This is a genomic window from Nostoc sp., from assembly GCF_036918015.1.
GTDB lineage: Bacteria > Cyanobacteriota > Cyanobacteriia > Cyanobacteriales > Nostocaceae > Nostoc.
In genome coordinates this window covers 1-57671 of sequence record NZ_JBALEO010000083.1, presented here as the reverse complement: position 1 = coordinate 57671, position 57671 = coordinate 1, and the positions used below count along the sequence as shown (strand labels likewise).

Here is a 57671-nt window from a genome sequence, read left to right as displayed (position 1 = left end):
TTCTTTATTGTCGGGGTTGATGGTGCGCCGGAAGCTATTACTGCGATCGCAGCTAAAGATGGTATATATGCGGCAACTGCTACTCAAAATCCGCGAGGGATGGCCGAAAAAGCAGTTCAAGTTGGCAACGACATCTTAAATGGGAAAAAACCAAGTAATTCAACCATCTTAATACCAGTTAAGTTGATCACAAAAGATAACGTCAGCACAGAAAAAGGCTGGAAGTAATAGAAATTGTGAATTTGCAATTGAAAATTATGTCTTTTGATATCAATCCTTTGGTGCATTTGTAAAGTTTTTGCACATACCTAGAATGTCTGGCGGTTTTCACTTAAATTAATACCAAACCTCATCTTTGTTCCCATCTTTTCTTTAATAGAAAGATGGGTTTAGAAAGAGGTTAAAACTCTGCTGCACCCAATTGATAACCGCTATGTATGTGCATCAGTGGAAAGTTTGAGTGTCTATTTATAGCACTTAGACTTTCCCAAGAATCTCTCTGAACTAACGTTAACAACAAAGGATGAAAATATCTCTTTACAACTCCTAGTCAGCTTTTAAAACATGATTTTGCGATCAATCAAATATGAATTTATTAATTTCTAATTCACAATCGCAAATTTTAAATAGTTTTTACAGGTTTTGCTCATGACAACCAATATTGAAACCTCACTTTCTGATACACCAACTAGCACCCCAGTGTTAGAAATGCAAGGAATTACAAAACGCTTTCATGGTGTATCTGCGCTCCAAAATGTTAATCTCACGATTTATCCGGGAGAAGTTCACGCCCTCATGGGTGAAAACGGAGCAGGCAAAAGCACATTGATGAAAATCCTGGCTGGGGCTTACATTGCCGACGAAGGAGAAATTCGCATCAATGGTCAACCCTTGAAAATTACCGATCCGGCGACGGCACGCAAATCGGGTATTAATCTGATTTATCAAGAACTGAATGTTGCACCGAATTTAACCGTTACCGAAAATATGTTTATGGGTAGCGAGTTGCGGCGTGGTCAGCTTTTAGACCGCAAAGCGATGCAACTGGAAGCAGAGGAAGTGCTGGAAAGCCTGGGAGCCAATTTTACCGCCCAGACTATAGTTGGTACTTTGTCCATCGCCGAACAGCAGCAAGTGGAAATTGCCAGGGCGCTGAAGGATAAAAGCCGCGTTTTGGTGATGGATGAGCCAACAGCAGCCTTGTCTGACCGCGAGAGCGATCATTTATTTGAGGTAATTCGCAAACTGCGGCGTGATGGCATTGCCATTATTTACATCAGCCATCGCATGGAAGAAATCTATGCGTTAGCTGACCGGATTAGCGTGTTGCGCGATGGTCAATATATTGGCAGTCTGACACGCAGCGAAATTTCTCCCCAGCGATTGGTGCAGATGATGGTCGGTCGCTCCATGCAAGACTTTTACGAACATCAACGACAAATGAATCCTGGCCCCGTCGTGCTGTCAGTCAGAAATATGAGCGATGCGCGTCATAAGATTGAGCCGGCTAGTTTTGAACTTCATGCGGGAGAAATTCTCGGTTTAGCTGGGTTAGTTGGTGCTGGACGCACAGAACTATCGCGGCTGATTTTTGGTGCAGACCGTAAAGCTAGTGGCGAAGTATTCTTGAATGGCAAAAAACTGGAAATTAATACCCCCAGTGATGCCATTGAAGCGGGAATTGGCTACGTCCCAGAAGACCGCAAAGACCAAGGTTTATTTCTGGAAATGAGCGCCCGCAAGAATATTGCTATCAATACACTCAAGCAAGATGCCAGGGGTGGAATTGTTAACTGGCCTTCAGTGAATCGGCTATCAACAGACGCGGTGGAAAACTTTAATATCCGTCTAGCCAATTTGGAAATTAGAGCATTGGATCTTTCTGGTGGTAATCAACAGAAGCTACTGCTAGCGCGTTGGTTAGCCATTAAACCGAGAGTGTTGATGTTAGATGAACCGACACGCGGCGTAGATATCGGTGCTAAAAGTGAAATTTACCGAATAATGAGCGAATTAGCAGCACAAGGTGTTGCTATTTTAATGGTTTCCAGCGAACTATCAGAGATTGTCGGCATGAGCGATCGCGTCTTGGTGATGCGAGAAGGACAACTGGTAGGCGAACTGGATGGCAGTCTTGGCAAAGAAATCACCCAAGAAAAGATTATGCACTATGCAACTGGAGCATCGGAGGTATTAGCATCATGAGTCAGACAGTCAGACCGCCTATCAATAAATCAGCCAACAATCCCGCAGCTCGCAACCGGAAATCAATCAGCACTCTGTTGGAAGTTGCGGGTATTTTGCCAATCTTAGTAATTATCTGCATCTTATTTGCATTCCTTTCTCCCAACTTCCTCACCGGCGGTAACATCGTTAATATCTTGCGTCAGGCATCAATCAATATTGTGCTGGCGACAGGAATGACCTTTGTAATTCTCACCGGCGGTATTGACCTTTCAGTTGGGTCAATATTGGCTGTTTCTGCGGTAGTTGCATTGCTGGTATCGCTACTGCCGGCTTTAAGTTGGGCAGCTGTACCTGCTGCCTTGCTAGCAGGATTGCTATTAGGCTTACTCAACGGTGCGCTCATTACCTTCTTGGATGTGCCACCTTTTATTGTCACGCTGGGTTCACTTACAGCCTTGCGGGGTGTTGCCTTTTTAATTGCCAAAGGTACAACCTTGATTAACCGAGACATAAATTTTGCTTGGGTGGGTAATACATACGTCGGCCCCATTCCTTGGCTAGTGATAATTGCGCTACTGACTGTGATAGCTAGCTGGTTTGTGTTGCGGCAAACTGTTTTAGGAGTGCAGATATATGCCGTTGGTGGTAACGAACGGGCAGCCAGATTAACAGGGATTAAAGTTAATCGGGTGTTGCTATTCGTCTATGGTATTAGCGGATTACTGGCAGGCTTAGGAGGAATCATGAGCGCCAGCCGTCTTTATAGTGCCAGTGGCGTATTAGGTCAAGGTTATGAATTAGATGCGATCGCAGCTGTTATTCTAGGTGGAACCAGCTTTACAGGTGGTATTGGCACCATTGGCGGCACTCTTCTCGGTGCATTGATTATTGCGATTCTCAACAACGGTTTAACCTTGTTGAACCTATCTTACTTCTGGCAACTAGTCGTCAAAGGACTAGTAATTATTTTGGCAGTAATGATCGATCGGTTACGCAGACGTTCCAGACGTTGAAGCATGAAATGGATTAGTAGTCTGTCAAATTTATTTTGACGGTTAGAGAGACGCGATAAATCGCCATCTCTACAAGAAATTTATCCATCAATTATTTATTGACAGACTACTAGAGACTGGGGATTGGGGAACGCAAAGAATAACTAACTATGCCCAATGCCCAATGCCCAATGCCCAATTCCCAATTCCCAATTCCCAATATTTAAACTATGTCTTCTACTACTATTCGTCGTAAAGCCAACACGTTTTATGTAATTTTGATTGCTGGTGCTGCCGCACTCGGCGGGTTTTTATTCGGTTTTGATACTGCTGTAATCAACGGCGCGGTTTTATCTCTAGCAAAAGCTTTTAACACCAGTAGTTGGGTGACAGGGCTGGCAGTGTCTCTAGCGTTGCTGGGGTCTGCGGTAGGAGCCTTCTTTGCCGGACAGATTGCAGACCGTTATGGTCGAGTCAACGCAATGGTGGTCGCTTCGGCGTTGTTTACTATCAGTGCCATTGGCTCTGGGTTTGCCTTCACTATCTGGGATTTTATCTTTTGGCGAGTATTGGGTGGGATTGGAATCGGCGTTGCTAGCGTCATCGCCCCTGCTTACATTGCCGAATGTTCTCCTACTCATTTGCGGGGAAGGTTAGGATCTCTGCAACAATTAGCGATCGTAGTGGGAATTTTCGTTGCCTTATTGAGCGACTACTTTATCGCTACGTCAGCAGGTTCAGCAGACTCGCCGTTTTTGTTTGGGGTTGCAGCTTGGCGCTGGATGTTTTGGACAGCAGTCCCACCAGCATTATTCTACGGGATAGTAGCTTTAACAATTCCTGAATCCCCCCGTTACTTGGTTGCTAAAGGACGGGAACCAGAAGCTGCTAACGTTTTGACCAAGATTTTAGGAGGTGACGTACTGCCAAAAATCGAAGAAATTCGGCAGACAGTGCTTCGCGAACGCCAACCCAGCTTTTCTGACCTCTTAAGCAGAAGTGGCGGACTCCTCCCCATTGTTTGGATAGGAATAGGCTTATCTGTATTACAGCAATTTGTTGGGATTAATGTAATCTTTTACTACAGCAGCGTTTTGTGGCGTGCTGTAGGGTTTTCCGAAAAAGATTCCCTATCAATCACGGTGATTACAGGAGCCGTCAACATTATTACAACACTAATTGCGATCGCCTTCGTGGATCGATTTGGTCGCAAGCCCTTACTTATAGTAGGGTCAATTGGCATGACCTTGACCTTGGGGACGATGGCTTATCTTTTTGGTAATGCTCCCCTCGATGCTGCTGGGAACCCCAATCTTACCGGCAGCGCCGGGACTATGGCTCTCATTGCAGCCAACCTCTATGTATTTTGCTTCGGTTTCTCCTGGGGGCCAGTGGTTTGGGTGCTGTTGGGAGAAATGTTTAATAACAAAATTCGAGCCGCTGCGCTTTCGATTGCAGCTGCCATACAATGGGTTGCGAATTTCGTTATTTCCACAACATTTCCTCCCATACTGCAATATTTCGGTCTAGGTTCTGCCTATGGACTCTATACAATTGCAGCAGCTACCTCATTCTTTTTCATTCTCTTCTTTATTAAAGAAACCAAAGGAATTGAGTTAGAAGATATGTAATTCGTAGTTCGTAATACTTCGGCTACGCTCAGTACAAGTTCGTAATTCGTAATTCGTAGAGGAGGAGAGGTATTTTCTCTCCCCTTGCTCTCTTCTGCGATCCTACATCCAGTAAACAAATATCAGGCAATAACTAAATACCAAATTTCGCTTCAGTCAATCATTAAAAAGATGGAAACTATCAATACGGCTCTTTGTTCATCTGGTTTGTCCGGCATGGTATTTCATGCGCCGTTTATTGATTTACATCCCGGATTTAAATTAGCAGGTTCTTGGGAAAGAAGCAAAAAGCTGATACAGCAACATTATCCTCATGTAAAAAGCTATCCTTCTTTGGAAGCATTGCTAGCAGACGATCGAGTAATCTTAGTGGTAGTAAATACACCCACTTATACCCATTACGATTATGCTAAACAGGCTTTGCTTGCAGATAAACATGTAGTGGTAGAAAAAGCATTCACCACAACGGTAGCAGAAGCTCAAAACCTGAAAGAATTGGCGCAAAAACAGAGCAAAAAATTATCTGTATATCAAAACCGGAGGTGGGATAGTGATTTTAAAACAGTCAAAAAAATTGTCCAAGAAGGCTTGCTGGGTGATATTATTGAAGCAGAATTTCAATTTCAAAAATATAAACCAACCCTCAGCCATAAACAACACGTAGAAGCTCCAAGTCCGGGGGCAGGAACATTAAATAATTTAGGGCCGCACTTAATAGACCAAGCTTTGCATTTATTTGGAATGCCTGATGCTATTTTTGCAGACATCCGCATAACTAGGCTGCGATCGCAGGTAGATGATTATTTTGAGTTGATACTATACTACGACAAACTGCGCGTCAAATTAAAAGCAAGCTTCCTTGTGCGTGAACCTGCGCCAGCCTATATCATACATGGCACGAAGGGTTCTTTTCTTAAAAGCAGAGCCGATAAGCAAGAAGAGTATTTAGTGGCAGGGATGAAGCCCAACACACTTGATTGGTATACAGAGCCGGAAAGTGAATATGGCTTGCTACATACAGAAAAAGACACAAAAGTAATTCGAGAAAAAGTCAAAAGTTCACAGGGTAGCTATTTAGGCTATTACGATGCCGTGTATAAATCTATTATTAATAATCAGCCAATTGCTGTTACCGCCGAAGACGGAATTAATGTAATGCGAATTATAGAAGCGGCTATTAAAAGCAGCAATGAGCAGAAAGTCATAGCGTTGCTTTAAGTGACCTAAAACCCCAAATCAAAATATGTAGATTAGCTCATATAGCGTTTCCTAATCATACAAGGTACATCTTAGCCCCCTCCTCGCTTGCGGGGAGGGGGTTGGGGGTGGGGTTCTTGTACTCTTTCGTTACAAAGTCAAAATTCAACCATATTCAACTAATAAGTCAATGATCAAAACTCTTTTTTATAGCTTTTTTCTCTTATTTTTGGCAATTCCAGCAGTTTGGGCAGCACCTCCAGAAGACGATCCAAATGCAGCAGATGCTAATAGGACTTTGCAGGGACAAGTGACTTCTGTTTCTCAGTTTTCTGATGTACAACCAACCGATTGGGCATTTGGTGCATTGCAATCACTGGTGGAACGCTACGGCTGTATTGCAGGTTATCCCAATTCCACCTATCGCGGCAACCGTGCCTTAACCCGTTATGAGTTTGCCGCAGGTTTAAATGCTTGTTTGGATCGGATTAATGAGTTAATTTCTACAGCTACTAGCGATTTAGTTAATAAGCAAGATTTGGCAGTGCTGCAAAAGTTGCAGCAAGACTTTGCCGCAGAACTGACAACTCTGCGCGGACGAGTAGATACCGTAGAGGCACATACAGCAACATTGGAGGCGCAGCAGTTTTCCACAACTACTAGGTTGAATGCTCAAATTATTACCGCTATTAGTGATACTTTTGGTAATAGAGTAGGTGGCGATCGCGATGAATCCAATCTCTACTTTTCAAATCGGGGTCGTCTCAACTTTGAGAGCAGTTTTACTGGCAAAGATTTATTGCGAGTCCGGTTAGAATTTGGTAACTTTGCGAATTCCAATGGTGCAAGCCAAATTGCCGCAGCCACAGGCACAGGGATGACACGCCTGAATTTCGATTATGACAGCAACGAGACACTTCTTGTCCCCCACATCCGTTATTACTTCCCAGTAAGTGAATCCCTTAACTTCGTTGTTGGGCCTACAGGCATTGGTTACACCGACATTTCCACCACCGTCACTCCCCCCACAATTGCTGACGACGGTAATGGGGTTCCCTCACTATTTGGTTCATACAGTCCCTTATTCCGGCGAGGTGGCGGTGGTGCAGCCGCTAACTGGAACATTACCAAAGACTTGGTTCTTACCTTGGGCTATTTAGCAAACAGTCCCAATGTGCCATCGGGGAGCAACGGCTTGTTTGATGGCGGCTATAATGCCCTGGCGCACTTAGCCTATTATGGTAAGCAAGGAGCGATCGGTGTTGCCTACTCTCATGGCTATAGCCCTGGTGGAGTACCCGATATCTCCGCTGGGACGGGTAGCGTCTTGTCAAACGCTCCCTTTGGCAACAACATTGCTACTTCCAACGATATTGTCGGCACACAAGGATACTATCGCTTCTCCCCGAATTTTCAAGTCCACGCTTGGGGTGGATATATTTGGGCAAATGCCAAGAGTTCTGGTTTGAGTGATATTTCTAATGGTAGGGGTGGAACGGATTCTCTATTTGTGAACAATGGTGACAATGCCAATGTCTGGTTTGGGGCGATTGGTGTGTCGTTTCCCGATGTGGGTGGTAGAGGGAATCTGCCGGGAATTCTCTTTGGTATACCACCCCATGTCTCTAACAGTGATGTCCGTCAAGAGCGAGACAACGCTTATCATATAGAAGCATTTTATCGTTATCGACTAAATGACAACATTTCAGTGACTCCTGGTTTTTGGGTGATTCTCAACCCGGAAAACGACAGCAGAAATGATACGCAGTATGTGGGTGTGCTTCGCACAACCTTCGATTTTTAACTGAATGTCAATGGTTTGCTCGATCGACAGAGTGCTGAATACTCAGCACTCTTTAGGAACTTCCAGTGAAAAAACAAAAATTATTCTTCTGTTACTACCAAATTCCACAGCGCATCAATTCCACTGCCTACATATTCTGAATCATGGTGTTGTGAAATCCATTCGGCGACAGTAGCAGTAACATTGCTGGAGTTTTTGCCCAACTTGCCCAATGCTTGAGCAGCAGAGCTAGGCACAATCTGACTCTCATCTTTGAGTAAACAGTGAGTAATATCATGTCCGCTTGATTGCTTATTAAACCCAAAGAACCCCACCCCCGCCAAAGCTACGCTTTGTCTCCCCTCCCCGCAAGCGGGGAGGGGTTGGGGGTAATGATAAGATATCAGGCATGGTCCGAGTTTTCCTTTCATTGATTAGAATTGGATGGCAACAGACTGTTTAAATTTTTAATTGTGATGGTTTGACGATCAGACGCTGCACCCATAAGATTTGCACCATCTGGACTTAGCACAGCATTATGTTTAAGTCCATCAACATCAGAAATATATTTGTCATTCATCCAATTCCACAAGTTTGTGGAACAACAATCGTTAAAAATGATTGTTTGACTATCAGGAGTAATAGTTAATGAATTTAATGAACTAGAATACCCCGGCAATGTTTTTAAGAGTTTTAAGCTTTGAGCATCCCAAACTTTAACCATCCAAATTGTACTGAGTTCTTGACGATCCATCCCGCCAGTGACTATTAATTTACCATCAGCGCTGAGGGCGATTACCTCAACTCCAAGAGAATGAGCCGCCCAGCTTTGGATAAACTTTTGTTGACGTAAATCCCAAATCTTGACTCCACCCAGGCTACCAATATATAAATTTTGATTATCTTTGCTGACTGCTAAAGACAAAACATAACCACGAGTATTGACTTGCTGCTGAAGTTTACCCTGAGGTAAATTCCAAACTTTTACAACCGGATCGTTCATACTCCCAGTAACCAAAGTTTGAGCATCAGCACTGATATTTAAGGCTTGGACTTCTCCTAAATGTCCGGGAGAAAAGGTTTTATCTAATGTGATACTTTTATAATTCCATTTTTGAATTACGCCTGTAGACGTACCTACGACTAAAGTTTGATTATCTGGACTTACAGCGATAGATTGAATTTTGCCAGAAAAGACGCTCAAGGTTTGTTGCAGACTCTTGCTGTTAATATCCCAAATTTGAATTTTGTTCTCCCAATTCCCGCTGATGAGTGTTTGGTTATCTGGTGCGATCGCTAAAACTCCAATATATTCTGGTATTTTCCAGGCTGGGATAGCTGGTGTATGAGTCGAGATATCCTTTTTTGGAGCTTGTTGCTGTGAGTCAGCGTAAATTTGTGGTATTTGCCAAAGTGGTGTCAGCATATACATCACCAGAAAAATCACCACATCGACAATCAAAAACCACTTGCTCCCGCGTGACTTTTTAACTGGTGGATTTGCTGGGTGTATAGTTTGATGTGCGCTAATAGCTGCGATAGCTTCCGGTAACTGATTAGATATGTTTGTCGCCGCCTGAGATGTCAGCTTTAAATATACTTGCTCGCTCAACTGAAGAATTTTAAATTCTAATGGTAGTTCTTGACGATTAGCTGAAATAAAACCCAGCCCATTATAAAACTGTTTATCTTTACGCCAACCTAGACAGTACAGGGGCAAGGTGATTTGCGGCTGAATCCGAGCTAATAACAACCTCGTAATTTCTTGTGGTTGATATTGTGGCTCAATATGTAAGTTAAATAATATCGAACAGTTCGTATTCTGACCAAAGTGAACGTAACCTATTGGGCGTTTATCTTTTTCAATTATTAACTCTTGCCATCTAAAAATAAAGCGATTCAAAATGAAGTATAAGGAGATGAACCACAAAGCGATCGCAATTCCCGAAACTGGTAGATCCAGTAAATAATAATCAAATTCCGCTATCCAGGTTAAACCCAAAAGGGCTTTGATAAAGCTTAAAGTTAGACTAATCACCACAAAACTGCCGCTTGCCATCAAAGCAAGTACAGTCAAAATATAAAGTAGAGATTTTCTAAATCTTTGCCGATGCCAAAAGGTTTTGTAAATTTGCCATTGCTCTTTAACATCTTGGAGGGGGCGAATAGAAATCCCAGGTGGTAAAGGTAAACTTGTTGATTGATGTTCGCCGATGGGAATTGGTGGTTGCAATAATACCATTGCAGGTAGTTGATAAAGCTGCAATTCTTTGGGCTTATCTTTTTTGGGAAGAGCGACAAACCCAAATCGTTCATAAAATAATTTGAGATGAGGAAGATAAACTAGATATACAGGTAAACTAACATTTTCTAGGCAATTCCAGAGTAACAGTGAACCAACACCTTGGTGGCGATGTTTAGGAGCAATATAAATGTTAGACAGTATATTATATTTTTTTCTCGCTACAAAGAATGCCCAGCCAACAATTTGCTTTTGATATTCAACAAACCAAACTTTATCATTGGTATAATGACGTGACATTAAATATGCAGAAAGTATGTATATACCAAATCCAAATGCAACTGCACCACCCATATACAAAAATACAAAAAAATCACTTGGGCTGACTGCTGAAGAAATAATCTGCCAATCAAAGAAGTGATTTGGCGGTTTTCCATACTCAAATAAATATGCTTTATAATTTATCTCTAATCTCTTGACAAATATTTCTAAAACTGTTCGGATACAAAGAACTATCCCTAAGATAGATGTCAAAAGAAATATCCAACCAGAGTATTTAGAGTTGCGCGCTTGTAGCTCTGCAACAGTGCCTGTACGGAAGGAGTATCCTGAAGATGGTTTTTCAGATGAAGACATCGATTAATCAACCTATTAATAGTTGCACGCCTGAGAAAATATTTGTGCGATCGCTCCCAGCTTTTCACGCAACTCAGATGATGGAGAACCGCAATTACACCGAAAAAATATAGAAGGCAGAAGGGAAAAATGCCCTGAATCTGCCCTTTGCTCATTACTGCTGGCACAATTACTATGAAGTACGCGCCTAACCTCGTGCGGCTTTACGAACAAATGCCAGAACCTAAATACGCTTGTGCATTACTTCCATACTCAGGTTAGCGCAGTTGATGATGTCAGCCCAGGTGTTCACAACACGACCTTGGGAGTCAATTACAGATTGGTTGAAGTTGAAGCCGTTCAAGTTGAACGTCATTGTGCTGACACCCAGTGCGGTAAACCATTAGCCCAAATTTTTTCCAAGCTCACTTCCTTGAGACGTATTCATCCCATTTTCACAGGCATTGAAACCTCGTAAATTGGCTAAGGTATTGATGATATAAGCTATTTTTGGCGATCGCATTTGCTATTTCGGCGATCGCATTTGCTATTTCGGCGAACTCATTTGCTATTTCGGCGAACTCATTTGCTATTTCGGGGTACTCATTTGCTATTTCGGCGAACTCATTTGCTATTTCGGGGTACTCATTTGCTATTTCGGGGTACTCATTTGCTATTTCGGCGAACGCATTTGCTATTTCGGAGTACTCATTTGCTATTTCGGGGTACTCATTTGCTATTTCAGCGTACTCATTTGCTATTTCAGCGTACTCATTTGCTATTTCAGCGTATTTTAGCCAATACGCGCTACTTCTGCATATTCCGCTTCATTTGCTCTAATTCATCCTGAGTTTCCCAGCTACGGAACTTCTCTTCTAAATCATCCAACCCACCAGAATAATTGCTAGTCTGATTCGACCAGCCAATGCTTTCCGATCGCTGCTGGGTTTGCGCTTGAGCGCGGGCTGTCTGTGCTTCGGCGGCTTTAGCTTGTACCTCCTGTCGCCGTTGCTGAATTTTTTGCAGTAGTTCTTGAGATTGGTTAATGCGTTCTTTCAGCCCTTGCATGTGTCCCCAGCGCTGATTTCCTTCGCGCAACAGGGCTGCTTCTCGCTCACCCGCCGCCGCCGCCAAATCTTCTCTATTGGCGTTCTTGGCTTTTTGAATTCGGATATGCCAACGCTGAATTTCTTGCGCGGTGGAGAGAATTTCTTCTTGCGATCGCTTCTCTTGTAATCTTAAATCTGCGATTAGCTTTAATGTGTCTTCTTCTTGCTCACGCAGCTGTTCTAGCAGCGCCTCTAACTCCAAATGTGGATTATTACGCAAGAATTCTTCTAAACGGTTTTCTAGAAACCGACTCAAATCATCAAATAAGCCCACTGCTAGAACTCCAGAGATCGGGTGCGTGACTATTTTATTGTAGTGGTCAAGTGGACTTCTGGGTGTTAGTTAGATTTCAAAGTTGGGAAGAATGTATTTAGTGAAACTACGCAAATAACCCTGACTTACAAAATAAGGCTTTAATCAGTATGAGTTCTGACTTTCAACCGCCACCTAAGAGCTTGTCTATACTAGCTTCTGTAGGAGGAGTAGTTACCGCTGCGATCGCGATCGCACTTTTAAATGGTTGGTCTAAGCAGCTTTCCAATACTTCTATACAAAAACCTGAAATATCAACATCCCCAACTGCTTCCCAACCAGAGAAACCCCAAAGCCCTGTCTCTAGTGCAAAAAAAGCTGAAATAGTTGCCAGCCTTGATGCTCAATCCGTAGTTTTGCCAGGTCAACCGATTCCTAAGAATCAATTAACAGTAGCCATAATTCCATACGTTGCTCCTGGAGTTGGAAAACTGACCCCAGAAGAAATGACAACGGCCCGTCAAGCTTGGTCATACTTCCAGCGTAACTGGAATGATGAAACTGGCTTAGTCAATTCTGTTGATGGCTTTGCTGCTGTAAGTATGTGGGATCAGACAGCAGCGATCGCAGCCTTAGTCAGTGCTAAAGAACTGAATATCGTGCCTGCGGATGAATTTGACGCCAAAATGAGCAAAATGTTGAATACACTGGCGTCAATGCCTTTGTATAAAGGAGAACTACCAAACAAAGTTTACAATGCGAAAACTCTCGTACCTGTTGATTATGGTCAACTAGAAAAACGAGAAGAAATTGGTTGGTCAGCCATTGATTTGGGAAGAATGGCAATCTGGCTGAAGATTGTCGAGGCAAAGTATCCAGAAATGCGATCGCAAACAGCAGCAGTTTGGCAACACTGGCAAGTTAAGCGTCTGACGACAAACGGTCAAATGTATGGTACTGCTGTCATCAAAGGCAAAGAAGAATACAATCAAGAAGGTCGCTTGGGCTATGAAAATTATGCTGCTTATGGTTTGAAGCTTTGGGGCTTAAATGTTAATAAAGCTTTAGATTATCAGTCCCATACTGCCTTTGTCGATCTTTACGGACAGGGAATTCCTTACGACAAACGGGACTATAAAAACTCTGGAGCCAATAACTACGTTCTTAGCGAACCCTATATCTTGGATGGTATCGAAACTGGGTTTCAAGCTTTGCCTAAAGCTTATGCCGATCGGATTTTAGCTGCTCAAGCAGCGCGTTATGAAGCGACAAAACAATTAACCGCCGTCACCGAAGACAACTTAGATCGCCCGCCATACTTTGTTTACAGCAGCCTATTTGTCAATGGAGAACCTTGGGCAACCATCGCAGATACTAGAGAAAAGCACAACGATTTGCGATTCCTCAGTGCCAAAGCTGCGATCGGCTGGCACGTGCTTTATAATACTGCTTATACTCGTCAGTTATTTGATTTCGTTCAAGGCAATCTTAAGTCTCAAGAAGGCTGGTACAACGGCTTTTATGAGTCTCTGCATCAGCCGAATAAAACTCTCACCGCTAACAATAATGGTGTAATTATGGAAAGCTTACTGTATAAGCAAGTTGGGCAGCCACTTACTGTTTGGGCAGGAGTCAAGAGCCATAAGTCAACCGAGAAAACTATAAAAAGACCGTAAGTTATACCAATTTGAAAAAAGAATGCAACAAATAGACCATTTGTAGAGACGCGATTCATCGCGTCTTTACCCAAGGATGTGTTGCAATCATTAATTGAATTGGTATTATTTTATGTCCGCGATCGTATCCCTCCTCAATCCTCTATTTGCTACAGTGGGTAGATGGGTATTGCCCACTCAAAATAAATCGCATAAAAAAACCCCTAGCATTTCTACTAGGGGTGATAAATAATACCATTTCACTTGATGTTTGTCTGAGATGACCCTGTTTATGCCTCTGCTCTACGCAAGAGGCTGGAGTGTTTCTCAAATATTACAGTAAAAAGCGATCGGGTATAAAATTAGCCAACATTTGCCAAGAGCAATTCTCGTTTTTCTGATTTTTGTACTCTCACTTTAGAGTCATCATCAACATCGATAAGGGCTGTGTCTCCATCTGTAATTTCACCAGACAGCATTGCTTCGGCGAGAGAATCTTCTAGGAGACGCATAATTGCCCGACGTAACGGCCTAGCGCCGTAGCTGGGGTTATAACCCTCTTGTACCACAAGGTCTTTGAAGCGATCGCTAACTTCTAAGATAATTCCTTTTTCTGTCAAGCGGCTAGCAACATCGCGAAGCATAATCTCAGCGATTTGCTTAACTTCATCCCTAGAAAGCTGGGTGAAGACGATAATCTCATCAAGACGGTTAAGGAACTCAGGACGGAAGTAAGCTTTCAATTCCTCATTTACCAGGGTGCGGATACGGTTATAACTAGCGTCGGCTTGAGTGTCGAAGTCAAAGCCTAAGCCACTACCACCTTTTTCAATCACCTTGGAACCGATGTTAGAAGTCAAAATGATCAGCGTGTTCTTGAAATCCACTTTCCGACCTTTGGCATCGGTAAGATGACCGTCATCCAAGAGTTGCAGCAGCATATTGAATACATCGGGGTGCGCTTTTTCGATTTCGTCGAATAGCAGCACTGAGTAGGGTTTCCGCCGCACAGCTTCTGTAAGTTGTCCGCCTTCGTCGTATCCGACATAACCAGGAGGCGAACCAATGAGCTTGGCGACGGTGTGGCTTTCCATGTATTCGGACATATCTAGCCGAATCATCGAGTCTTCCGCACCGAAGAAGTAAGAAGCTAGTGCTTTCGCCAATTCTGTTTTACCAACTCCAGTGGGGCCAGAGAAGATAAAGCTAGCAATGGGACGATTGGGATTTTTTAAGCCGACACGGGCGCGACGAATACCGCGAGAAACAGCCGTAACTGCTTGCTCTTGTCCGATGAGCCGCTGATGCAGAGTGTCTTCTAGGTGTAGGAGCAACTCTGACTCAGATTCAGTTAGCTTGTTGACTGGTACGCCAGTCCAAGAGGCAACGATTTGGGCAATGTCTTCTTCGTCAACTACAGTCGAGTTGACAGGTTGCTCGGTTGGTGTAAACGTTGCTTGCAGTTGTTCTGCGAGTTTTAATTCTTGGTCGCGCAGTTCTGTAGCTTTGTCAAAATCTTGGACTCTGACTGCTGCTTCTTTTTCTTTGGTAACGCCAGCGAGTTCGCGCTTAAGTTCTTTATTGGGAGAACTTTGGGAGTTCCGCAGCCGAACGCGAGAACCAGCTTCATCAATCAAGTCAATTGCCTTATCTGGCAAGAAGCGATCGCTAATATAGCGGTCTGATAATTCTGCTGCTGCCACAAGTGCCGCATCCAAAATTGTGACTTTGTGGTGTTGTTCATAAGCACCGCGCAAGCCGTAGAGAATTTGTACGGTTTCCTCTACCGAGGGTTCCCCAACCTTAATCGGTTGGAAACGACGCTCTAGGGCAGCATCACGCTCGATATGCTTACGATATTCATCGAGGGTAGTTGCGCCGATGCACTGGAGTTCACCCCGTGCTAAGGCAGGTTTAAGGATGTTGGCTGCATCCAAACCACCTTCTGTACCACCAGCGCCAACCAAGGTGTGAATTTCGTCAATCACCAAGATGATATTGCCGACAGTGCGGACTTCTTCCACGACTTTTTTGATGCGTTCCTCAAAATCGCCACGGAAGCGAGTTCCAGCTACCAATGACCCCATATCGAGGCTGATAACTTGTTTGTCTTGCAAACTTTCAGGAACATCCTGGTTGATAATCCGTTGAGCTAGACCTTCTGCGATCGCAGTTTTGCCAACTCCTGGTTCCCCAATCAACACTGGGTTATTCTTAGTACGGCGACCGAGAATTTGGATTGCCCGCTCAATTTCCTTTTGGCGACCAACTACGGGGTCGAGTCTGCCTTCTTGGGCTAATTTGGTCAAATTTCTGCCATACTCTTCCATCGTTAGCGGTTGGGTGCGCTTTTGATTACCACTACCAGCAAAAGCCGGTGCATTTTCACCCAAACGGCGAACTATGGCACTGCGGACACTCTTGAAGTCAACTCCTAGATTTTGCAGTACTTTGGCGGCGACACCTTCACCAGCCTCGGTTAATCCTAAGAGTAAGTGTTCAGTGTTTATGTAATTCTGTCCCAAACTATGAGCTTCTTTAAACGATTGCTCGAAGAGGCTTTTTACTTTAGGAGTAAAAGGAATTTCTGGTGGTACAAAGCCAGAACCCCTACCAATAATTTTTTCTACCTCGCGACGTGCATCTTTGAGGGTAACGCCTAATTCAGCTAGCACTTTAGCAGCAACCCCAGTTCCTTCTCCCATTAAACCCAGGAGAATTTGCTCAGTTCCTACGAAGTTATGTCCCAGGCGACGTGCTTCCTCCTGAGCTAACATAATTACTCTAATGGCTTCGGAAGTGAAGTGTTCAAACATAATGGGTTATTGCTCCCTCGCTGCTTGGACTTTGGGTGAGATAAAATTCACCCTCATCTAAAGTTTTTTGTATTTTCTTAAGGACTAATGTAACTTTATTTAAAGTTAAGTGGCAGTGGTGAGAGCCGTAAGACATCAGGTGTACTTGCCGTCTAATGTGAGTTAGAAGTAATGAGTTAGGAGTGATAATTAAGTAAGGAGTTATCAATTTTACAATTAGCTTTTAAGTGCAGAAGATTATTTTATTTTGTCTTTTCTGCTCCTCTGCTCTCGGCTAAACTTAAAAACCAAGACTCAGTACTCTTAACTTTTAACTCCTAACTCCTAACTTATCACTCAGGACTGAAAATGACTGAAGCAACGGCCGGTAAAGATCAACAACATCCACTTTATAACCGCGATCGCCCCCTTATTGATATTTTACTCGCTCAAGAGGCGACAGACTATAACTTAGCAGAATTGGCTAGACTGCGAATGCGCTATCAAGGGTTTCCAGGGGCGAGAGACATCCAAAAAGACCTAGATAAAGTCTTGCAACAGTGGGGTTTGACCGAAGCCGAGCTTTTTGAAAAAACTCGTCAAATTCACGATTTGGGTGGAATTTACAAAAGCCGTGGCAAGAAAGATGAACAGGATTGGAATTAGTTATTATTTTCCATTCCTAACTCCTGACTCAGCGCTGGAATCGCTTTGGCAAAGCCCGCCGTAGGCATCGCTAATTCTATGCCTTTGCCTAATTCAGATGTCACTGTGAATTGTACACCATGTTTTTCTTTTCTAATCTACCGGGAAGTGGCTAATCATAAGCCAGTATTTTTACTTACTGGTTTGGTTGGTCAAGAAATAACCAAATAGTTTTTGGAATATTAAAATAAACCTTGCGATCGCTACCTCGTTTCCAGAACGAGATAAGTTTAGACACGTAATTTGCATTCCATGACCAAGCTCCGAGAATTTGGGATATCAACACAGGGAAATGTCGTTATGTCTGCGTTGAACAAACACATTTAGTTGAGGCTGTTCCGTGTCACTCACTAAATCAGTTAGGGATCTTTCCATCTTGGTGTATTTAATTTTTGACTCGCACCCTTGAGGGTGTTATTGCCTACCTCATGAGCGAGAGAATGTATTTTATTACTAAGGATAGTTTTGAATTGAACCAACTCGTATTTAATATAACAAGTACTGAAGAATCAACTTTGTCAGTGATTAATCTTTCCCCTGCGACCAAGGAGTAATTATGGTTTTAAGTCAATATCAACGTGCTGTAGGCGTATTTACTCATCGGATAGATGCAGAGCAGGCAATACATGAGTTGAGAGATTCTGGCTTGGCGATGGAGAAAGTATCTGTAGTTGTACAAAATTCAGATCGTAATCATGAGATTGCCGGTAATGAAGTTAAAGAGGACACTGGTGATAAAGCTGACGAAGGTGCAACAGTAGGAGGACTTTCAGGGGGCGCTGTTGGTGGGTTAACTGGTTTATTAGTGGGTCTTGGGACTTTAGCAATCCCTGGAGTTGGCCCAATAATGCTGGCTGGGGCAGCGGCAACTGCTTTGGTTACAACCCTTGTTGGGGCAAGTATTGGTGCTGCCACTGGGACTTTTGCTGGTGCATTAGTTGGTTGGGGAATGTCGTCAGAGCAAGCTAGAGCATATAACGAGCGAGTCGAGGATGGACACTATTTAATAATCGTGGATTGTACATCTTTTGAAATTGCTAAAGTACAAGAAATACTACAGCGTTGGGGTATTGAAGAGTTTGGCATTTACGAGCATCTCAACAGTGAATCTGAAACTACAAATTCTCTGACCACAACGACTTCTGCTACTACAATTCCTAATAAAAGTGGGATGATGTCTAAATATAGTGTTAGTTGCTTTAATAGCATAGATAATGCTGAAGCGGCAATTAAGGATATGTGTATCGCAGGTTTTTCAGTAAACCAGATTTCCTTAATTTGCAAAGACTTTTCTCAATTGGTTGGGTCAACAGGTATTAATTTAAGTGAACGCTTTGACGCGATGAGGTTAGGAATAGCAGATGAGTGGGCACGCTTTTATAATGAGCAAATAGAGCAAGGCAATTACATACTTATCGTTAGTGGCACAGATCGTGAGCAAGATATAGCTAGGTCTATTCTGTGTAATTATGGGGTTCAAGAGTCTCAAATTTATGACCCAATGTTAATTCGTTCTTAAAAGCGGGTGCTGTCATTAATGGGAGCAAACTTATTTGAGTTTTGGAAGATACAGCAGAATTCAGAATTCAGAATTCAGTTGCAAAAAAATTGTAGGTTGGGTGGAGGCTTTGCGTAACCCAACATCCTGATATCTGTTGGGTTGCGCTCTGCCCACCCAACCTACGTCTAATGCACAATTTTTTTGCTTGCCACCCCACTACATATACTTAGATTTTTTCAGGAATCAAATCGGATTCATATACAGCAGAATTCAGGAGTAAAACACGCTTTATATCTGGGTAACAGAATTAGCTTGTGTACCTCACTTTCCTTGAAATCTGCTGTATGACTAAGCAATGGGTTTTACAGCCTGAAAACTCTACTATGCAAACAATCGACACCTTTCAAGGTTATAGCGAGTGGTGTCGATGAGCTTCAACACATTCACCTAACAGTAAAATATCTTATATCATGTCCGCTTGATTGTTTATTAAACCCGAAGAACCCCACCCCGCCAAAGCTGCGCTTTGTCTCCCCTCCCCGCTTGCGGGGAGGGGTTGGGGGTGGGGTATAATGACTCTGGTTAGCATAACTAATTATGCGGACATGATATTACTTAAAATCTTCAACAGTTTGGCTTTGCTCAGGGTCAGCAGTGAGCGAAGCTGAAGGGTCAACCTGTATAGCCTCTTTCTCCGTCTCCCGTTGCTTGCCATACTCCCGCAGTTGCTTCAAAAGGTTTTCTTGAGATGAGTTCGGGATAGACGGACTGGGACTTGGTTGAAGGTCGGTGTCGGTACTTGCAAAATTAGCCACTGAGGGATTCATTTCGTAGACTGGTAGCGACTTGTCATTAAACATCGCCTGTTGGGTTGGTGCTGGGATAGGAATTAGATTCTTTGGTTTGCTCACAGCAGCTTTTACCGAATCTAGAGTAGTAGCAACCTGCACTTGTTGCTGCATCTGTTGTGTAGAAGATACTAAACCACTTAAACCATTCACCAATTGCCGCAGATTTTTACGGAAATTAGGATCGCCTGTCAATTCATCTAAATCAGATGTAATTTTTTGGGTATTTTCAAAGGTTACTCGTGCTGAATCTAAAGTTTGTTGCAGTAACACCGCATTTTTTGGATCGTTTAAGGTTTTAGAAGCATCGCGTAAATTAGCTGAGGCTTGGGCTGCATTTGCTGAAAGCGTTTCTAAATTGTTCAGTAATTCTCCTTGAGTCAATCGATTGACTGATGGTGATAAGCTACTGACTGTAACACGCAATTGGTTGCTGGTTTCGGTGATATTATTCAACGCACCAACCAGCGTCGAACGATTTGTTGTCAACAAATTATCCAGGTTGTTGAGCAATCGATTTGCTTGAGTTGCAGTTGCACCGAATTTATTGACTGTTTGATTTGCTGATGTATTAAGTTGGTTTGTCGCCCGTTGCACTGAATTAGCCGTAGCGGAAAAGGTATTAAGTTGTAGTTGTAAGCTTTTAGTCAAACCTTGTAAATCCTGACTTAGCTCACTAAAACTGGATGCTGCGCCTGTGGTAGTTTCTAGAAGCCTATTGACATTTCTATAAAATTTTGGGTTATTGTATGCAGCAGCTAGGTCAGTTGAACTACGAATTAGTGCATCAACACTGATGCCAACCTGACCTTTTAACCGCGAGCCATTACAGACTATGAGACTGGTATCACAACTTTTATCTAGGGGTTTAGCAGTTACAACCCCAGCAGGCAAGGTTGCTTTTGGTGTGATGTCGATAATACTTTCGCTAATTAATCCGCTTTGATTAGCTTCCACTACTACATTACGGGGAATAATGAGGTCAGTTTGGGCAATTTCAATCTCTACATCAATGGCATTTGGGCCTGGTCGAACATGGGAAATAGTTCCTACCTTAACGCCACGATAGCGAACTGCTGCTCCCTTTTGCATTCCGCCAGCGTTAGCAAATTCTACAATAATTTTGTATGAACGGCCAGCAGCGGTGAATCTATTTAACCACAGAAAGAGTAATCCAAATACCCCTAGTCCTAGCAGGAGTAATAATCCCACAGAACCTTCTCTAAATGTTCGCCCAGACGCGAAGCGGCTTGTCATAAGACCTCGCATTTTTTTGCCTCCACCAACAACCAATAACCAATTAGGTGTTAAAAGTGAGGAGTTAGTAGTTAAATTTAACTTTTTACTCCTGGCTTTTAAGTTTCTAACCGGCGACTTTAATCGGGCCTTTAACACTTCCACTGATAAATTGTCTGATCAAGGGATGTTCTGTGTTGTATATTTCACTAACTGTACCTTGCCACTGCACTTTACCTTCATAGAGAAATATAAGTCTATCAGATGTACGGCGGATAGTGCTGTCCTGGTGGGTAACAACGGCATAAGTACTACAAACTCCATTTAAACATTGCAAGTGGCGGATTAAATCTTCGATGACTGTCGAGGCAATGGGATCGAGTCCGGCTGTTGGTTCGTCGTATAGTAGAACTTCTGGCCCTTCACTGGGATTATCAGGGTTAGACATAATCGCACGGGCAAAACTCACCCGTTTGCGCATTCCCCCGGAAAGTTCAGCTGGGTAGAGGTGGCCTATTTCTGGCAAACCTACCATCTCCAATTTTTCGTTTACCAAATCTCGGATGCGCGATCGCGGCAGCTTTGAATTTTGATAAAGTAAAAATCCCACATTCTCCTCTACTGTCAGCGAATCAAATAGCGCCGCCTGCTGAAACACCATACCAATGCCAACCTGCTGGCCGCCATCCTCAATCAAACCCTCTCGCCGCACTCCTTGCACATAAATTTCTCCTTCATCAGGACTAAGTAACCCCGCTATTACTCGTAAGATAGTTGATTTCCCAGTCCCTGATGGCCCAATAATCCCCAGTGCTTCTCCCCGGTAAACGGTCAAGTCTACATTATCTAGAACTTTATGGCTACCAAAGGACTTAGAAACACCTTTCAGTTCAATCAATGGTTCAGTCATTAGTTATTAGTCATTAATCACTGGTCATTGGTCATTAGTCAGTAGAAAATAAACAAATGACTACTGAGAACGAACAATAGACAAATATGCCCAATAGTGATTTCATACTTATTAGTAGGAAATTATTGTATAGTATATTATAAGTACATAATTAGCATTCTGATTAGCAAACTTTATTTTTTTAGCATAATTAATATTTAGTTATTTGCGATGTTTAACGTCTCAAAATACGCTCAACCCAAGGCTGACGAAGATACCGTAGTAATTAAACATCTCAGTGATGTGAAAGTTAAAAATCAAAGTATAAATTATGAGTAGCCAATTAGAGCAGTTTGCAAGTGATAATTCCTCTGGTATTTGTCCTGAAGCACTGGAATATATGATTAGGGCAAATCAAGGTAGTGTTCCAGCTTATGGAAATGATGAATGGACTCAAAAAGCAGCAGATTATTTTCGGGAACTCTTTGAAATTGATTGTGAAGTATTTTTTACCTTTAACGGTACAGCCGCAAATTCTTTATCTTTAGCTGCTCTTTGCCAGTCATATCACAGCGTCATTTGCCATGAAACATCTCACATAGAAACAGATGAATGTGGCGCACCTGAATTTGCATCTAATGGCTCTAAACTCCTACTTGCTCACGGTAAAAATGGTAAATTAACATCAGAGTCTATAGAGTCGATTGTTACCAAACGTACTGATATTCATTATCCCAAACCTAAAGTTATTAGCATTACACAATCAACTGAATTAGGAACTTTATATTCTATTGAAGAACTTTTAAGTATTAAAGAAGTTGCAAACAAATATAACTTAAAGATTCACATGGATGGCGCTCGTTTTGCAAATGCAGTTGCCGCTATGAATAAAAGCCCTGCTGAAATTACTTGGAAAAGTGGAGTGGATGTATTGTGTTTTTGTGGTACTAAGAATGGAATGGCATTAGGTGAAGCCATTCTTTTCTTCAATAAAGCGCTAGCAGAAGATTTTGATTATCGATGCAAGCAAGCAGGCCAGCTAGCTTCAAAAATGCGGTTTATTTCGGCTCCTTGGTTGGGTTTATTAGAAACTGGTGCTTGGCTTAAAAATGCCAGACACGCCAATCAATGTGCTGAATACTTAGAAAATCAACTATTAAACATAGAAGGCGTTGACTTGATGTTTCCTAGAGAAGCCAACGCCGTATTTGTGAAATTACCTGAAGAAGTCATTCACAGCTTAAAAGCCAAAAACTGGCAGTTTTATACATTTATTGGTGTGGGAGGAGTACGTTTTATGTGTTCTTGGAACACTACTCAATCAAGGATTGATGAGTTGATTGGTGATATTAAAAATGCAACAATCAAATAAGTCCAGCAATCCTAAAATTTAATCCGATTCAGTTAAGGGTTATTGGTGTAGATAATTGGTCTTTCAAGACGCGATAAATCGCTATATAAGGGTTTTGTTTCTCATTCTCAACTCTATTGTTTTAGAATTGCTTCAGCTTATTATAATTGATAATGTCAGCGCTTACTTGGTATGTAACTTCAATTGTAATTTTGATTGTTGCCACAAACCCAAATGCTTATTTTTAGCATTAGCTTCTGCAATTAAAAATTCGGTTTTGCTCTCATAGCAATTTTGTAAAGATTCTTGGTCAACAACGGCATTACCTGACTCTACCAAAAGGAGATTTACTGACCGATTATCTACAAACACTTCACCCGCTGGGCGACCACTTTTAATTTGTTCTGTGCTTCTAATCACGACAGGAGTTTGAGGTGGTAATAGCTTTTTTAGCCTTTGTATTGCTGCTAAACCATAGCGCTTGTCAGTTGCCTCTGGTGCATTAATACACGCTAACTTGACTATAGTTGTTTGTCCTACATTATCTTTAACCAAAATTGTGTTCCCGTCTGTAACACCAACTACTGTACCTAACACCAACATTAGTTGAAGTAATTCCATCATTTTGTGTGTAATATTTTATGTATAAATGGAATTTTATTTCAGTGCTGAGGTTGCTAGTGTGATTTAGCTCACAAGTTGCAAATACAATAAAAGTAATAAATATTATCATTACAGAAAGCTGGCATTGATATCAATCAAAATTTTATTTAATAACTATAGGTAATTGAACACTCACAGTAGTTCCTGTCAAGAGGTCAGAAGAGATTAACAGTTCCCCATTATGAGCATTGACGATGGGTTTACTAATAGCAAGTTATAGCCCAGTGCCACAAGGTTTTGTAGAGAAGAATGGCTGAAAAAGTTTGGTGATAACTTCCGATGCAATTGGCTCACCGCTATTATGGACATTAATGCAAACTACTGCTATTTGTATACAACAAAATCATGAAATTTTACTTGACTAAATTTAAATTTATATAAAAATTAAATAGGTAAAAATAAGCGGTATCATTGTAAGCAAAGTTAAATAATTCTAGAAAATTATGCTTGGTTGATTTCAGTCTGTTACGTTTACGATGATAATATTGTATTTATACCTAAATACTTGCAAACTGAAAGTTTAGATTGTGCTGAAAAATCCATAAGAACTTTCTAAACAAAATATCAGCTTTTTAGAAATTAATCCTTAGAGGATGTTTGAAAAGTCATGATTGATGTATAAAATTTTTTTTACCCCACCCTAACCCTCCCCTTATAAAGGGGAGGGAACTGGATTTTATTGTTTCCCCTTATAAGGGGAGATTAAGGGGGGTAATAATTCGATTAAAATCACAACATATTATTTTTCAAACAACCTCTTAGATATCCATAAGTTTTAGACTATAGGAATCCGGTTTGATTTCTGAAAAAAATTAAGTATTTGTAGGGTGTGTTATGACTTTAGTCTAACGCACCAAAGCCTTGAAAATGGTGCGTTACGCTTCGCGATAACACACTCTACGTGTTGTTCAAAAATCAAATAGTAATCCTATAATTATGTAAGCAATAATTAGTTCAAAGCTCAATTCAAAACCTATATTGTTGATTATGAAGATCAGAAATTTATCAATACTAATTTTGTCTTCTCTTGTCATGATTAGCTGTGTCCGAGAAGTATCAAATAATGAGTCTAAAAAAGTTGCGATCGCAGTCAATACATCTGTTCCCAAATCTCCAACTCCGGCAAAGTCTTTAACCCCTTCGGTGCAATCTCAGAAGTCAGGTACTTTTGTTTCTGGAGAACAGACAACTGAAGGAACAGTCAGTATTACTACCAAAGACAGTAAATCATTTCTAGAGCTTGGAGAATCGTTTAAAACCTCGGAATCAGGCCCGGATTTAGTCGTAATTTTGCATCGTTCAGATAATGTAATCGGTTCAACTAAGCCACCAGCTTATTCTTTAAAAAATGGAGACTATATCATTCTTGCTCCCTTAAAAAAATATAGCGGCGCTCAAACATATTCTATTCCTAACAATATCAATTTAGCAGATTACAAATCTGCCGCTATCTGGTGTCGCAAGTTCAATGCTACTTTTGGTGCTGCTAAGTTGAGTAGTTAAAATTAATTAAACGATCGCGGAGAGTAGGGATCGGGGAATCGCTATTCAGCTACAAAACTTTACACCTTCTCACATTCATAGTCATAAAGATGAAGCTTTCTCTATTCAAGAGGTAGAATTAGAATTTCAGTTTGACGATCAGATTATCTGAGCAATTCCTAGAACTTTTCTTCAATCTTCTAAAACTCAACTCCACAGATTTACAAATTATCATTGTATTTGAAGAGTTTTAACTTCTAAATCCTAACTTTGTTTATATGCCAGAACAACAGCAGTGGACTATAACAGCAACTGAACAACCACCAGAATGGTTTATCCAAGCAGTGAAACAGCATACACCTGCATCAAGTGGACTGTATGCAGCGCAGTTGTTGTGGCAACGGGGTATTAAAGATCGTCAACAATTAACAGCTTTTATTAACTATAAAGCTTATCAACCAGCAAGTCCCTTTGAGTTTGGGCAAGAAATGCATCTGGCGATCGCACGGTTGCAACAAGCATATAATACTAAAGAAAAAATCGCTATTTGGGGAGACTTCGACGCTGATGGGATTACCGCCACATCGGTACTGTGGGATGGATTGGGGCAGTTTTTCGCTCAAAATACTCAGTTAGTTTACTACATTCCCAATCGCCTGAAAGAATCCCACGGACTTAATAATCAAGGGATTGATAACTTAGCAAAACAAGGTTGCAAATTAATTGTTACTTGCGATACAGGTAGCACAAATGTTGAAGAAATTATTTATGCTAAACATTTAGGTATAGATGTAATAGTTACAGACCATCACACTTTACCAGCCGAACGCCCACTTGTCGCAGCAATTATCAATCCTCGTTATTTTCCAAAAGAACACCAGTTATTTAATCTTTCTGGGGTGGCGGTAGCTTATAAGTTGGTGGAAGCACTATATCAAAGCTTGCCCAATGTTGCTAAATATCCGTTAGAAGATTTATTAGATTTAGTTGCAGTTGGATTAATTGCCGATTTGGTGCAGTTAAGTGGAGATTGCCGCTACTTGGCACAGATGGGAATTCAACGACTGCAAGAAGATTTTAAACAGCCAGCAGCAGCGCGGCGGCGTCCAGGGGTAGGGCGATTATTAGAATTGTGCCAGAAAAGTGGCGATCGCCCCACAGATATTTCTTTTGGTTTGGGGCCAAGAATTAACGCCGTTAGTCGCATCCAAGGTGATGCTAGTTTCTGCGTGGAATTATTAACTAGTCGGGATGTCAAACGTTGTAACGAACTCGCCGAAGTTACAGAACTCGCCAACGCCCGCCGCAAATCTTTACAAAAAGATGTGCAAGCACAAGTGGCGCAAAAACTTACTCAACTAGATTTATCAACCACCAGCGTTATTGTCTTAGAAGATGCCCAATGGCCTGCGGGTGTATTGGGCTTAGTCGCTGGACAGGTAGCACAAGAAACAGGTCGCCCGACGATTTTGTTGAGTACGGAAGGTGCAGGGGAGCAGGGGAGCAGGGGAGCAGAGGAGCAGGGGAGCAGGGGAGCAGAGGAGCAGGGGAGCAGGGGAGCAGGGGAGCAGGGGAGCAATTCTTCTCCTCTGCCCCTCCGCCCCTCTGCCCCTCTGCTTGCAAGGGGTTCCGCTCGTTCGGTGAATTCTGTCGATTTATACCAATTGGTGAAAGAGCAAGCACATTTGTTACATCGCTTTGGGGGACATCCCTTTGCAGCGGGTTTGAGTTTGTTGGTGGAAAATATTCCTTTGTTTACGGCGGCAATTAATCAGCAGTTACGGCAATCTTTGGGTAGTACAACTCTAACGCCAACTGTGCAAGCAGACTTGACGGTAACGGTAGCAGATTTGGGGAAAGAGTTATTTTTGGAACTGAAACTGTTAGAACCTTGTGGAATGGGTAATCCTGTTCCGAAATTGCTAATTCAAAACTGCTGGTTTGAAAATTCTTGGCATCGCAATCAGCAGGATTGGCTAGGGAAAAAGGTACAGTACATTAAAGCTGAGTTTGATATTCGAGATGATTCTAGCAGAAGTGCTTTTCCTGGCTTATGGTGGGGACACTACAAAGATGAATTGCCCATAGGAAGGTGTGATTGCATAGCAGAACTAGACTACAACACCTTCAAAAAACGTTATGAAATCAGATTGATTGCCGTGCGTTCTTCTGCTAACTCAGCACTCAACGCCCCGCTAGCGCTAACACCCTTCATCCTAGACTTACGGAATCAGGAACACTCAGCACTCAACACTCAACATTCAGCACTAATTATTGAAGATTGTCCCACGAATTGGGATGATTTACGTATGTGGTTGCGGCGATGTTTGGCGATCAGCCGCTCTACGTCTGGGCTTGACAATCAGCAACAATTAGCGATCGCTTGGTCTAAACCTAAGCATCAACCACCCAATCAAATTTGGCTGACTCTTGTCGGAATTGCCAAATATCTCAGTCGCACAAATCAACTAGTTACTCGCGGACAACTTTTAGAGAAAATCGGCATCAGCGACCAAACCTTACTTGTCGGCATCAAAGCTTTAAAATACTTAGGGTTCACAGTTCAACGACAAGACCGTTCTTTACAAATTACCTGGAATCCAAACGATAGTGCCGAAAACCTTGCTGACGAAGCAGTTGCACGATTTTTAGCTGCTGTTCGAGAAGAACAATTTCAGCAACAGTATTTTGCGGAAGTTCCCTTATCTACGATTGTGGCGATCGCCAGCTATGACAGTAAATAATTTAACAGAATAGAATTCAGGAGTCAGAATTCAGAATTCAGAATTCTGACCAAAAAAGCAGATAGCGCAGCGTATCGTATAGAAAGTTTTCTCCCTGCCCCCTAGTTACAGAGGTGTCCCAGAAGGCTGTTGCACCTTCTTGTTAACAGTTTTTGCTTCTACAAAACCATCTCGACCTGTAATCAATCTAGAGCGACGATTACGAGTAATATAATTCCATCCCCACTGAATTGCTACTACTATTTTAGTGTCAAACTCGATTAAGAAGTAGATGTGAATTACTAGCCAAAAGAGCCAAGCAATGAAACCTTTGAGTTGGACTAAGCCTAAATCTACAACAGCTAGATTTTGCCCAATCATCGCCAAAGTACCTACGTCATTGTAACGAAATTGTGGCAAAGTCTCACCTTTAAGCCTGCGTTTAATGAGTTTAGCTACATACTCTCCTTGTTGTTTGGCTACAGGTGCAACACCAGGTAAGGGTTTACCATTTTGATGGGAAAAGTTGCTTAAATCTCCCACTACAAAAATGTTTTTATAACCCTTGATAGACAAGTCTGGTTCTACAATCACACGTCCTGAGCGATCGCACTCTACATCTGTACTTTTTGCTAGGGCTTTCCCTATAGGCGAACCTTGAACACCTGCTGCCCACAAGATAGTTTTTGAGGTAATTTCTGTCAATTCATCGCCTTGCTTGAAAGTAACGATGTTATCTTCAATCTTTGTCACTCTGGTGTTAGTGTAGACAGCCACACCTAACTTTTGCAAAGATTCTGCTGCTACTTTCGATAATTCTGGTGAAATGTGTGGGAGGATGCGATCGCCCCCTTGCAATAGTAAAATACTCGCCTCTGAGGTGTTGATGCTGCGGAAATCTTCTGTGAGAGTTTGGTATGCCAATTCTGCGATCGCACCGGATAATTCTACACCGGTGGGCCCACCCCCGACAATCACAAAAGTCAACAAAGCACGGCGTTTTTCGGGATCGGTTTCTTTTTCTGCTGCTTCAAATGCCGAAAATATCTGGCGACGCATTTCTATGGCATCTTCAACAGTTTTCAAGCCAGGAGCAAATTCTTTCCAGTTATCTTTACCAAAATAGGAATGGTTAGCACCTGTGGCAACAATTAATGTGTCATAAGGTACTACTTCATCACCCAAAATAACTTGTTGCGCTTTTGGATCGATATCATTTACCTCTCCCAACAGCACTTTTGTATTCTTGCTTTTGCTGAATACAGATCGCAACGGTGCAGAAATATCAGCAGGTGATAGCGTACCTGTGGCAACTTGATATAAAAGCGGCTGAAATAGGTGAAAGTTACGTTTATCAATGAGAGTAACATTTACATTTGCTTTCTTCAAAGCTTTTGCTGTATACAGTCCACCAAAGCCGCCACCAACGATAACAACCCGATGTGGTGCATTCTTTTCAAGTGAGACTTCCATCAGAAATATTTCCTTGTGTTAAGAACTTGTAACTATTCTTAACAAAGATGTAACAGCATTATGATAGTGGTTGCTGTCTATTTAGAACATTTGAAGAAATGATGAAAGTAGTCAAAGTTAGTTTTTATCGAGGAAGGCAGTGTTTCGACTACGCTCAACAACCGGGCAGGGCAGGGTGGTTTCATACGAAAAAAGAAAAATACATAAGCCTTGATTTCTTGTTTTGTAGCATAGCTTTTTACCCCTCTCCAAACCTCTCCCCGAAACGGAGAGAGGCTTTGAAACCCAGTTTTAGTTTTATCTCTGGTTGTATGAAACCACCCTGCCCTCAACAACCGGGCAGGGGGAAAACTGCGTAAGGGTACGATGACTCGCTAGCCGCCAGTCGTAGAGAATTCATTCTGAATTCTGAATTCTGACTCCTGACTCCTGAATTCTGTTTGCTCAATCAAGCAGCTCAAAATGTACTTTGAATAATTCCGCCATCTACTTGCAGCATGACTCCATTCACAAATGAGGCTGCTGGTGAACTCAGAAATACCGCAACATTGGCAAACTCTTCTGGTGTCCCGATACGACCCAAAGGGACTATCCCATTGATTCTAGCAATTTCTGCTTCTTTCGTTTCACCATTTTTAGCAATGCGGGCGTTAATTAATTCTTCCACCCGTTCTGTATATGTCCAGCCTGGTAAAATGCTATTAACGCGAATTTTATCGCTACCCAGTTCTTGGCTAAGAGTTTTCGTTAAACCAATCACTGCTAATCGAATGGAATTAGATAAAACCAGATTTTCGGCTGGTTGTTTAGTTGAGGTTGAGGTGATGGTCAGAATTGCTGGTGCGGTAGATTGGCGTAAGTGAGGTAAAGCGTACTTTACCAGACGTACCGCACTCAGCAAAGTCAAGTCGATCGAAGTTTCCCAAGTTGCCAAATCGATATCGTCAAAAGTGCCAGCAGGTGGCCCGCCAGCGTTGGTAACGAGGATATCCAACCCGCCGAATTTTTCTACTGTGGCGTTAATTACCCGTTCAATATCTTCTTGATTAGTAACATCCGCACGCAGAGATAGCACTTCTGTACCTGTTTCGCTTTCAATCTCCGCAGCAGTTTTGTCAATTAACTCACTGCGGGCGCAGATGGCAACTTTTGCACCCTCACGGGCAAATTGCCTCGCTGTAGCTTTGCCCAAACCTTTACTAGCAGCTGTCACTAAGGCGACTTTGCCACGGAGTTGCAAATCCATAATCTTGATTCTTCTTAATTTACAGCAATTTGAAGCCAAGGTTATTGAGAGCTTCACGCAAGCGATCGCGTCCTCTCAATGATTCTACAGTGGCGATGCGTTGGGCTGAGTGTTCTGACCAATCGTCAGCAATATTCATCTTTTGTTCAGTATAGAATTCTTTGATGATTTCGTTGTAGTGAGTGATCGCTTCTTCTTGTTCTGCCAATTTATAGGTTTCACGATGCAGCACAACTGACTGGGGCAACCTTGGCTTAATCGCTGCTTCGACTTCAGGATTTGGATAGCCCACACACAGCCCAAATACGGCATACACAGAGGAGGGCAAATTCAATATCTGTGCTACCTCTTGCGGACGGTTGCGGATTCCGCCGATATATACTGTTCCTAAACCAAGGGACTCAGCTGCAACTGCGGCATTTTGCGCCGCCAACGTTGCATCGATTGTTGCCATCACAAACATTTCCAAATATTCCAGCGCATCGTGAGATATGCCGCGACTGTCAGCAACATGACTTAGACGCGCCAAATCTGCTAACCAAACCAAGAATAAAGGAACCTGCTTAATATGTGCTTGGTTTCCCGCCAGCTTGGATAACTCCTCTTTGCGCTGTTGATCTTCGACTGCTACCACACTCCAAGTTTGCAAATTCGAGGAAGTAGATGCAGATTGGGCGGCTGCAATTAGTAACTCCAGAGTTCCCGGTGGTAAAGGATCGGTTAGATAAGACCGAATTGAACGGTGAGATAGTAGTGCTGTGAGCGAATCATTCCATGCAATTTCGGGATTGAAGGGAATTTCACCGTAGCGCGATCGCAGTAGTTCTGTAGGATTAGTCATAATCAATTCCAAGATTTACATTTCAAAAATGGTCAGTTGTTTTACTACTAATACCAATTTCATCTGTAGGGGCATACATTTCTCATACGTGTCAACTTAAGCCGAAAACTATATCAGACAGGCGTTTTGCAAATCCATCACGCCCTCATCCCCTAACCCCTTCTCCCAAAGGAGAAGGGGAATTGAATGTCTAGCTCCCCTCTCTCTTGGGGAGAGGGGCTGGGGGTGAGGGCAAAACGTTTTCACCAAGCGGGTTTAGCGTTAAGTTGACACCAATCACATCTCTATGCTCCTACAGCCAATTCATTGTACTAGTTTAAGTTTTTGGTGAAAATGCAGCATATTCTTCTTTTGTCAACACTGCATCTTTCACATTTACCTCTTTGGGAATTAACTTCAATTTATAATATGTATCTGCAACACCTTGTTGTAGATTTATCAAATTGTCGTCAATTGGTACAATCCCAAAAGTCCGCCTGTTAGTTGCTTTTTTCATCGTTTCTAAATCAATTCCTAACACAGGTGCGAGAGTTTTTGCTACTTCTTCTCGATTCTGTTTAGACCATTCTTCTAAATTTTGAATTTCCTCCAGTATTGCCTTGACAGTTTGGGGATTTTCAGTGACAAATTTGCGAGTCATCAAATAATATCCTCCCTGTTTATTAATTCCTGTGCCATCAATTAGGACTCTAGCTTTAGTTGCCTCTTGAGCCGCTGCATAGAAAGGGTCCCAAATTACCCAAGCATCCACACTCCCTTTCACAAATGCAGCACGAGCATCAGCCGGAGCCAAATATTTAGGTTCAATATCTGTATATTTTAATCCCGCTTTTTCTAAAGCTTGGACTAACAATAAGTGGGCACTAGAACCTTTTTGAAAGGCAACTCTTTTGCCCTTCAAGTCAGTAACTTTTTGAATTTGGGAATTTTGAGGAACAAGAATTGCGGAACTAGCTGGAGTAGCCGCAGTCCCAACAACATAAGTTAGTGATGCTCCCGCTGCTTGGGCAAATATTGGCGGTGATTCTCCCACAGGGCCAATGTCAATACTACCCACATTCATCGCTTCTAGTAGTTGTGGCCCCGCTTGAAATTCAGTCCACTTTACAGTAATACCTTGTGGTGCTAAACGCTTTTCTAAAACACCCTTAGCTCTCAGCAAAACGGTCGTTTTTTGATAGCCAAATCTGACTACTTTTGCATTGGAAGCAGAATTGCTAACAGATGTGGCACTGGGATTAGGTGCATTAACAGTCGGTGTCGATGAACAAGCAGCAAATAGCAAGCTCAGACAAAGACCTGTAACAAAAGCCCCCACTATTGGCAAAGGAAAAGAAAAGAATAATTTATGTTGGTTGTTAAAGGGGATATTTTTGAATTCTATCAACGATATCCACTTGGGAATTAAGCGGCGAAAGATTTGGTTAATCATCAAAATGATTTCTCTGGACTACAACAATACTATAAACTTATAGGTTTACCGGAGTATATAAATAAATTTAGATAATTTAGATATAAATTGACATCACAATAGCGGGAAGTGGGTTAACTTGATACTTCCCCGCTTATTATCCCAATGCCAAAAAACACAGTACTAATTTAGTAAATCAGGTTCTTCGCGCACAATCCGGTCGTAAAGGGGCTGGAAACTGAACCATCCACTTACATGTGACCCCACTTGAGTTTGTGTTAAACGGGCTGTTTCGTGTTTGATAGCAGTAGGTCTACCCGCAGCTTCTGCCAACAGTTGACCTTGGCACGATCGCTCTAAGCTAATGTACCAAAAGGCAGCTTCATCTACTGTATGTCCCACAGTTAAAATGCTATGGTTACGTAGGATTATGGCTTTCTTTGGCCCCAAGGTATGCGCCAATCGCTGACCTTCAGAAGTTTCTAAGACAACACCTGTAAAATCGTCAAACAGGGCATGATCTTCGTAAAAAGCACAAGAATCTTGAGTCAAGGGGTCAAGGAGACGCCCCAAACTAGACCAGGCTTTACCATAAAGTGAATGGGCGTGAGCTGCTGCAATGACATCAGGTCGAGCTTCATGAATCTGAGAATGGATGGCGAAAGCAGCTTGATTTACCTCCGCATCGCCTTTAACCACCTCACCTTCTTTGTTAACTAGAATCAGGTCAGAAACTCGGATATGACCGAAGTATGCGCCGAATGGATTGACCCAAAAATGGTCTGTAAACTCAGGATCGCGAGCCGTAATATGGCCTGCAATTCCCTCGCTGAAGCCAAACTTACCAAACAGGCGAAAGGCGGCGGCGAGGCGTTGTTTACGGTGCAGGCGTTCGTCTTCAACTCGCTCGAAAACTGGGGGTTTTGGTCTAATATAGTTGGCCATGTTCTTTTTCCTCCTCTTCTTTACAGGGAGCGTTGGAATATCCAGAGCGAAAGGATTTGACGCTGTGAGATTCTGGGATGAACTGGTGACGCAAGACGCAACCAGTATCATTACCCAAAATATGAATGGATACAGATGCGCTCTGGGATGTGGTTTTGACGGCGTGGATATCACCATCTGGGGGTAAGAGACGGTAGATATCCCCTGGTTGAAGGCTACGCACTTCAGTTACTTGTAATTGTGCGTGTCCTTCGTCATTACCGCTATCTACACGGCGATAGACTGTTTCTTCTTGATTACCTTTATATAAACCAATCAATCCCCAGGCTAAATGGTCATGGACGGGAGTCGTTGAGCCTGGGGGAATCACCAAACTGAATACTGACAGGGAACGGTCTTTGGCGCGATAAAGCAGCCATTGACCAATACCGCCACCCATCCGGCTTTCGGGATTGACTTGGGCAAACTTTTCCGGTAGCCATTGCTGTTGGGCAAGGAGTTCTTGAAAATAGGGTTCTAGTCTAGCGAGAGTTTGGGTGCGATCGTCAACAGTGCTAGTGCTAATTTCCCGCACTGTTGCGACAAAGGATCGTAGTTCCTGGCTCTCAATAAACCATTGGTCTTTTGGTAACGGTTCTAAAATAGTGTGGTTCGTCATCTATATTCCTCTGTTTAGGAGGCGACTAAGATTAACTAATTCGTAATTCGTAATTCGTAATTCGTAATTCGTAATTCGTAATTCGTAATTCAATTACGATTTATTTTAATACCAGGATGAATCTTGAAGCCAAGTTGCTCAAGTTTTAGATGGGAAAGGGACTCCTTCAGAATGATAGTAAAAGGATATCGCTGGAAGACAGTAGCTTTACCTTGTGACAATAGCAGCCTAGCATGGCTGATGCGTACTGGATATAACGGTTGTTGGTTGGCATCAAGAATGAATACTTTAGTCATGCTATTTTGAATTTTGAATTTTGAATTTTTAGATTGGGGACTGGAAATTGGGAGAATTCTCTTACTGAGTTAGGGAACAAGAAAATTATTCTCCTCTGCCTCCCGCCCCTCTGCTCTTACTTAGCGGTGGGGCAAATAGTTGCAGCAACATCTACCCTTTTCGGTAGAATCTTTTGCTCTAGCATCCAGTTAGCCGTCTTCTGAATTTTGGCAACATCATCAGCATTAGGTATGACAAGTTGCTGTAACCCTTGATTTTCAGTTACCCGCTTGGCTACGGCTGGAGAAATTTTGATGTCTTTAACTAGAAATTCGGCTGATTTTGCGGTATTTTTATTCAACCAATCATATTCCTTGCTTAAACCGTCCAAAGCAGCTTTCACCGCCTCTGGAGATTTAGCAGCAGCCTGATTACGCACAAGCATTACACTGTAGGTTGGTGCTGGATGGGTTGTAGTGATTCTCCTAGCACCATGCTCTAATTCAGCAACTGAGATATATGGTTCCCAAACTGCCCAAGCGTCTACAGTTCCTTGGTAGAGCGCAGGTGCAGCATCAGTTGGAGCTAAGAAAATGCGTTGAACTTTATCTTTAGAAATTTTCTCTTTTTCCAATACTTTTAATAACAGGTACTCACCTGCACCAGCTTGATTTACAGCGACTTTTTTACCTACAAGGTCAGCAGGCTTACGGATAGAAGAATCACCACGGACTACGATCGCACTCGCCAATGATTCCGGTCTGGGACGCTGGACAGCACCAATGCAAAGCTCCTGACCGGCGGCAATAGCTGACAATCCAGGAATGTCTCCGCACCCACCGATATCGGCTTGATTAGCACTAATTGCTTGAAGTAAAGTAGCACATCTATCAAAGGGGCCAGCCCATTCAGTTTTAATATTCTGGGCTGCAAGCTTCTTTTCTAACTCTCCTCGTTGACGTGCAATTGGTACTACACCTCCCTTTTGGTATCCCAGGCGAATCAAACTAGTTTTCTCTTGAGTCTGGTTACTGACATTTTTGGCAGTTGTATTACTATTTGCAGAGTTACTTGGAGTGCAGCTAGAAATCACCAAACCTAGCCAGGAACTAGTAACCAATAAGACACTAAAGGACTTGGTTAAGTGTTGTGGCAATAAAAATAACAATTTTTTGAAATGATTCAACAACTTTTTTATTACTCCTTTTATTAAAGAAAAGATAATAATGAGAGTCTATATATCAACTCCAGCACTCTTGTCTTTACTGCTCATTTAGGAATTTCCAAGGAATAAATCATCCAATTCTGTGGGGTGTCTCACAATCATTTGTGGTTGGATATTTCTATTGGGAAGCTCTTAGCGATGATATTAATTTTCATAAATACGGTAAGTCGGTAGGATAACCGCTCATTAGCTACAAGCAGAAATTATCACATACAAATTTAAAAAGCAATAGGCTAGCTGTTAGGGAAGATAAAGCTACGCTTTCGCTATTTGGGGTTATTGTGGTTATGATGGGTTAAAAGGGCGTAATTGCTTGTAAATGCAGGGTTTTTTCTAACTGCGGATGTTTGAAGCGAAGTTCTCTGGCGTGCAGATGTAACCGACTAGTAACTGCATAGCATCCATAAAGGCGATCGCCTAAAATAGTTATCCCAAGTCCTCGCGCATCAGCTGCATGAACTCTCAACTGATGAGTGCGTCCTGTTAGTGGTGTAAATTCTACGCGGGTGTAGTCTCCTTCTCTCGCTATTATTTGGAAGTGTGTCAAGCTGGGTTTACCGTGCTGCCAATCAACTTTTTGCTCAGGGCGATTTTCAGGATCTCCCCACAATGGCAGTTCAATTTTACCTTGCTCAACTGTCAAAACACCCGAAAGTATAGCTTCATAAACCTTGTGAACCTGGCGTTGCTGAAACTGCTGGCTGAGTTGCCGATGGGTTTGGCGATCGCGTGCCAACAACAAAATCCCAGAAGTTTCTCGATCTAAGCGATGCACAGATACAAGTGCCATGCCATCAGCTAACAAATTACGTAAGCGACTCAAAACACTATCTTGGCGATCGCGATAACGCCCAGGCACCGAAAGTAATCCAGCAGGTTTGTTGACAGCAATCAGCCATTCATCTTCATAAATAATCGGTAAAGTAACCTCTCCCCAAACCCCTCCCCTATCAGGGGAGGGGCTTCTTACTCCCCCTTCCCTGATAGGGAAGGGGGCTGGGGGGTTAGGTCTTAACCCTGAGAGTAAAAACCCCATTAATGGCTGACATCGCTCGGCACACGCTCCGTAAAATTCTCCCGGAATTTTATCCTGATTTACGGAAGACTCACCCCACCAAAATTCTGCCATTGCTAGGGGTTTGAGATTATGTGTTGCGGCATAATGAAGCAGCTTTGGGGCACAACAGTCACCCGTACCAGTGGGCAAACCTCCTGGCATCAATTGTTGCAACGATCGCGATCGCCCGGAAAAATTAGTCAGGCTGTAGCTAGCGTGCATTTGAGCTTGCAATTGACGGGAAAGTGCTTTGCGCCGTTGTTTCAGTTCACTAATTCGCGCATCCGTCGCTGCAATTACCTGTTGTAGGGGCTGTAATACGGCATTTTGCTGGCGTTTAAGTTGTCGTCGCTCAATTCCCTGCTGACGACTCTCTTCGTCAAGTTGTTCAAGGGCAATAGTAAGCGCTTCGGGAGTGAGTGTATTGCAGATTTGCTGACGTTTTTCCTGTCGTTGGTGTTTGCAATGGCGATGGCGATCGCTCATTGCTTGCAACTGTTGTTCAAAGTCATTAAACAGGATTTCATACTGCTGGCGTTCGGTTAGTTGCTTCAAGGTAATAATTTCTTGCTTAATCGCGTCCAACTCAGCCAAAGTCCGGCTTTCCTCGAAAGCAACTTCGTCTCGTCCAGGAATTGGTGGAACCCAGCCCTCAACCACACTGCAACCATTCAAAAGACCGGAAAAAGCTTTTAGTACCCGTTGTTCGCCATTAGGCAGTTCAACTAATAGGATTCCATACATTTTGCCTTCACGAGAATAACAGTCATTGTTGGCAAGATATTGCATTAGTCCGTGGGCGATCGCTTCGGACATTGAGGTGCGGGGTAATTTTAGGCGAACGCCACTTTGCGGACAACGCCCTTCGTACCAATAACTACAAGATGAGTCAGCGATCGCAAAATCGCAGTCGATGAAATCTGAAAGTGCGTGCAGAACTACCATACAAGGTATGATTGCAAATCTAGCCGATCCTTTTAAATATATATAGCGTTTATGTAAGAATTCTATTGTGTTGAGTGCTTTTGGCAAATTGGCATCCAAAGTTTTTCTGTTGCAGTTTTAATTTATATATCAACAGGGTTACAGGGACATTGAGAAAATTCTACAAGGGATCAATTCCCGTCTCAAAATCCCACCCAATGGCCAGTTGTTGACGTTCATGCTCTCCCAACCACCTTAAGGTGGATGCAGCACAAGCGTCACCGCTTCACCACAACTGGCTAGAATTGAACCTCACACGACTCTTGTTGTCGCGTGATTCCTGCTTCAACGATCTTTGCCTGAATTGCTCCAGGTCTTACAAGTTCTCCACAGGCGTTTAGAGCCTCCGGGATACCCACGGCGGCTGTTAAAATTCTCAACCCCTCACCTAAAATATTTAAACTTGCATTCACGTCTCTCAAGTTGTAGTTATCACAACTAGGACAAGACCATTCACGCAACTTTAAATCCTTAACTAGTGGATTGATAAAACCACAACAGTTACAAGTTTGAGATGAGGGATAAAATGTCCCGACTTTCTGTACAATTCTGTCATGCCATAAAGCTTTGTATTCAAGCATGGCGACAAATTTTGACCAACTAGCATCTGAAAGCGAGAGAGCTAATTTGTGATTCTTTACCATGTTGGCAACTCGCAAATCCTCAATACAGATAATGCTGTTTTCCTTGATTAAGCGAGTTGACAGCTTGTGCAGAAAGTCATCTCTCAGATTCGTAATTCGTTCATAGGTACGAGCCAGCTTGATTTTCGCTTTAACTCTATTGCTACTACCTTTTACAGTGCGGGATAGTTTTTTATGGCATAAGCGTAACTTACGAGTTTGAGTCCGATAATATTTGGGGTTGTCTACCGTCTCGCCATTACTAGTAGTCAGGTAAGACTTTAGCCCTAAGTCCAGTCCAATATTCTGTGTGACTTGAGGATACTTTTCTATCTCTGTTTCGCACAAAATACTAGCAATATATTTACCGGACGTTGTACGAGTTATGGTAACGTTTACAAGCTTCCCGGTAATGTCTTGAGAGCAGTGAAACTTCACCCATCCTAACTTTGGGAGTTTTAAACGATTCTCTATTACCTGAATGTTGCCGTTAGTCAGGTTAGTTTTGTAAGACTGTTTACACCCATGTTTCTTTTTAAATTTAGGAAAACCTACACCTTTATGGCAAGCGTTGTCGAAACACTTCTTCCCTTTGGTCTTCTTTAAATCAGCAAAAAAGTTTTTGTACGCCGTCTCTAAATTCTTGAGTGAGTTCTGTAAGGCAAACTTATCTACCTCTTTGAGCCATTCAATTTCTTTCTTGAGTACAGTTAGTTGCTGACTGCAAGCGTTGTAGTTTAAGGTTTTTTGTTCAGTACTATATAACTCTTTTCTTAATGCCAAAAAGCGGTTGTATACATACCTTGCACAACCAATAGTCTTGTTGATTAAGACTTCTTGGTTGTGTGTAGGTATGAGAGTGACTTTAAATGCTTTTTGGATGGCTGGCAACTTTTTGCAATTGTTACGATACACCTTAATTTTAACACGAATTCACGCTTAATATAGAGCGCCTAACTCATGACTGGAAGTCACGAGTGTGCGGCTTGAAGAAATCAAACAGAAAATATATAGTACAAATGCACTGGCACAGATATAAGTTGGTGATGGCAGTGTTTGAGTCTGTAGTTGTCTAAGTTTATGTCAAGCTAAGTGTTGAGGACAGTAGCCCAATCCACGAATATAACTTTGTCGGAATATTTCAATTTCATTGGGTTGCGGTCTACCATGAGAAACTACTGCTACCTGATAGCGTTGCATAACATTAAGTGCTGATTCTCCAGCTTCCAAACTGCTCAGAACATTACTTATGAATTCGGGTGGTGAGTAAATAATTCCCACTTCGCTCAAGAAAGCTTTAATATCTTTATATTTTTGTTCCGATACAAAAGATTTAATTTTGACATTGATTATCCAACCATGAAATTGATTAATTACAGTAATAAATTCCAGACAAAAGTCATTCCTACTAAAATATTCCACAACCCGCAGTGTCAGACTAGCATTGGCCAGATAGTATAGGTATTGCATAATTTTTAAAGCAGAATTGAGACTTTCAAAAAATAATCTATAAATCTAAAGATTTAATGAGGATTCTAAGTTTTTACAGAAAAAATAATTAGATAAATTTCTTCTAATCAAAGTAAAGGGAAATACTACTTTGTCTATTAAGGTTTGCAAATAAATATGTCAGATTGCAGAATCTAAATTAACTTGTTGTGTTGTTTGTAACAATATATTAAAATTATACAAAAGTTTGACCACGCAGAGGGTGTATCCTGCGATCGCGAAGATGCCAATCTTCTTTTGATACAACTTATGAAAATTTTGTTGGTAGAGGATGACGTATCACTGAGTACAGCACTCTTCGAGTTGTTGAGTGCAAATCGTTATACTATCGACATCGCAAGCAATGGCCAAGCTGGATTAGAACTAGCACTATCGACTGAATATGAGTTGATTTTGCTGGATTGGCTAATTCCGAAACTGGATGGGATTACCTTGTGTCGGCAACTGCGAAAGCAAGGCTACCGTAAATCTATTCTGTTGTTAACAGGGAAAAATTCTAATGCAGATATTGTGGCGGGGTTAGATGCTGGAGCAGATGATTACGTCATTAAGCCATTCAACCCAGAAGCATTACTAGCCAGAATTCGCTCTTTATTACGACGCAATGAGGCAATCTCATCATCCACCTTAACCTGGGGAAATCTCTGTTTAGATCCAAGTGCCGGCAGAGTAACTTGTAATGAGCAGGAAATTCCCCTGACAGCAAAAGAATACAAACTGCTGGAGTTGTTTTTGCAAAACCCAGACCGGATCTTTAGTCGTGCAGTGATTATAGATCGGCTTTGGGGATTTGATGATACACCGACTGAAAATGCAGTTACGACTCATATTAAAGACTTGCGAAAGAAACTGAAAACAGTAGGTCTAGCAGAAGATTTTCTAGAAACGGTATATGGTATGGGCTATCGGATCAAGCCTGCACCTAATCGCTCCATCTCTGTTGGGGAAAGGAATCAAGAGGGAAAGAAAAAACCCGGCCCCAAAGATATGACTTCTGTAAATCGGGTGCTGGAGCGCTTTCGTAATTCCTTTGCTGGACAGGTTGTGGTACTGGAGCGGGCAAAAACTGCACTCTTAGCCGGGAATTTAAATGAAGAGTTACATCAGCAGGCATTGCATGAAGCCCATAAGCTAGCAGGCTCAATGGGGTCGTTTGGTTATCCAGAGGGTTCCCGGCTAGCACGGAAAATAGAGCATTTGCTGCTTGGAGATTTCTCGTTATCTCCCGATCAAATCTCTGATTTCTCGCAACTGGTAACAGCATTACAGCAAGAGTTAACTAAGCCTGCTGTCACTTCCACCGCTCAAAAATTCCCGATCAACCAAAGTTATCGTCTGTTAGTCATCGATGATGATACGACGCTGACGGAGCAGTTACAAGCAGAAGCCGACTCATGGGGCATGAGGATGAAGGTTGCACCAAACTTAGCAACAGCCCGATCGCTTTTTTCCTTAAAAACCCCTGACGTAGTTTTACTGGATTTGAGTTTTCCAACAACAGAGGAAGATGGATTAATATTATTGAGCGAGATAGTACAGCGATCACCAAATATCCCAGTAATTGTTTTTACCGGACGAGATACCCTAGCAGATCGACTGGCAGTCTCGCGTTTAGGAGCTAGACAATTTTTGCATAAACCGGCGACAACCGAGCAGATTTTTCAGGCGATCGCTCGTGTCTTACCTCAACCTCAAACTTCCGAAGCCAAAGTTTTAATCGTAGACGATGACCATGTAATACTGGCTGGATTATCGGCGTTACTAACTCCTTGGGGGCTGGAAGTAACAACCCTCTCCCAATCACAACAATTTTGGCAGGTGTTGATTGCAACATCTCCAGATTTGGTAGTACTAGATTTAGAAATGCCGATAGTGAACGGTTTAGAGTTGTGCCAAGTCGTGCGCCAAGATGCCCAGTGGGGAGATTTACCGATTTTAGTAGTTACAGCCCATACCGAAGCAGAATTTCTTCAGCAAGCTTTTGCTGCCGGAGCCGATGATTTTATTAGCAAGCCAGTGCTAGGGCCAGAACTTGTGACACGGGTACTGAGCCGCATTCAAAGAACGCGCTGGCGCTCTCATGCAGGGAAAAGTTAAGCATGATGAGAAATTATTCACGATTATTGAAGTACGGTGTTGCTATTGGTTCAGCTGCGATCGCCACCCTCCTCTCACTCTGGCTAGAACCGCTGATTTCTCGAACCATTGGGGCATTTTTCTACATAGCGATCGTTGCAAGTACTTGGTACGGTGGCTTTCAACCAGGGATCGTTACAGTTGTCCTTTCCACACTGGCAATTGATTATTTCTTGATTCCCCCTCGGTATCAGCTGGCGATTAATCAACCAGAAGATATATTCCGGCTAGCTCTTTTCCTACTAGTTGCCTTGATAATTAACCTGGTGACAGGCAATCTTCAGTACAGCAGACGGAAGATTCAACAACTCAACCAACAATTGTCTCAAGAAAATGCCGAGCAATTACGGATGACTCTTGACGAACGCAAACAAGCACAAGAAACGCTGCAACAGCAATTTGAGCAACAGCGTTTAGTGATGGAGATGACCCAGCGTATCCGGCGATCGCTGAATTTACAAGATATCTTGCAAACTACTGTTGATGAAGTGCGGCATTTTCTGGAGTGCGATCGCGTCACGATCTTCCAATTTTATCCAGGTTGGGGTGGAACGATTGTGATTGAGTCCGTTGCACCAGACTGCATGGCTCTTTTACCACTCCAGATTTATGACCCTTGCATTGGTGAAGAGAACGTCGAACCTTTTAAACAAGGCTTAGTCACTGCGAAAACTGATATTTATACTGCCGGAATTAGTCCCTGTCACATTGCATTTTTAGAAAGTCTCCAAGTAAGGGCAAATCTGGTCGTTCCCGTTTCCTTGGGAGATGAATTGTGGGGATTATTGGCAGCTCATCAATGTAAGGCTCCTCGTGAGTGGCAATCTTCAGAAATTGCTCTGTTGCGGCAGTTAGGAGCGCAGGTAAGCATTGCTATCCAGCAAGCAGCTTTGTTCAAACAGTTACAGACAGAACTAACAGAGCGCAAACAGGCAGAAATTGACCTACAACAACTGAATACCGAACTTGAGCAACGGGTGCAAGAACGCACTGCACAACTGACAGAGACGAACGATCGCCTGCGAAAAACAGTTATAGAGCAGCAACAAACCCAACTCACACTTTTAGAACAGGCGCAAATGCTGGAGCTTCAGGCTGTAATCACCCGAAATATGGGGGAAGGCATCTGCTTAGTGAGAATTGATAATGCAATCATTGTCTATGCCAATCCGAAATTTGAGCAGATGTTTGGCTATGAATCTAATGAACTCAATGGTCAACAAGTTTCGATTGTGAACTGTGTCACCAAATCGGTAACTACTAAAAATGTAAATCAAGCCACTTTGTCTGCCGTTTTACAAAATACTGAAGCCACATATCAAGTCCAGAATCTTAAAAAAGATGGTACACCATTTTGGTGTAGTGTGACAGCTTCTGTATTCAGACATCCCGACTACGGCGACGTTCTAGTTGCAGTTCACCAAGATATCACTGAGCGCAAAGGCATTGAAGAAGCTTTACGCGAAAGCGAAGAAAAGTTTCGTCAGTTGGCAGAAAACATCCAAGCAGTATTTTGGATGACCGATAATCAAAGTCAGCAAGTTCTATATGTGAGCAATGCTTATGAAACCATCTGGCAAAGAAGTTGTGAAGACTTGTATCATAACTATTCAAATTGGTTAGATGCAATTCACCCAGAAGATCGCCAGCGCGTCGAAATTGAAGTCATTGAACAGCTTAAACCAGGGCAATACGATAAAAAATATCGGATTATCCGTCCTGATGGTTCAATCCGTTGGATTCGCGATCGCGCATTTCCGATCAAAAATGAATTAGGCGCAGTAGTTCGGATTGCTGGGATTGCCGAAGATATTACTGAATTAGAGCAGATTAATTTGATCAAGAGTGAGTTTATTGGCATTGTGAGTCACGAACTCCGCACTCCCTTAACTGCAATTCGCGCAGCACTAGGCTTACTACAAACTGGTATCTACGACAAAAAACCAGATAAATTTAAGCGGATGATTGAGATTGCAGCCATCGATAGCGATCGCTTAGTGCGTCTTGTCAACGATATTCTCGATTTGGAACGCTTAGAATCGGATCGAGCCGTCTTAGAAAAAACCACCTGCAATGCGGCTGATTTAATTCAACAAGCAGTAGCCGGACTGCAAGCGATCGCCAATCAGCAAAATATTACCTTTCAGATCCACCCTACCAATGCTCAAGTTTGGGCGGCGGCTGATGCTATTGTGCAAACACTCACCAATTTGTTAGGTAATGCGATTAAATTCTCACCTGCCGATTCTACTATTACTCTCAGTGTCCAACAGCAAACAGACCGCGTACTATTCCAAATAACGGATCGAGGACGAGGTATTCCAGCAGATAAGTTAGAAGCAATCTTTGGAAGATTTCAGCAAGTAGATGCCTCTGATTCTCGCACCAAAGGCGGCACAGGCTTGGGATTGGCAATCTGTCGTAGTATTATTGATCGGCATGGTGGGCAAATTTGGGCTGAAAGTACTCTTAGTATTGGCAGCACGTTTTTCTTCACTCTACCATTGCCGGGAAATTAGGCAGAGGAGCAGAGGGGCAGAGGGGCAGGGGAGCAGGGGAGCAGGGGAGCAGGGGAGCAGGGGAGCAGGGGAGCAGGGGAGCAGGGGAGCAGGGGAGCAGGGGAGCAGGGGAGCAGGGGAGAATAACCAATGACAAATGACAAATGACAAATGACCAATGACTAAAAAATTGTTAATTGTGGATGATGAAGAACGAATCCGCGAATTAGTACAAGCTTGTTTAGAAGACTTGGGAGGATGGGACACGCTGACTGCTGCATCAGGGTCAGAAGGATTAAAAATCGCCCAGACAGAACCCATTGATGCCATTCTACTTGATGTCTCTATGCCTGACATGGACGGCTTTGCAGTATACGAAAAACTTCAGGCAAATTCAGCAACCCAAGGGATTCCAGTGATTCTATTAACAGCGAAAGTCCAAGGAAGCGATCGCGCCCGTTTTGCCCAGATGGGAATTGCTGGGATTATCACCAAACCTTTTGAACCCACCTCTATTTGCAACGAAGTTAGTGAGATTCTGGGGTGGAACGATTAATAGTTAATTTGTAAGAATTCAGGAGTCAGAACTCAGGATTCAGAATAGTTAAAGAATCAGCAGAGCATTTGATGAATAAATATACCAATCATTCTAGATTCCTGATAAATTCTGACTCCTGACTCACCTCGACTACGCTCGGCGACCACCTGGGTGCTGAATTCTTACGTTAATTTTTGTAACAAAATCTATATCTTTATTAGTTTTTTATTTTTGTAATTTATCTTTCTTGGTTACAGATAAAAGATTTTTATCTGTAACCAAGAAAGGTATATGAAATAAAATGAACATACTAGAGGAGGTAAATATAATCTGCAAAACGATATTGCTCATTGATGATGAACTGCATGTCCGTGAGATAGTAAAATTTTGCCTCCAAGATTTAGCTGGTTGGAATGTGGTGACAGCAGATTCTCCATTAGAAGGATTGCAGAATGCAGTACACCATACTCCTGATGCGATCGTATTAGATATCTCAATCCGCGATCTGGCTAGTTTTGAGTTTATGAATAAACTAAGAAATCATCCAGAAACTCAAGCTATTCCTGTAGTGTTGCTCAGTGCGAAAGCGCGATGGTTGGATTCGCAAATTTTGCGACAGTATCAAGTTGCAGGTGTAATTCTCAAACCCTTTAATCCAGTTACCCTCCCGGCTCAGGTTGCTCAATTGCTGGGTTGGGATTTTACTTGACTAAAAGATTAAACAAGAATGGGTAAAACATCCGTAAGAATCCAGAATCCAGAATCCAGAAGTCAGAATTAAGAAGACTTTGATACCTAAACTTAATAAGTTTAATAAAATCAAGAAGTTATTACACCCTTGATTTTACAATTATTCTGGCTCCTGACTCCTGATATCATGTCCGTATAATTAGTTATGATTTCCACAGTCATTGCACCCCACCCCCAGCCCCTCCCCGCAGGCGGGGAGGGGAGACAAAGCATAGCTTTGGCGGGGTGGGGTTCTTGGGGTTTAGTAAGTAATCAAGCCGACATGATATGACTCCTGAATTCTTACAAACATCCAAATATATAACAGAATTTGCAATTACTTGGAGTACAAAAAATTCCTAGAGACGCATAACTAGCTGTGCGTCCTTAGCGTGTATCTCATGCAAATGAAAATTCCTATAAATTGCAGCCCGAATATCAAGGTTTAGCCTTTAAGCAATTGGTTTGATTTTGACGTTATTATCAACTACAGCAATCCTAAATCATTAGTAAGAAAGAAAATCGCTGAAACACTTATAGATACTTACTTTCTGCCTATACATTTTCTCACATTTCAATTTGGATTGCTATATCAAGTTTAAGCTTGAATTTAACTTAACGTTTTGCGGAATTTGGAATAAAATTAAATACTAGAGAAAAATTTTACATCTAGTTAAGTGCATATACATAGATTATTACTATGCTCTTCAATCGTCTATCGGGTTCTGAAATTGATTTAAAGCAAATCCTCGATCGAATTAGGATGCTGGTCGATCAAATTCATCAGTCACTTGAAGTAAGTGAAATTCTCAAGATTATTGTCAGCGAAGTTAGAACAACATTAGAAAGCGATGTCTACAACGGGCTACGCCTACGTGCCATTATCTATCGCTTTTTTTCCGATGGAGATGGAGTTATCGCAGAAGAGTCTGTAAGTAATGGATGTAAACCGATTCTAGGGCAATTAATTTACCATCCTTGCTTCAATGCGACATGGGTAGAGCGATATCGAGATGGAAGCGTTGGTGTCATTAAAGACATTCATACTACAACCCTTGGCCCTTGTTACAAAAAACTATTAACGGACTTGCAGATTCGAGCTAATTTAGTAGTACCAATTTTAATAAACTATCAAGAACTTGATGGAGTTTCTAGTACATATCCTCATTTATGGGGCTTAGTAATTGCTCACCAGTGCAGTGGCTCGCGTCAATGGAGTTCTTTAGAAATTGAGTATTTCCAACTGATAGCCGCAGAGCTAGGAATCGCTCTTGGGGAAGCAGAACGCCATCAGCAAAAGGCTACATCCTGCCAAAAACTAACGCTGCAACTCAATCAAAACCTGAAAAATTTGACAGTTCAGCCAAAGTTGAAGTCAATGAAAAGAAATCTGTATCAGAATTTTAGAGGTTCCATTATCACAAGAACAGCATTGCCAAAGAATATATCAGTTGGGGACTTGATTGCATTTGACCGATTACAAACTCCAGTTTGGATTTATGATATTCAAAACTTGCAGATGTGGTGGGCTAATCAATCCGCTCTGCATATTTGGAATGCTCAAAGTCGAGAAGAATTGCTCAGTCGCAACTTCAGTGATGTTTCTGTGTCTACTCACACTCGAATGCAAAGTTATTTGCAAGAATTTCAGCAAGGGAAAACCATCACTGAAAACTGGACATTTTACCCAGAAGGAAAACCTGTTTCTCTGCGCTGCATCTTTTCTGGAATTCAAATTGAAGAAGGGCGAATGGCGATGCTGGTTGAAGGATCGACAGAAATTATCAATCAGATCGATCGAGAAACACTCAGATCGGTTGAAGCCCTACGTCACACCACAGTAATGATCTCGCTTTACACGATGGATGGTGTACCTTTGATGCAAAACCCGGCAGCCCTGCGCTGTTATCGGGATACGCTGTACCCTAACTCGTCAGCTGAGAATATTTTCCTGAGTCACTTTGTTGACAAGAGTGTTGGACAACAAGTTATGAAAGCGATTCATTTCGGTGAGGCGTTCAGCATAGAGGCTCAAGTGTTCACTACTGAGGGGATTCAATGGCATGGGATGGATATACGATCTACCCGCGATCCCGTAACGGGTAACTCCATCATCCTCGTCAACGAAAAGAATATTACCAAGCAACAAGCTGCACTACAAGAACACCAGCGTGTAGAATCAGAATTGCGCTGGCGGGAAACTTTGCTGCGTTCTATGACTGAAACTTCTTTGCTGGGATTTTTTGTTGTTGACAATCGTACCGACGAAATCCTTTATTTCAATCACCACTTCTGTACAATTTGGGGCATTGAACATCTAGAAGACCAAATGCGTTTGGGTGCTTTAAAAAATAATGACATCATTCGTGATTGTATATCTTCAATTGTCAATGCATCGGCATTTGTTGAATCCTATAAACCGTTGCAGTCTGAAGAAAATCGTTGCACGATTGAGGATGAAATTTTATTTGTCGATGGGCGAACGATTCGCCGCTTTTCCAGCCAAATTCGGGATACTCAGGATCGATACTTTGGGCGGTTATACATTTTTGAAGACATTACTCCTCGTAAACAAATCGAAGCCGCACTCAAAACCAGTGAAGAAAGATGGCAGTATGCCTTGGAAGGAAATGGCGACGCAGTTTGGGATTTGAATGCTGAAACTAACGAAGTCTTTTTTTCCCGCCGATGGAAAGAAATGTTAGGGTTTGCAGAGCATGAAATTGGAAATACCCTCAGTGAATGGGAACAGCGGGTTCACTCCGATGATAAAGCGAGGGTTTACGAGGAGATTATCAAGCATTTGTCCGGTGAAACCCAACAATATGTCAGTGAATATCGGATTAAGTGCAAGGATGGAACCTACAAGTGGATTCTAGATCGGGGTCAAGTTTCGAGTCGCGCCAAGAATGGTTTTCCCCTACGGATGCTAGGAACCCATACTGATATTACTGAACGCAAGCGTATGGAAGAAGCGCTACGAGAAAGCGAACAACGCTATCGTTCTGTAATTACAGCGATGGCAGAAGGTATTGTCCTACAGCAATCCGATGGACGCATTACCACTTGTAATGACAGTGCCGAAAGAATTTTAGGGTTAACAGCCGATCAAATGATGGGGCGAACTTCCATCGCTTTGCTATGGCGAGCCATTCATGAAGATGGTACTTCTTTTCCAGGCGAAACTCACCCCGCCATTGTCACCTTACGCACCGGAAAACCTCAATTTCATGTGATTATGGGAGTTCATAAACCTGATGGCAGCTTGACTTGGATTTCAATCAATTCTCAGCCACTGTTTGAATCCGATGAATCAAAACCATCTGCGGTGGTGACATCATTTACAGATATCACAGAGCGCAAACAGGCACAAATTGCCCTGCAACAGCAAACAGAACGGGAACGCATGGTTTATGCGATCGCTCAACATATCCGTAGGTCTTTAGACTTAGATGAAATCTTAAACACAACTGTTGCTGAAGTCCGACATTTTCTGCAAACCGATCGCGTCATCATCTATCGCTTTAACCGTGATTGGAGTGGTGTGATTGTCACGGAATCTGTAGCAGCAGGTTGGCAATCGATTTTGAATATGGAAATTACAGATAGCTATTTTGTCGAAACACAGGGACAGTATTACCAACAAAGTAGTCTCACAGTCACTCCAGACATCTATAGCGCTGGATTTTCACCTTGTCATGTAGAGTTATTGGAAAGGTTGCAAGTCAGAGCCAAGCTAGTTGTACCAATTTTACAAGGCGATCGCCTTTGGGGTCTTTTGGTTGCTCATCATTGTAGCGCCCCACGTCAGTGGCAACCTTGGGCAAGCGAACTACTTCAGCAATTGGCAACACAGGTAGCGATCGCTATTCAGCAATCAGAACTTTATCAACAATTGCAGCGTGCCAACCAGCAGCTTGAAAATATGGTAATGGTAGATGAATTAACTCAAATTGCCAATCGCCGATGTTTTGATATTAAGCTTAATTCTGTCTGGCAATATCTTTTACGAGAAAAAGGTTTTGTCTCACTACTTTTATGCGACATTGATTATTTTAAACAATATAACGATACTTATGGTCATGCGACCGGAGATGATTGTTTGCGCTTTATTGCCCAAGCTTTCAAACAAAGTGTCAAACGTTCTAGAGATTTAGCTGCTCGTTATGGCGGAGAAGAGTTTGTTGTCATCTTGCCTAACACTGCTAGTGATGGGGCTTTTCACGTTGCCCAAGAAATTCATAAAGCTATCCAACAGCTAAATATTCCCCATACGGCATCGCCTGTGAAGCACCACGTCACTTTGAGTATCGGAATTGCCACAGTTATTCCGACATCTAATATGGTTCCTTTAGATTTGATTGAGGCAGCAGATCAAGCCCTTTATCAAGCCAAAGCAAACGGGCGTAATCGTTCTTGTATAAATAGACTGTGTTAGAGGATCTTTGAAAAGTCATGATTGATGTATCAAATATTTTTTTACCCCTCCCTAACCCTCCCCAATATATCGGGGGGATTAAGGGGGGTAAGAATGTGATTAAAATCACAGCCAAACACTTTTAAAACAACCTCTTAGAGAGTGAGTGATACCTGCGGTTCTTGCTACCCTACGCTAATCAAGTAATTGTTAATATTTTCTAAAGTTTTTTCACTACTGTCATTTCTTTATTAGTTCTTTATTTTCTGTTTATAAATTAAAGCTGTTGGTAGTTAAGCCAAGAGCAAACTACTTATTTGTGTTTAACTTTTTTAATAAAACAACAATACTATGACAAACTGCCCTTGTTGTTCTAACCAAATGCTTCGTCACATTCGTTTACAAGAAACCTACTGGTTCTGCCGTCACTGCTGGCAAGAGATGCCTAACCTGAGTTTAGATAAAAGTACTTTAAATTTGACTAGAAAAAACACATTATTAGCCAGAGAACCAATTTCAGTCAACCACAAACTTTTGAAAATGAACGTCAGAACAGAGCTTTGTGCCTGAGTGAATCAGGAAGCAAACACCAAACGAGCTATGCGTAAGCTTTTAGAGGTTGTTTGAAAAGTCTAATTTATTACTAACTCGGCAATTGTAAATCTCGCCTACACAGCCAAAACCCTTGTTTTGTATTAGTCTACGGAAGTGGACGAGAGTTTGTGTATTACCGAATTCTATTCGCCCAATACTTTTCAAACATTCTCTTAAATAGCTAGATGTATCGTTTGAATACTGACTAATATATTAAAAGATAATAAACCTCATCTATGTTGAAACCTAGAGTTTTTTAAAAGATATATTTATGTAGGTTGGGTGGAGTGAAACGCAACCCAACATTACCACCAAATTTTATGTTGGGTTATATCATGTCCGCATAATTAGTTATGATTCCCACAGTCATTGCACCCCAGCCCCTCCCCTTTATAAGGCTACGGTGTACACACATCTCTAAAAATCCTACCCACCCAATATTTCTGTTCAAGTGAAAATCGCACACTGAGCAAATATCACGCCCAGAACTCAAGTTCCGGGCTGATAGCTAAAGTCCACTAAGCGTGGACTGAACTAAATTTATTGTTTAGTCCTCCAAAAGATGACTTTCGCTATGAGACTCGGAATTTATTCCGAGGCGGGATAGATACACTGCACCAACACTTGTGTGTACACCGTAGGCTTGCGGGGAGGGGAGACAAAGCGCAGCTTTGGCGGGGTGGGGTTCTTGAGGTTTAGTAAGTAATCAAGCGGACATGATATTACAGAATATTCAAGTGAGTTAAATACACAATCTATCTAAGTTTCAAAACCCAGTATAAAGACTGTTTTACTTCTGTTGCCACAGCGAGGCATAAGCCCATTTTAACTCATGAATTATGAATTATACTCTATCTACAATTTATCCACAAAAAGACTTTAAAAACTTACGATTTTATTGATTATTAGATTTAGAAAAAGAGCAAAAAAGCCGCCTTAATGACTATCTTTTATCGCTTGTTCATCTGCTTTAATTACTAAAGTTAACTGGATTATAACCACTCTAAAACATACGAATATTAAATGACTCTTAAACCGTGTAATTCAGTACTCTTGCATCTTAGTTAAGTCTGATATCTTCTTGAGAACAGCTTTATTGTTGTCAGGTAGATTGATGAGTCGAATTAATGGATTTGTCGGGCGACGTAATTTCTTGAAATTCGCCAGTGTCGTAGGTATTGCAGCTACTACTTTTGGTGATAGCTTTTGGAATACAGAGCAAACTGCTGTTGCTGATATTCACCCAGTTAACCCTAATTCAATCAGTCCAAATGAAGCCATCAAACGCTTGCTTGATGGTAATCAAAGATTTATCAATCAAAAACGTCAATATCCAGATCAATCACTAGAACGCTTACGATTAGTTGCGAAAGCTCAGTATCCCTTTGCTGCCATATTAGGCTGTGCAGATTCTAGAGTACCTGCGGAAATTGTCTTCGATCAAGGACTTGGAGATTTATTTGTCGTGCGAGTTGCTGGTAATGTTGTCAGTGACACGGTTATAGGTAGTCTGGAATATTCTACAGCAGTATTGGGTTCGCAGTTGATTATGGTTTTGGGTCATAGAAGATGCGGTGCAGTAGCAGAAGCAATCAAAAACGAACCACTTCCTGGTAGAATTGGTTTGATTATTGAGGGTATCAAACCATCTATAGAAAGGGTAAAGTTCAGAACTGGTGATAATATGCAAGATGCAGTTATAGCCAACATTCAGTATCAGACTGAAAAATTGCAGGAAAGCTCAACTATTTTAGCTAAATTGCTCGGTGAAGGTAAACTAAAAATTGTTGGTGCTTGTTACGATATTGACACTGGTAAAGTCAACATTATTACTTGAATATTTCACACCTTTTAAGCGTAGGATTCTTAGTTCAATAATGTTGGAAAAATGTTTGAGTTGATCTACGCTAACGCAAACTCACAAAAATTTAGAAAAAACTTAAAGTTTGTAACAAATAAACCCAGCAGGGACTATATAACAAGGTCGCCTGCCAGGAAGGTATAGTATATTCTGGCCATGTTTGATTGGTTAGCGCTTATTTGTAAAAAATAATTGCGTATCCCTAAATACAATAACTAAATGCTTCGGAAAACACAGTTAAGAAAAGTTACTAAATAGGTTAATTTCCAATTAAAACCCAATAGGCTTGGGTTAAGAGTTATTCGACCTAGATAATTGGTTTTTCAAGACGCGATAAATCAAGACGCGATAAATCGCGTCTCTACATCAGGATTTTGTTGCTCTATCTGAACTGTATTGAATTAAAACCAACAATTTCCCGAATGGAGGGGCAGGGAAGACAAGGGAGAATGATTGAACAAATTTCTTCTTTGCCTCTTCCCAATGCCCAATCCCCACTTGCCCTGAGCGTTCGCGTAGCGTCTCGCAGAGAAGCCGTTCGCGTAGCGTCTCGCAGAGAAGGGATGCCCCATAATATAAGAAAGCGCTTCACACTTCTTAAATAATCAGCTTTATTAGAACAATGGCGAGAGACTTGCGGGGATTCATTAAAATTTTGGAAGAAAGAGGACAATTACGGCGAATTTCTGCTTTAGTTGACCCAGACTTGGAAATTGCTGAGATTTCCAACCGGATGCTGCAAAAAGGTGGGCCAGGGTTGTTGTTTGAAAACGTCAAAGGCGCTTCCTTCCCGGTGGCGGTGAATTTGATGGGAACTGTGGAAAGGATTTGCTGGGCGATGAATATGCAGCATCCAGAGGAGTTGGAAACTCTGGGGAAAAAATTAAGTATGCTGCAACAGCCAAAACCACCGAAGAAGATTTCCCAGGCGATAGATTTTGGCAAAGTGCTGTTTGATGTGGTGAAAGCGAAACCAGGACGAGACTTTTTCCCCGCTTGTCAGCAAGTTGTGCTTCAAGGTAATGATTTAGATTTAAATAAGTTGCCTTTGATACGTCCTTATATTGGTGATGCTGGCAAGATCATCACGCTAGGACTAGTAATTACCAAGGATTGTGAGACTGGTACTCCAAATGTAGGTGTGTATCGCTTGCAACTACAATCTAAAAATACCATGACGGTTCACTGGTTATCGGTGCGGGGTGGGGCGAGGCATTTGCGAAAAGCAGCGGAACGTGGGAAAAAATTAGAAGTTGCGATCGCACTTGGTGTAGATCCTCTAATTATTATGGCAGCAGCTACACCCATCCCTGTAGATTTATCAGAATGGCTGTTTGCTGGACTTTACGGCGGTTCTGGTGTGCAGTTGGCAAAGTGTAAAACTGTAGATTTGGAAGTTCCCGCAGATTCCGAATTTGTCTTGGAAGGAACGATTACACCAGGGGAAGTTTTACCAGATGGGCCTTTTGGCGACCACATGGGTTATTACGGCGGCGTGGAAGATTCGCCGTTGGTACGCTTTGAGTGTATGACGCACCGGAAAAATCCGATTTACTTAACAACATTTAGCGGTCGTCCACCCAAAGAAGAAGCGATGATGGCGATCGCACTAAATCGCATTTATACGCCCATACTGCGCCAACAAGTATCTGAAATTGTCGATTTCTTCCTCCCAATGGAAGCTTTGAGTTACAAAGCAGCGATTATTTCCATTGATAAAGCATATCCCGGACAAGCACGACGGGCGGCTTTAGCGTTTTGGAGTGCTTTACCACAATTTACGTACACCAAATTTGTAATTGTTGTGGATAAAGACATAAATATTCGCGATCCGCGTCAAGTTGTGTGGGCGATTAGTTCCAAAGTTGACCCAGTGCGAGATGTGTTTATTTTGCCAAATACACCTTTTGATACCTTGGATTTTGCTAGTGAGAAGATTGGCTTAGGTGGACGCATGGGAATTGATGCAACTACAAAGATTCCGCCGGAAACAAATCATGAATGGGGTTCGCCTTTAGAATCCGACCCAGATGTGGCAGCGATGGTTGAGAGACGATGGGCGGAGTATGGTTTGGCAGAGTTGCAATTAGGAGAAGTAGACCCAAATTTGTTTGGCTATGATATGAAGTAACCTGTTATAGCTCAATACAGTTTAGATAGAGCAACAAAACCCTAATGTAGAGACGCGATTTATCGCGTCTTGAAGTTTATGTAGATTCTGATATATCAATAAGACTCCAGCCTTGGGTACTGATGCCAGAAACTTGAATAAATAATGACAAAAAAAGTGAAAAATCCAGCATCAAAGTTAGCGATCGGATTGGCATTCAGTTGTATTAGTGTGATACTCAATACTGGTATCGCTAGTAAAATAAGTTTAGCGAAATCAAGTAATTCTCAAAAGTGCGATATTTTTGCCTACGTCACCGATACAGATTCGCAAGGGTTAAATGTGCGGAGTGGTGCAAGTACAAATAATGTCATTATAGGACAAATACCCATCAACGAAACAGTTCAGGTTATTGGTGCTGCTGGAAATTGGGTGCAGATTACTAATGCTAGCAATGGTTTTCAAGGAACTGGATGGGTATTCGTACCAAAGTTAGGCTTAACAACGCGGGGCTACGGTACTAACGGCGTGGATTTCTATGTTAGTAGCAGTCAAAAAAGCCAAAAACTGAGAAGAATTCCTGCTAATACGCCCGTAAAATTGTTAGGCTGTCAGGGAGATTGGGCGCAGGTAGAATATCGAGGTGTTAAGGGTTGGTTGACAAGGGAAGAACAATGTGGTGCAGCCCTTACTAGTTGTTCTTAGAACCCCACCCCCAACCCCTCCCCGCAAGTGAGGAGGGGGCTATGAGAATTACTTTTAAAATTTTGGTTTTGGGATATTTGTTATGGCTTATCCATTTCCAGGAATGAACCCGTATTTAGAAGATCCTGAATTATGGCCAGGAGTACATGGGAGACTAATAGTTGCGATCGCAGATTATCTCTCTCCTCAACTACGTCTTAAATATTTTGTCGTGTCACAAGCGAACATGGTTTGGGCAGATGCACTTTTGCAAAAGAAGGGTTTACGTTAATACAATTAATAAGGGTTTTATATTTAATTTGTTTAATGGGTAATACTAATTATTTGATTTATTCTAAAATAAAATCCTAAAGATATGGACTGGACAACTACACTCAAAGCGCAACAAGCTGATTTTATTCAAAGGTTAAAAGCTGGGTGTTTATTGAATTGTGAAATAGAAGGTCAGCACAGTGAATTAACTGTGATATCGGGAGAAAAGTTAAAACAGTTGCGAAAATTTTGCTGGCGGATGGCAAACAAATATAAGCAGAATGCTGATGTTGAAATTGTCTTCATCAACCACATGAAAGGAAAACTGGGTGAAGAAGTTGTTAAAGCCCGTTTAGCTAATTCAGTTACAGAAGTTGACTATGAAACAAGGTTTGGCGGTGATGGGAAAGTTGATTTCTTCTTAACTTCTACTCCATCTGTTGGTATTCAAGTTAAAGCACGTCATAGCAGTATTGAAACAGTCCAATGGTCAGTTATTCAAGAGGAACTTGAAAAAAATGCTGTTTTAATTTGTATTTTAATTCAAGAAGAGGTGAGCGAAGCACAAACCGAATATCATCTAATCCAAGCTGGCTTTTTACCAACTGTAATGATTACAGTAAGTAATGGTACAGCTTCAGTAAAAATAGATGAATTATTATACTGTGGTGGATTACAAAGTTATCTAGAAAATATCGAGTCTTTAGAATCTGAACACTTAAGCTTCGCTAGCCACAAAGAGCAAAAAGAGAGCAAACAAGATATTGATCGTACTGAAAATGAAAACATGCTTGTCTCATTAGATGATCAAAGCAAAGCTTTTGCCTACTTAAGTGTAGGTATTGATCGCTATGTCAACCATAAATATGAAAAAGCTATTGAAGATTTTGATGACGTTATTCGTCTTAATCCTAATATTCCTGAAGCGTATAATAAACGAGGTTTAGCTCATAAAAAACTTGCAGATTATCGAAGTGCTATCCAAGATTTCACACAAGCCTTTCAACTGAGTAGCTTTTTAGCAGCAGGCTATATTTATAACCGTGGTCTTATTCATATTAAGATAGGGAATAAGCAAAGAGCAATTGCAGATTTTCAAGAAGCTGCTGATTTATTTAAAAAACAAGCAAACCAAAATTTTTACAACATAGCACTAAAGAAAATTAGACAACTTCAGCAGGAAACTAAGTCTCAGAATCACCAAAAGCCGAACTGGAAAGCGGGGGATCGAGTAAGTCACAAAGATTTCGGCATAGGTCAAGTAACTCATGTTTTTGGGTCAGGAGATAGATTATCTTTAGCGATCAAGTTCAATGAATCAAATCAAAAAATAATTGGTCCAAAAGGGGTTCTACTAATAAAGGTAGACTAAATATAGGCTGAACTCGTACAATTTGCCACTCAATATAAAGTTTTGGCATCCATAATTTATTTAATTTAAGATTAATTACAAAATGTAACGTGACTTTTGGGAATATCACCCAGACTGATTTAAAGCTTTACGCCAACTGGATATTTTAATAGAATAATCTCATCAAAAGATTCGCAGAAACATAAATGGACTGGATTACACTACTGCGATCGCACTTCCTCATCAAAAACCACATAATTAGCCCCCTCCTCGCTTGCGGGGAGGCAGGGTGGTTTCATACAAAGAAAGAAAAATAATAATGATTTGTAGAGGGTGGAGAAAAATTGATAGATAAAAAGTATGAATCTCATCGAA

General features: G+C 41.9%; 41 protein-coding genes and 4 pseudogenes (1 of these 45 running past the window's edge). 25 read left to right on the top strand and 20 right to left on the bottom strand.

What is annotated here, in order from left to right; all coding sequences use genetic code 11:
- The 6 genes from V7K61_RS24265 to V7K61_RS24240 form a co-directional block, all read left to right on the top strand.
- A protein-coding gene (locus tag V7K61_RS24265) for an ABC transporter substrate-binding protein (RefSeq protein WP_335057236.1) crosses the window boundary here: on the top strand, positions 1 to 228 show its 3' end. 798 nt of this gene lie to the left of the window's left edge; only the last 228 of its 1026 coding nucleotides appear in the window; its start codon lies beyond the left edge, outside the window; the stop codon is at positions 226 to 228.
- Positions 229 to 648: 420 nt separating this feature from the next.
- The gene (locus V7K61_RS24260) at positions 649 to 2205 is read left to right on the top strand and encodes a sugar ABC transporter ATP-binding protein (RefSeq protein ID WP_335057234.1); all 1557 of its coding nucleotides are present in this window, start codon (positions 649 to 651) and stop codon (positions 2203 to 2205) included.
- The gene (locus V7K61_RS24255) at positions 2202 to 3200 is read left to right on the top strand and encodes an ABC transporter permease subunit (protein WP_094353130.1); all 999 of its coding nucleotides are present in this window, start codon (positions 2202 to 2204) and stop codon (positions 3198 to 3200) included. The genes V7K61_RS24260 and V7K61_RS24255 overlap by 4 nt, the downstream gene beginning before the upstream one ends.
- Positions 3201 to 3409: 209 nt before the next feature.
- Complete coding sequence (locus V7K61_RS24250) at positions 3410 to 4810, top strand: sugar porter family MFS transporter (protein ID WP_335057231.1); 1401 nt, start codon at positions 3410 to 3412, stop codon at positions 4808 to 4810.
- 171 nt (positions 4811 to 4981) lie between these two features.
- Positions 4982 to 6028 (top strand): Gfo/Idh/MocA family oxidoreductase, encoded by a 1047-nt coding sequence (locus tag V7K61_RS24245; RefSeq protein WP_335057229.1) that lies wholly within the window; start codon positions 4982 to 4984, stop codon positions 6026 to 6028.
- Between the two features lie 169 nt (positions 6029 to 6197).
- Positions 6198 to 7811 carry an iron uptake porin gene (locus V7K61_RS24240; protein ID WP_335057227.1) on the top strand — a complete coding sequence of 538 codons (1614 nt, stop codon included), beginning with the start codon at positions 6198 to 6200 and terminating at the stop codon, positions 7809 to 7811.
- An 80-nt stretch (positions 7812 to 7891) separates the two neighbouring features.
- Here the strand turns inward: V7K61_RS24240 and V7K61_RS24235 are convergent, their stop codons facing one another.
- Together V7K61_RS24235 and V7K61_RS24230 are read right to left on the bottom strand one after the other, a co-directional pair.
- On the bottom strand, positions 7892 to 8047 hold the full coding sequence (locus V7K61_RS24235; RefSeq protein WP_335057225.1) for a hypothetical protein: 156 nt from the start codon (positions 8045 to 8047) through the stop codon (positions 7892 to 7894).
- A gap of 170 nt (positions 8048 to 8217) precedes the next feature.
- Positions 8218 to 10668: a GNAT family N-acetyltransferase gene (locus V7K61_RS24230; protein ID WP_335057223.1), complete on the bottom strand. Its 2451-nt coding sequence runs from the start codon at positions 10666 to 10668 to the stop codon at positions 8218 to 8220.
- Here V7K61_RS24230 and V7K61_RS24225 point away from each other — a divergent pair.
- Together V7K61_RS24225 and V7K61_RS24220 are read left to right on the top strand one after the other, a co-directional pair.
- The gene (locus V7K61_RS24225) at positions 10659 to 10781 is read left to right on the top strand and encodes a hypothetical protein (RefSeq protein WP_335057221.1); all 123 of its coding nucleotides are present in this window, start codon (positions 10659 to 10661) and stop codon (positions 10779 to 10781) included. The genes V7K61_RS24230 and V7K61_RS24225 overlap by 10 nt on opposite strands.
- 34 nt (positions 10782 to 10815) lie before the next feature.
- Positions 10816 to 10911, top strand: a pseudogene (locus V7K61_RS24220) (NADH-quinone oxidoreductase subunit B); the annotation flags it as partial.
- On the opposite strand, the pseudogene V7K61_RS24215 reads toward V7K61_RS24220, so the two are convergent.
- Positions 10892 to 11050: pseudogene (locus tag V7K61_RS24215) on the bottom strand (photosystem II q(b) protein); the annotation flags it as partial. The pseudogenes V7K61_RS24220 and V7K61_RS24215 sit on opposite strands and share 20 nt — an antisense overlap.
- 404 nt (positions 11051 to 11454) lie before the next feature.
- Entirely contained in the window at positions 11455 to 12030 is a 576-nt protein-coding gene (locus V7K61_RS24210; protein WP_335057219.1) for a TIGR04376 family protein, read from the bottom strand.
- Between the two features lie 149 nt (positions 12031 to 12179).
- Here V7K61_RS24210 and V7K61_RS24205 point away from each other — a divergent pair, with 149 nt between their 5' ends.
- On the top strand, positions 12180 to 13685 hold the full coding sequence (locus V7K61_RS24205) for a DUF3131 domain-containing protein (protein WP_335057217.1): 1506 nt from the start codon (positions 12180 to 12182) through the stop codon (positions 13683 to 13685).
- Between the two features lie 341 nt (positions 13686 to 14026).
- Here V7K61_RS24205 and V7K61_RS24200 read toward each other — a convergent pair whose 3' ends face one another.
- A complete protein-coding gene (locus tag V7K61_RS24200) occupies positions 14027 to 16480 on the bottom strand; it encodes an ATP-dependent Clp protease ATP-binding subunit (RefSeq protein WP_335057215.1) in 2454 nt (817 codons plus the stop codon).
- A 348-nt stretch (positions 16481 to 16828) separates the two neighbouring features.
- Between V7K61_RS24200 and V7K61_RS24195 the strand changes: the two genes are divergently transcribed.
- Both V7K61_RS24195 and V7K61_RS24190 read left to right on the top strand, forming a co-directional pair.
- On the top strand, positions 16829 to 17125 hold the full coding sequence (locus V7K61_RS24195) for a DUF3288 family protein (RefSeq protein WP_094353136.1): 297 nt from the start codon (positions 16829 to 16831) through the stop codon (positions 17123 to 17125).
- A gap of 595 nt (positions 17126 to 17720) precedes the next feature.
- Entirely contained in the window at positions 17721 to 18683 is a 963-nt protein-coding gene (locus tag V7K61_RS24190) for a general stress protein (protein WP_335057213.1), read from the top strand.
- Positions 18684 to 19276: 593 nt separating this feature from the next.
- Here V7K61_RS24190 and V7K61_RS24185 read toward each other — a convergent pair.
- Both V7K61_RS24185 and V7K61_RS24180 read right to left on the bottom strand, forming a co-directional pair.
- Positions 19277 to 20782, bottom strand: a complete 1506-nt coding sequence (locus V7K61_RS24185) for an MlaD family protein (protein ID WP_335057211.1) — start codon at positions 20780 to 20782, stop codon at positions 19277 to 19279.
- Positions 20783 to 20876: 94 nt separating this feature from the next.
- A complete protein-coding gene (locus V7K61_RS24180; RefSeq protein WP_335057209.1) occupies positions 20877 to 21659 on the bottom strand; it encodes an ABC transporter ATP-binding protein in 783 nt (260 codons plus the stop codon).
- A gap of 310 nt (positions 21660 to 21969) precedes the next feature.
- Here V7K61_RS24180 and V7K61_RS24175 point away from each other — a divergent pair, with 310 nt between their 5' ends.
- Positions 21970 to 23010 (top strand): threonine aldolase family protein, encoded by a 1041-nt coding sequence (locus tag V7K61_RS24175; protein WP_289796102.1) that lies wholly within the window; start codon positions 21970 to 21972, stop codon positions 23008 to 23010.
- Positions 23011 to 23172: 162 nt separating this feature from the next.
- On the opposite strand, the gene V7K61_RS24170 is transcribed toward V7K61_RS24175, so the two are convergent.
- Together V7K61_RS24170 and V7K61_RS24165 are read right to left on the bottom strand one after the other, a co-directional pair.
- Positions 23173 to 23613 carry a thermonuclease family protein gene (locus V7K61_RS24170; protein ID WP_335057207.1) on the bottom strand — a complete coding sequence of 147 codons (441 nt, stop codon included), beginning with the start codon at positions 23611 to 23613 and terminating at the stop codon, positions 23173 to 23175.
- A gap of 142 nt (positions 23614 to 23755) precedes the next feature.
- A pseudogene (locus V7K61_RS24165) lies at positions 23756 to 23971 on the bottom strand (ATP-binding protein); the annotation flags it as partial.
- Positions 23972 to 24639: 668 nt separating this feature from the next.
- On the opposite strand from V7K61_RS24165, the gene V7K61_RS24160 reads away from it, so the two are divergent.
- Entirely contained in the window at positions 24640 to 25155 is a 516-nt protein-coding gene (locus tag V7K61_RS24160; protein ID WP_335057205.1) for a DM13 domain-containing protein, read from the top strand.
- Positions 25156 to 25412: 257 nt separating this feature from the next.
- A complete protein-coding gene (locus tag V7K61_RS24155) occupies positions 25413 to 27878 on the top strand; it encodes a single-stranded-DNA-specific exonuclease RecJ (RefSeq protein WP_335057203.1) in 2466 nt (821 codons plus the stop codon).
- Positions 27879 to 27983: 105 nt separating this feature from the next.
- Here the strand turns inward: V7K61_RS24155 and V7K61_RS24150 are convergent, their stop codons facing one another.
- The 11 genes from V7K61_RS24150 to V7K61_RS24100 all read right to left on the bottom strand — a co-directional run bounded on the left by V7K61_RS24150 (position 27984) and on the right by V7K61_RS24100 (position 40066).
- Positions 27984 to 29330 carry an NAD(P)/FAD-dependent oxidoreductase gene (locus tag V7K61_RS24150; protein WP_335057200.1) on the bottom strand — a complete coding sequence of 449 codons (1347 nt, stop codon included), beginning with the start codon at positions 29328 to 29330 and terminating at the stop codon, positions 27984 to 27986.
- Between the two features lie 457 nt (positions 29331 to 29787).
- Entirely contained in the window at positions 29788 to 30576 is a 789-nt protein-coding gene (locus V7K61_RS24145; RefSeq protein ID WP_335057198.1) for an SDR family oxidoreductase, read from the bottom strand.
- A gap of 19 nt (positions 30577 to 30595) precedes the next feature.
- Positions 30596 to 31417: an NADPH-dependent oxidoreductase gene (locus V7K61_RS24140; RefSeq protein ID WP_335057196.1), complete on the bottom strand. Its 822-nt coding sequence runs from the start codon at positions 31415 to 31417 to the stop codon at positions 30596 to 30598.
- Positions 31418 to 31733: 316 nt separating this feature from the next.
- Complete coding sequence (locus V7K61_RS24135; protein WP_335057194.1) at positions 31734 to 32849, bottom strand: sulfonate ABC transporter substrate-binding protein; 1116 nt, start codon at positions 32847 to 32849, stop codon at positions 31734 to 31736.
- Positions 32850 to 33011: 162 nt separating this feature from the next.
- Positions 33012 to 33773 carry a class II aldolase/adducin family protein gene (locus V7K61_RS24130; protein ID WP_099102510.1) on the bottom strand — a complete coding sequence of 254 codons (762 nt, stop codon included), beginning with the start codon at positions 33771 to 33773 and terminating at the stop codon, positions 33012 to 33014.
- Positions 33757 to 34431 carry a hypothetical protein gene (locus V7K61_RS24125; RefSeq protein ID WP_335057192.1) on the bottom strand — a complete coding sequence of 225 codons (675 nt, stop codon included), beginning with the start codon at positions 34429 to 34431 and terminating at the stop codon, positions 33757 to 33759. The genes V7K61_RS24130 and V7K61_RS24125 overlap by 17 nt, the downstream gene beginning before the upstream one ends.
- A gap of 89 nt (positions 34432 to 34520) precedes the next feature.
- Positions 34521 to 34727, bottom strand: a complete 207-nt coding sequence (locus V7K61_RS24120) for an RRXRR domain-containing protein (protein ID WP_069068524.1) — start codon at positions 34725 to 34727, stop codon at positions 34521 to 34523.
- A 116-nt stretch (positions 34728 to 34843) separates the two neighbouring features.
- On the bottom strand, positions 34844 to 35827 hold the full coding sequence (locus V7K61_RS24115; protein ID WP_335057190.1) for an aliphatic sulfonate ABC transporter substrate-binding protein: 984 nt from the start codon (positions 35825 to 35827) through the stop codon (positions 34844 to 34846).
- 400 nt (positions 35828 to 36227) lie between these two features.
- The gene (locus V7K61_RS24110) at positions 36228 to 37934 is read right to left on the bottom strand and encodes an RluA family pseudouridine synthase (RefSeq protein ID WP_335057188.1); all 1707 of its coding nucleotides are present in this window, start codon (positions 37932 to 37934) and stop codon (positions 36228 to 36230) included.
- Between the two features lie 278 nt (positions 37935 to 38212).
- Positions 38213 to 39511 carry an IS200/IS605 family element RNA-guided endonuclease TnpB gene (tnpB, locus tag V7K61_RS24105; RefSeq protein ID WP_335057186.1) on the bottom strand — a complete coding sequence of 433 codons (1299 nt, stop codon included), beginning with the start codon at positions 39509 to 39511 and terminating at the stop codon, positions 38213 to 38215.
- A 168-nt stretch (positions 39512 to 39679) separates the two neighbouring features.
- A complete protein-coding gene (locus V7K61_RS24100; protein WP_335057184.1) occupies positions 39680 to 40066 on the bottom strand; it encodes a hypothetical protein in 387 nt (128 codons plus the stop codon).
- 288 nt (positions 40067 to 40354) lie between these two features.
- Here V7K61_RS24100 and V7K61_RS24095 point away from each other — a divergent pair, with 288 nt between their 5' ends.
- The 11 genes and pseudogenes from V7K61_RS24095 (at position 40355) to V7K61_RS24045 (ending at position 57317) form a co-directional block, all read left to right on the top strand.
- Entirely contained in the window at positions 40355 to 42202 is a 1848-nt protein-coding gene (locus V7K61_RS24095) for a response regulator (protein WP_335057182.1), read from the top strand.
- A gap of 2 nt (positions 42203 to 42204) precedes the next feature.
- Positions 42205 to 44760, top strand: a complete 2556-nt coding sequence (locus V7K61_RS24090; protein WP_335057180.1) for a PAS domain S-box protein — start codon at positions 42205 to 42207, stop codon at positions 44758 to 44760.
- A complete protein-coding gene (locus V7K61_RS24085) occupies positions 44717 to 44893 on the top strand; it encodes a hypothetical protein (protein WP_335057178.1) in 177 nt (58 codons plus the stop codon). The genes V7K61_RS24090 and V7K61_RS24085 overlap by 44 nt, the downstream gene beginning before the upstream one ends.
- A gap of 24 nt (positions 44894 to 44917) precedes the next feature.
- Positions 44918 to 45295 carry a response regulator gene (locus V7K61_RS24080; protein WP_094353157.1) on the top strand — a complete coding sequence of 126 codons (378 nt, stop codon included), beginning with the start codon at positions 44918 to 44920 and terminating at the stop codon, positions 45293 to 45295.
- Positions 45296 to 45578: 283 nt separating this feature from the next.
- Positions 45579 to 45986, top strand: a complete 408-nt coding sequence (locus V7K61_RS24075; protein WP_335057176.1) for a response regulator — start codon at positions 45579 to 45581, stop codon at positions 45984 to 45986.
- Positions 45987 to 46706: 720 nt separating this feature from the next.
- Positions 46707 to 50444: a diguanylate cyclase domain-containing protein gene (locus V7K61_RS24070; protein ID WP_335057174.1), complete on the top strand. Its 3738-nt coding sequence runs from the start codon at positions 46707 to 46709 to the stop codon at positions 50442 to 50444.
- A 1687-nt stretch (positions 50445 to 52131) separates the two neighbouring features.
- Positions 52132 to 52854 (top strand): carbonic anhydrase, encoded by a 723-nt coding sequence (locus V7K61_RS24065; RefSeq protein WP_335057172.1) that lies wholly within the window; start codon positions 52132 to 52134, stop codon positions 52852 to 52854.
- A 646-nt stretch (positions 52855 to 53500) separates the two neighbouring features.
- A complete protein-coding gene (locus tag V7K61_RS24060) occupies positions 53501 to 55009 on the top strand; it encodes a UbiD family decarboxylase (RefSeq protein ID WP_094353519.1) in 1509 nt (502 codons plus the stop codon).
- 144 nt (positions 55010 to 55153) lie between these two features.
- Positions 55154 to 55693: an SH3 domain-containing protein gene (locus V7K61_RS24055; RefSeq protein ID WP_335057170.1), complete on the top strand. Its 540-nt coding sequence runs from the start codon at positions 55154 to 55156 to the stop codon at positions 55691 to 55693.
- Between the two features lie 82 nt (positions 55694 to 55775).
- Positions 55776 to 55904 (top strand): annotated as a pseudogene (locus V7K61_RS24050) (DUF4058 family protein); the annotation flags it as partial.
- A gap of 144 nt (positions 55905 to 56048) precedes the next feature.
- Entirely contained in the window at positions 56049 to 57317 is a 1269-nt protein-coding gene (locus tag V7K61_RS24045) for a tetratricopeptide repeat protein (RefSeq protein WP_335057168.1), read from the top strand.
- The last annotated feature ends 354 nt before the right edge of the window (positions 57318 to 57671 follow it).

Coding starts and splice junctions, on each gene's coding strand:
- V7K61_RS24260 (WP_335057234.1), top strand. CDS start 649: ATGACAACCAATATTGAAACCTCACTTTCTGATACACCAACTAGCACC.
- V7K61_RS24255 (WP_094353130.1), top strand. CDS start 2,202: ATGAGTCAGACAGTCAGACCGCCTATCAATAAATCAGCCAACAATCCC.
- V7K61_RS24250 (WP_335057231.1), top strand. CDS start 3,410: ATGTCTTCTACTACTATTCGTCGTAAAGCCAACACGTTTTATGTAATT.
- V7K61_RS24245 (WP_335057229.1), top strand. CDS start 4,982: ATGGAAACTATCAATACGGCTCTTTGTTCATCTGGTTTGTCCGGCATG.
- V7K61_RS24240 (WP_335057227.1), top strand. CDS start 6,198: ATGATCAAAACTCTTTTTTATAGCTTTTTTCTCTTATTTTTGGCAATT.
- V7K61_RS24225 (WP_335057221.1), top strand. CDS start 10,659: ATGAAGACATCGATTAATCAACCTATTAATAGTTGCACGCCTGAGAAA.
- V7K61_RS24230 (WP_335057223.1), bottom strand. CDS start 10,668: ATGTCTTCATCTGAAAAACCATCTTCAGGATACTCCTTCCGTACAGGC.
- V7K61_RS24205 (WP_335057217.1), top strand. CDS start 12,180: ATGAGTTCTGACTTTCAACCGCCACCTAAGAGCTTGTCTATACTAGCT.
- V7K61_RS24200 (WP_335057215.1), bottom strand. CDS start 16,480: ATGTTTGAACACTTCACTTCCGAAGCCATTAGAGTAATTATGTTAGCT.
- V7K61_RS24195 (WP_094353136.1), top strand. CDS start 16,829: ATGACTGAAGCAACGGCCGGTAAAGATCAACAACATCCACTTTATAAC.
- V7K61_RS24190 (WP_335057213.1), top strand. CDS start 17,721: ATGGTTTTAAGTCAATATCAACGTGCTGTAGGCGTATTTACTCATCGG.
- V7K61_RS24185 (WP_335057211.1), bottom strand. CDS start 20,782: ATGCGAGGTCTTATGACAAGCCGCTTCGCGTCTGGGCGAACATTTAGA.
- V7K61_RS24180 (WP_335057209.1), bottom strand. CDS start 21,659: ATGACTGAACCATTGATTGAACTGAAAGGTGTTTCTAAGTCCTTTGGT.
- V7K61_RS24175 (WP_289796102.1), top strand. CDS start 21,970: ATGAGTAGCCAATTAGAGCAGTTTGCAAGTGATAATTCCTCTGGTATT.
- V7K61_RS24170 (WP_335057207.1), bottom strand. CDS start 23,613: ATGATGGAATTACTTCAACTAATGTTGGTGTTAGGTACAGTAGTTGGT.
- V7K61_RS24160 (WP_335057205.1), top strand. CDS start 24,640: ATGAAGATCAGAAATTTATCAATACTAATTTTGTCTTCTCTTGTCATG.
- V7K61_RS24155 (WP_335057203.1), top strand. CDS start 25,413: ATGCCAGAACAACAGCAGTGGACTATAACAGCAACTGAACAACCACCA.
- V7K61_RS24150 (WP_335057200.1), bottom strand. CDS start 29,330: ATGGAAGTCTCACTTGAAAAGAATGCACCACATCGGGTTGTTATCGTT.
- V7K61_RS24145 (WP_335057198.1), bottom strand. CDS start 30,576: ATGGATTTGCAACTCCGTGGCAAAGTCGCCTTAGTGACAGCTGCTAGT.
- V7K61_RS24140 (WP_335057196.1), bottom strand. CDS start 31,417: ATGACTAATCCTACAGAACTACTGCGATCGCGCTACGGTGAAATTCCC.
- V7K61_RS24135 (WP_335057194.1), bottom strand. CDS start 32,849: ATGATTAACCAAATCTTTCGCCGCTTAATTCCCAAGTGGATATCGTTG.
- V7K61_RS24130 (WP_099102510.1), bottom strand. CDS start 33,773: ATGGCCAACTATATTAGACCAAAACCCCCAGTTTTCGAGCGAGTTGAA.
- V7K61_RS24125 (WP_335057192.1), bottom strand. CDS start 34,431: ATGACGAACCACACTATTTTAGAACCGTTACCAAAAGACCAATGGTTT.
- V7K61_RS24120 (WP_069068524.1), bottom strand. CDS start 34,727: ATGACTAAAGTATTCATTCTTGATGCCAACCAACAACCGTTATATCCA.
- V7K61_RS24110 (WP_335057188.1), bottom strand. CDS start 37,934: ATGGTAGTTCTGCACGCACTTTCAGATTTCATCGACTGCGATTTTGCG.
- V7K61_RS24100 (WP_335057184.1), bottom strand. CDS start 40,066: ATGCAATACCTATACTATCTGGCCAATGCTAGTCTGACACTGCGGGTT.
- V7K61_RS24095 (WP_335057182.1), top strand. CDS start 40,355: ATGAAAATTTTGTTGGTAGAGGATGACGTATCACTGAGTACAGCACTC.
- V7K61_RS24090 (WP_335057180.1), top strand. CDS start 42,205: ATGATGAGAAATTATTCACGATTATTGAAGTACGGTGTTGCTATTGGT.
- V7K61_RS24080 (WP_094353157.1), top strand. CDS start 44,918: ATGACTAAAAAATTGTTAATTGTGGATGATGAAGAACGAATCCGCGAA.
- V7K61_RS24075 (WP_335057176.1), top strand. CDS start 45,579: ATGAACATACTAGAGGAGGTAAATATAATCTGCAAAACGATATTGCTC.
- V7K61_RS24070 (WP_335057174.1), top strand. CDS start 46,707: ATGCTCTTCAATCGTCTATCGGGTTCTGAAATTGATTTAAAGCAAATC.
- V7K61_RS24065 (WP_335057172.1), top strand. CDS start 52,132: ATGAGTCGAATTAATGGATTTGTCGGGCGACGTAATTTCTTGAAATTC.
- V7K61_RS24060 (WP_094353519.1), top strand. CDS start 53,501: ATGGCGAGAGACTTGCGGGGATTCATTAAAATTTTGGAAGAAAGAGGA.
- V7K61_RS24055 (WP_335057170.1), top strand. CDS start 55,154: ATGACAAAAAAAGTGAAAAATCCAGCATCAAAGTTAGCGATCGGATTG.
- V7K61_RS24045 (WP_335057168.1), top strand. CDS start 56,049: ATGGACTGGACAACTACACTCAAAGCGCAACAAGCTGATTTTATTCAA.